Here is a 57,671-nt window from a genome sequence, read left to right as displayed (position 1 = left end):
AGTTAACCTCCTTAGGTCACAAAATCATGGATGGGCAAGCAAGTAATCTGGATGTTAACCCTGAGCAGCGCTGGATTGGTGGCGCGCAGTTATCTTGTGACAACATGTATGTCTTTGAGCGTAAAGGGAATAAAATAATACACGTCGTGCGCTGATTACGATGCGTGATACCGGGATTGTTATATCTTTTTGGGTATGTTAATTTGCAGGCTTAAATATATCTAAATGAGGTAACACCCGTTGCAAGCCGCCCAAGTAAATATGTCGAAAAATAAACTGGATAATTTCGAAGTTTTTCCGTGGAATAAAAATTTTGAAACCGGGATTGAAGTCATTGATGAACAGCATAAAAAACTGGTTGATTTGCTGAATGAGCTGGCAAATTCGCTGGTGCGCGAAGATATGTCTCAGGTCAATGATGCGTTTGCGGAATTGGCCGATTATGCCCATTTTCATTTTGAACAGGAAGAAGCGATTTGGAGCAACTACTTAGGCGATGATTCCTGGTTCATTTCCCATCAATTAAGCCATTCTTCCTTTTTGCCACGTGTGCTGGAACTAAAAGGCATTGAGGGGGGCAGTCCATCTCAGGATGTTGTCGAAGCGGTGGTTAAATTTTTGATCCGCTGGCTAGCTTTTCATATTATTGATGATGATAAACGACTGGCCCTTGTTGTGACGACTATGGACGGGGGAAGTACGCTGGAAGACGCCAAAGTTGTTGCGGATCGTAAAATGAATGGTTCTTTCCGCGTCTTGATCGAAACCGTGTTGAAAATGTATGACGGGTTATCAACGCGTACACTGGATTTGATGCGTGAACGGCGTGCGCGTATTATTGCAGAGCAGGAACTGCGCGAGGTCAATCGACGGCTTGAAGAATTGTCAGTAACGGACCAATTGACCGGTTTATACAATCGTCGCCATTTCGAACGGGTCTTGGACCGGGAAATGAAACGTGCGCGTCGTGAAAATAAGGCGGTGACACTTTATATGCTGGATATTGATTATTTTAAAAGTTTGAATGATCATTATGGTCATTCCGGCGGGGATGTTGCGCTGAAAACAATCGGGCAAAAGCTTTTTGAAATTTGCCGCCGTCCCAGCGACTATGCTTTCCGAATTGGGGGGGAGGAATTTGCCGTTATTTCGCGTGAACATGAAGAAGATGATGATCTGATCTTTGCAGAATTGATCCGCCGGGCGGTTGAAGATTTGGCGATCCCGAACGTCAAAAGTGAGGTGAATGACTGCTTGACTGTTTCTGTCGGTGGGTTTGCCAAAATTCCGACCAAGCAGGATACAGTGGATACTTATATGAAAGAGGCTGATGCGCGTCTTTATCGTGCCAAGGATGCCGGACGCAATATTGTTGTGACCAACTAAACGCGATGGAGTTTAAGCAGTGACTTAAACTTACGGTCTTTTTTGATTTGGGCTTCTCGGGATTGAGCTTTTCCTCTTTCTGAGAAGCCGTTTTCTACATATAAAATTTCCCAAGGGCCACGGGTCCGTGTGTATTTGGCACCCCCCGGACGTTCACCGTTATGTTCAGCCAAGCGTCGATCCGGGGTATCGTCCAATGTTACCCCGGTGTAGCAATCTCCGTTCTGGTTAATTAGAACGTACACAAACCACTGTTTGTTTGCGCTCATAGGCTACGCAGCATCCAGGAACGAATACGTTCTGCTACCATTTTCCAGCGTTTATCCAGCATAACGGCATGAGGGGCACCGGGGATAATTTCCAGATCGGCACCGTGGAAGATTGCGGTTTCATGCAAGGCACTGACGGGGATCATGGTATCGTTGTCCCCCCCGATCACGGCGATGGGAAAACCTTCTTTGGCGCGTTTGCGGGGGATGTCGAATAAGGTGACATCGTTTAGAACACGAAGAGATTCCACCTGAAATAAATTATGAACTTCTGCTAGGGATGCCGGGTGGGTATCGTCGCTGACCAACAGACGTTTCAGCATATCAAAATTCATAGCTTCCGGGCCGAACATCATCATTTGATTGAGCGACATAAACAGGTCCGGGGAATTGTTCATCATATGCATGATGGAACTGAGTGCGCCGCTGGGGGGCAGGGAATTCAGTAAAACGGCGCCCAGACAACTATGATCTTCGATATATTTTTGAACAATCATACCACCAAGTGAATGACCGATTAAAACGCAAGGTTCACCAATTTTTTCAATGGCTTCACGGATGTTTTTCACATAGTCGTTGAGCCCCAAAAAATGCAATGCCCAGTTGTCAGCATTTTCACCATGACCGCTGAGGGTGACGGCATAACAATCATGGCCGTGTGCGGCAAAGAAGGGCATAAAGCGATGGCGCCAGATCGGGGCGGAACAGAAAGAACCATGAATAAACAGAAGAGGTGGTCTTTTTGCGGCGGACTGTTTGCTGGCCTTGACGGCAATCAGATCAATCGACATGGTCTATTGAATTTTGTGCATATATTTTTTCATAATGCTATCAAGCACTGTTTTTCTTAAAACTGCAAGTGTTGACCATATTTTCTCGGCTACTTTTGAATTCTTCTCGTAAAAGTCGTGGCTGAGAACCAAATACAGGGCATGGCGTTTGAACGGTGGCTGATGGACAATCACTTCGTCTTTTAATCCCAGTTTGGACAACAAGGACAGTCCAACGTTTTTTTCAACGATATAACCATCCAGTTTACCTTCAGATACAAGCTTAAGCCCTGTTTCGGGCAGGAAAGATGTATTTGGTGTGATTTTATGTTCGTTTTTCAGGCTTTTAACCGTGGCGTATCCCAGTGGTGTCCCGATACGAGGTGTGGTACCGGAAAATTTTTGTCCATCCCACTGAATTGCAGAATGGGCCGCGTTGTAAAAAATGGGATAGTCGACAAACAAAAGGCGTCGCTCTAAATCAATTTCTCCGTTTTGCATCGGGTATTTCCCAATTTTCTCGCGTTCTTTCGTATGGATGACACCAAACATCCCGGCAATCTTGCCATCACGCAGCAGGTGCATACATCGTTTCCACGGACGGCGAATATATTGAACTTTCTGCCCGGCTTCCTTAAAGGCGGCTTGGGTGATTTCGACCAATACACCGGGATTCGGTTTTGCCGGTTGCTGAGATTCACCTCGTAAATAAGGCGCATAATCTTCATCTTCATAGCATAAACGAACTGTTTCATTCGCATGCGCGACAGGTATATAGCCGATCAGTGCAACAAAACTGTACGATATGATTTTACTCAAAGAAAATTGCATGGGGGGCAACTGTTTGTAATTTTTTAAAGTGGGTCGAAACAAAGTTATCATATAACTATTCTAGGTTAAAAGGAAATATGAGTATGGTAATAAAAGGTTGGGACTGACATGGGTTTTTTACGCTTTTGGACCTTGCTTAAAACAGGACTCTCAGGTAGTGTGCGCCCACCGTCTCAGGGGCTGTTTTTGAAATAAGGATCGTATTACGATGACCTCGCATAAGGATATGGCGAACGCCATTCGCTTCCTCTCCGCAGATGCCGTTCAGAAAGCCAAATCCGGCCATCCGGGTATGCCGATGGGTATGGCTGACGTTGCAACCGTTCTGTTTACCAAATATATGAATTTTGACCCGAAGCAGCCCAAATGGGCGGACCGGGATCGTTTTGTCTTGTCAGCGGGACACGGGTCCATGTTGATGTATTCTTACCTGTATTTAACAGGTTATGAAGACATGACGATTGAAGAAGTCCGTAACTTCCGCCAACTTGGGGCGAAAACGGCAGGTCACCCGGAATACGGTCATGCCACAGGGATTGAAACCACAACCGGGCCGTTGGGCCAAGGCATTACCACCGCTGTTGGTATGGCCATTGCCGAAAAACTGCAAAACGCACGTTATGGCGATGAGGTGGTCAATCACTTTACCTATGTGATTGCCGGTGACGGTTGTTTGATGGAAGGGATCTCGCACGAGGCCATTTCCACAGCAGGTCATCTGAATTTGAACAAATTGATCGTCTTTTGGGATGATAACGAAATCACCATTGACGGTAATTTGGGTGTGGCTGCCAGCGATAATCAATTGAAGCGTTTTGAGGCTTCCGGTTGGGATGCGCAAGCCATTGATGGTCACAACCCGGATGAAATTGCAGCCGCGATTGAAAAAGCACAAAAATCCGGCAAGCCGTCTTTGATTGCCTGTAAGACCAAAATCGGCAAAGGCGCACCGACCCTTGAAGGTTCGCACAAAACCCACGGCGCACCGCTTGGTGATGATGAAATTGCCCAAATGCGCAAAGATTTGGGTTGGGACGCCGCACCGTTTGAAATTCCGTCCGATATTTTGAATGCTTGGCGCGAAGCCGGTGCACGCGGTGCTGCAACACGAGAGGCCTGGCAGGAACGTTTCAACGAACTGGATCTGGATGCACAGGAAACCTTTGTTCGCACCAATGATGGTGGTCTGCCGGAAAACTGGATTGACAGCGCCAATGCTTATAAAAAGCAACTGTGCGAAGATGCTCCGAAAAAAGCAACGCGCCAAGCCTCACAAATGGCGCTGAATGCCTTATGCGAAATGATCCCGGAAATGCTTGGCGGTTCTGCCGATTTGACCGGGTCCAACCTGACAAAGGCCGATAGCCAAAAATCCGTCACAACGGATGATTTCAGCGGCAATTACATGCATTACGGTATTCGTGAATTCGGCATGGCGGCGTTTATGAACGGGATTGCCCTGCATGGCGGTTTTGTTCCTTATGGCGGAACCTTCCTTGTCTTTGCCGATTATATGCGTGCAGCGATGCGTTTATCAGCCCTGATGGAACAACGTGTTATTTACGTTCTGACCCATGATTCCATCGGTCTGGGTGAAGATGGCCCGACGCACCAGCCTGTTGAAACGGTTGCTTCGTTGCGTGCTCTGCCCAATACCAATGTATTCCGTCCGGCCGATGCGGTGGAAACGCTGGAATGTTGGATGCTGGCCCTGCAATCTGAAAAAACACCTTCTGCATTGGCATTGTCCCGCCAAGGTTTGCCGGCGGTTCGCACAGAATATAGCGAAGAAAACAAATCTGCCAAAGGGGCCTATGTGCTTCGTGAAGCCGATGGTTTGCGTAAAGCCACGATCATTGCAACAGGTTCAGAGGTCGAAATCGCGATGCAAGCCCGTGATGTCCTGCAATCTGATGGCATTCCGACAGCGGTTGTTTCTATGCCGTGTTGGGAATTGTTTGAAAAACAGGATGATGCTTATAAACACGACACACTGGGTGATGGTGTGCGCGTCGCTGTCGAGGCTGGTCTGCAAATGGGCTGGGATCGCTATATCGGTCAAAACGGTGCCTTTATCGGCATGACCGGTTTTGGTGCATCGGCACCGGCTGATAAGCTTTATGAACACTTCGGCATTACGTCCGAGGCTGTCGTACAAGCCGTAAAAGAAAGAGTTTAAATTGTGAAAAAGGCGGCTGATTTCTGATCGGGCGCCTTTCTCCTTTGACTGATTATTATTATCTGGAGGAAATCCTATGGCACTCGTTTCCATGCGTCAGCTTCTTGATCATGCTGCTGAAAACGACTACGGCCTTCCGGCATTTAACATTAACAATATGGAACAAATGCTGGCGATTATGGCAGCTGCGTCTAAAACCGACTCTCCGGTAATTATGCAAGCCAGCCGTGGGGCGCGGAACTATGCAAATGATGCAGTTCTCAAGCACCTGATTCAAGCTGCCGTTGAAATTTACCCCGATGTTCCGGTTTGTATGCATTTGGATCACGGGAATGAATTGCGTACCTGTATGTCGGCAATGGCATCCGGTTTCTCATCCGTGATGATGGATGGGTCTTTGGAAGCCGATGGCAAGACGCCTGCCTCTTATGAATATAACGTTGATACAACCGCGGAAGTCACAAAAGCTGCGCATTTGATTGGTGTTTCTGTCGAAGGGGAATTGGGGGTTCTTGGTTCACTGGAAACTGGTGAAGGCGAAAAAGAAGACGGTCATGGTTTTGAAGGGAAGCTGTCCAAGGACAAATTGCTGACCGACCCGGATCAGGCTGTTGATTTCGTCAAGAAAACCAAAGTCGATGCCCTGGCCATTGCGATGGGGACATCACATGGGGCTTACAAATTCACCCGTAAACCTGATGGTGATATTCTGGCAATGGATGTTGTGAAGGAAATTCACAAAAAATTGCCCAATACTCATTTGGTCATGCATGGGTCGTCTTCGGTCCCTCAAGAACTGCAAGATATCATCAATGCCAATGGTGGTGAGATGAAACAGACTTACGGTGTGCCGCTGGAAGAAATCGTCGTCGGGATCAAGAACGGTGTGCGTAAAGTCAACATCGATACGGACAACCGCATGGCGATTACGGGTGCAATCCGCAAAGCCTTGCAGTCTGACCCATCACAGTTTGACCCGCGTTTCTATTTGAAACCGGCAATGGCGGCGATGGAAAAAGAATGTGTCCAGCGTTACGAGCTGTTTAATTGTGCGGGTAAGGGTTCGAAGATCAAGCCGTTATCTTTGGCGCAAATGGCTGATCGTTACCAAAATGGTTCGCTTGATCCGGTTATCGGCTAAGCGGTACTTCATTGAATGATGAAAAGGGCGTCTGTTTCAAACAGGCGCTCTTTTGATTTTTGGTGTACTTTTAAGGTGGCCCTTGTTATAGCGGGGACAATCTTTTTTAAACGAGGTTCTGATATGCTTAAAATCGCCCCATCCATCTTGTCCGCTGATTTTGCCAAGCTGGGCGAAGAAGTTGCCGCCGTTGATAAAGCCGGGGCGGACTGGATCCATATTGATGTCATGGATGGTCATTTCGTACCGAACCTGACTTTTGGCCCCTGTGTTATTCAGGCGATCCGTTCCTATACGGATAAACCTTTTGATGTCCATTTGATGATTGATCCGGCGCAAAATTATTTGGCGGACTATGCAAAAGCGGGCGCTGATATCATTACCGTGCATGCTGAGGCGGACAAACATATGCACCGTTCTGTCCAAATGATTAAGGACATGGGCAAAAAGGCGGGTGTCTCGTTAAATCCGGCAACCCCGGCGGATGTTGTGGAATATGTGCTGGACGAAATTGATATGGTGCTGGTGATGAGTGTGAATCCCGGTTTTGGCGGGCAGACGTTCATCCCATCGCAATTGGACAAAATCAAACGTCTGCGTGAAATGATCGGCGATCGAAATATCGATATTCAGGTTGATGGCGGGGTGAATCCTAAAACCATTAAATCGGTTGTGGATGCCGGGGCCAATGTGGTCGTGGCTGGATCCGCCGTTTTTGGTGGGGATTATGCGCAGAATATGCAAGCAATCCATGCCGCAGCCAATGCATAAAATCGATGATCGATTTAAATTAAAAAAAGCGCCCGTTTGACGGGCGCTTTTTTTATTCGGTAAATTGTAATGCTTATTCGTAAGTGCACAGATAAGCGGTGTCTTGGGCGACCTTGACTTGGAATTTGACGTTGGCATCGACATTGAAGGTGGCACCGGATGCGTAAGTTGTGAAATCATTTTCACCCGGCAGTTTGATCGTCAGTGCACCACTGATAACGGTCATGGTTTCTTTTTGTGACGTTCCGAATTCATATTCCCCCGGTGCCATGACGCCGACTGTCGCGGGTAGGGCTTCGCCTTGGAATGCGATGGATTTGACTTTACCTTCAAAATATTCATTTACGTCGAACACGTGTTTATTCTCCTACACAAAAGAAAAGTTATTATTTTTTACGAAAGACGACTGATGCCACCCATCCGGCGGCAAGTGCGATAATAACGGCAATAATACCGTATGCGAAGCTATGTCGATGGGCAAAGTCATAGATTTTGGCCTCTGCTCCGATTTTTGAGACAAACAAGGGGGTAATTTGGCTGCTGACCACATCCTTGTCTTTTACTAAGTAGACATAAACCAGATAAGTCCCGATCGGGATATTGGGCGGAAAAAAGAAATCGGCGCGGAAGAGGCGCTTGCCCAAAAACTTAACCTGTGCGGCTTCGCTTGCGTAAAGGTTGTTGTTTTTTTTGCTGCGCAACAAGGCTTGCCAGAATTCGTCTTTTTTCGCATCACCGATATCGCGGCTGCTGCTGGCAAGATAACTGTTTAAATAATCAGGGCCGAGTTCAAGGCGCTGACGGGTCGAGGCCGGAACCATGTCTGTCAATGTACCGGATGTGGCGATATTGTAAAAAACCGGGGTGCCGCTGAAGGTCACTTCCTCTTTATTGGCCCAAACCCCCATAATGCGATCTTTCTTGCGCACGACTTCATCACGCGAAGGGCCTCGCACCACAACAATGACGTCGCCTTCGCCTTCGGTTGCACCGAATAACAGGACTTTGGAGCCACTGAAACTGGTATCAATCGCGACCACATGATCGTCAAGGGCGGCCACAATCTCGTTTGTGTTTTGCGCAGTGGCTTCGTTCAAGCATAAGCTCGTCACAAAAAGGCTGAGGAAAGCAGATGTCAGGCGGGCCAGATGCATTCTCAATGTCCCCCCGGCAAGCCGACATTGAACAAATCGTCGGGTGTGACAATCAGATCGAAGCCAAGCTTGAGACAAACGCTTAGAACCATAACAGCCAAGAGAACGCGTAGTTGTTCGCCTTGTAATTTCATGCCGGCGCGTGCGCCAAATTGGGCACCAATGACCCCGCCGATCAGCAGCAACAAGGTCAAAACAATATCGACCGTCTGGTTGCTGGTGGATTGCAAGATCGTCACGTTTGCAGTCACGAAAATAATCTGGAACAAAGAGGTGCCGATCACAACAGAAGTCGGCATACCCAGCAAATAAATCATGGCAGGCACGATGATAAAACCACCGCCAACGCCCATAATGGCAACCAGAATGCCGACGACAAAACCAACACTTAAGGGCAATAACGCACTGATATAGAGTTTGGAGCGGCGAAAGCGCATTTTAAAAGGCAGTTTATGTTGCCAGCCGGAATGGTCTTTTCGTTTATGGGCGTTACCGGATAAATTATAGCCGCGTCGCTTGCGCCAAAGGGCGCGCGCACTTTCGATAAACATCAAGGAACCGATAACTGACAGGAACAAAACATAAGCCAGTTTAATCACGAGATCGATTTGTCCCAGTGCCGTGAGCGCGGTGAAAATCCACACGCCACTTGTTGACCCGACCACACCGCCGATCAACAGCATAAACCCCATTTTGAAATCGACGTTTTTGCGTCGCGTATGGGCAATGACGCCGGATACGCTGGAGGCCACAATCTGGTTTGCCCCGGTTGCCACCGCCACGGTTGGTGGAACCCCGATAAAGATGAGCAAAGGTGTCATCATAAACCCACCGCCGACACCAAACATGCCGGACAGGAACCCGACGGCCCCTCCCATCCCAAGAAGGAGAAACATATTTACGGATATCTCGGCAATCGGCAGATAGATATTCATTCGGCTCGGCTTTCGGATATGCCCCCACAGTTTGATGTGGGGTTAAATATTGCAATTGCAACAGCTTGCATTCCTAAAGCAAAGCTTTGATCAGGGCAATAATAGAACGGTAATCAACTGTAAAAAAATTGTGCAATTGCGAATAGAACACTAAGCTGCATCGCGAAGCAGGCGTTTGAGGGACATTTTCAACCCGTGGAGGTCCCGTACAACCGTTTCCCATACAATATAGGGGTCAACATTGAAATATTCATGGGCAAGAAAGTTGCGCATTTGGCGTAATGCCATCCAGGGAATCGCTTGATAGTGTCTGCGAATCTTATTGGGGATATGGTGAGTGGCTTCCCCGATGATTTCCAGATTGCGTATGACAGCATCAATGGTTTTGTCATCATGGATGAAATCATCTTTTGTCAGTCCGGCAACATAATGTTCAATCCGGTTGATGGCTTGCAACATATGATCGAGATGGAAGACCCAGCGTTCATTTTGTTGAGGTTTCATCGTAGATAACCTCGCTTAGGACATTGTCTTTCATATCGGTGGCCAGCATTTCGCGGGTGGCAATATCCACCCGTCGGCCAAAGATTTCTTCCAGTTTTATTCGCAATTCGGCCAGTTGCAACAGGCCGGGTGTTTCTGCAAATTCGATCAACATATCAATGTCACTGTCACTGCGTGGGGTTCCGCGCGCAAACGATCCGAACACACCGATCCGGGCAATGCAAAACGGCTTTAATTCATCTTGCAATGTGTTCAGTTTTTCAAAGATTGCATCGGTTTCGCTCATTGGAAAACTATATACCCGTTCATCGGTGATGTGAAGTCAGCGGATTATTATCTCTTACTTCAAATAGTCCTTTAAATATTTTGCAGTGTAGCTTGCCTCGACCTGACTGACCTGTTCGGGGGTGCCCGTTGCCACGATACGTCCGCCTTTGGATCCGCCTTCCGGGCCAATATCGATAATATGATCCGCCGTTTTGATGACTTCAAGGTTATGTTCAATGACCACAACCGTATTACCTTGATCGACAAGGGCATGCAGCACTTCCAGCAGTTTACGTATATCATCGAAATGCAAGCCGGTTGTCGGTTCATCCAGAATATAGATGGTTTTACCAGTGGCGCGGCGTGACAATTCTTTTGCCAATTTTACGCGCTGGGCTTCCCCGCCGGACAGGGTGGTTGCTTGTTGTCCAAGATGAATATACCCCAATCCGACCCGGTCCAAGGTGACCATTTTATCGCGGATACTGGGAACAGCCTTGAAGAAATCAACGGATTCCTCAACCGTCATATCCAATATGTCAGCAATGGATTTACCACGGAACTTAACATCCAGTGTTTCGCGGTTATAACGTTTTCCCTTGCAGACATCGCATTGGACATATACGTCAGGCAGGAAGTGCATCTCGATCTTGATGACCCCGTCGCCTTGGCAGGCTTCACAGCGTCCGCCTTTGACGTTGAACGAAAAACGCCCCGGTTTGTAACCGCGCGTTTTAGATTCCGGCAAATTGGCAAACCATTCGCGGATCGGGCCAAATGCCCCGGTGTAGGTAGCCGGGTTGGATCGTGGTGTGCGACCGATCGGGGATTGGTCGATATCGACGATCTTGTCAATAAATTCGACACCTTCCAGTTTTTTGTGATCACCGGGATGCAGGCGCGCGCCGTGTAGTTTTTTCGCAAGGGCTTTATAAAGGGTTTCAATTACTAGCGAGGACTTACCGCCACCGGAAACACCTGTCACACAGGTAAAGGTGCCAAGGGGAATTTCGGCATCGACATTTTGCAAGTTGTTGATGCTTGCGCCTTTAATTTTGATGGATTGCCCTTTGCGTCCTTTGCGACGTTTGGCGGGCAGGGGGATTTGTTCCATGCCGGTTAAATATTGCCCGGTCAAACTTTTTGGATTGGCCATGACTTCATCCGGGGTGCCCTCGGCAACAACTGTTCCGCCATGAACGCCGGCACGTGGTCCCATGTCGATCAGATAATCGGCACTGCGAATGGCATCTTCATCATGTTCAACGACGATGACCGTGTTATCCAGATCGCGCAGACGAACAAGTGTTTCAAGCAAGCGGTCATTGTCGCGTTGATGGAGCCCGATGGACGGTTCGTCCAGAACATAAAGCACCCCTGTCAGCCCCGATCCGATTTGGGAGGCCAAGCGAATACGCTGACTTTCGCCACCGCTTAGGGTGCCGGAGGAACGCGAAAGTGTCAGATATTCCAGTCCGACATTCATTAAGAAACCCAGTCGTTCATTAATTTCACGCAAGATACGTCGGGCAATTTCCTGTTGTTTGGTGCCGAGCTTTTCTTCCAGTGATCCATACCATTTTGCCGCCTCGTCAATGGAAAAAGCAGTGACTTCGCTGACATGCAGGCCATCAATTTTAACGGCCAAGGCTTCGGGGCGCAGGCGGTGTCCGTCACAAGCGGAACATTGCGTGACTGTTTGATATTTGGACAGCTCATCACGCACCCACGAGCTGTCGGTCTCACGCCAGCGTCGTTCCATGTTGGGGATGACACCTTCAAATGGTTTGGTCACCTGATAGGATCGTTTGCCATCGTTATAGGAAATCGTGATTTCATCTTTGCCCGATCCATACAACACCACGTCACGGACTTTTTGCGGTATTTTTCCAAACGGTGTTTCCAGATCGACATTATAATGCGTGGCGATGGCTTGCAGGGTTTGTCCATAATAAACACTGCTGGAATTGGCCCAAGGGGCAATGGCTTTGCTTAGTGGTTCAGACTCGATGGGGACAACAAGCTGCGGATCGAAATACATTTCCGTTCCCAATCCGTCACAGGCCGGGCAGGCCCCGAACGGATTGTTAAACGAAAACAGACGCGGTTCGACTTCATCAATAGTGAAACCGGATACCGGGCAGGCAAATTTGGCAGAAAAGGTGTGACGTTCCCCTGTTTTGGCGTCTTCTGCAAATAGCAAACCATCGGCTAGCTCAAGGGCTGTTTCGATGCTGTCGGCAAGGCGACTTTCCACCCCTTCGCGCAAAACCAGACGATCAACAACAACTTCGATATCATGTTTAATTTTTTTGTTCAGTTCCGGGACGCCATCAACATCATAAAGTTCGCCATCGACCTTAACGCGTTGAAAGCCTTTTTTCTGAAGCTCAAGAAATTCCTTTTTATATTCCCCTTTGCGCCCTCGCACGATGGGGGCAAGCAAATAAAGACGGGTGCCGTCTTCCAGTCCCATAATGCGGTCAACCATTTGGGAAACGGTTTGGCTTTCAATGGGGAGGCCCGTTGCCGGGGAATGGGGGATACCGACACGCGCCCATAAAAGACGCATGTAGTCGTAAATCTCGGTCACGGTTCCAACTGTGGAACGCGGGTTTTTTGAGGTTGTCTTTTGTTCAATGGAAATCGCAGGTGACAATCCCTCGATATGATCGACATCCGGTTTTTGCATCAGTTCCAGAAATTGTCGAGCGTAAGCCGATAAAGACTCTACATAACGGCGCTGTCCCTCGGCATAGATGGTGTCGAAGGCAAGCGACGATTTCCCTGATCCAGAAAGGCCGGTGATGACCGTCAGGGAGTTTTTGGGGATATTCACATCCACATTTTGCAAGTTGTGTTCGCGTGCCCCACGGACCTGAATTTCATCAACGCTCATAATCATCATGCCTAAAAAAAGATCAAAAGGAGAACATTTCAAGCTAAAGAGATAGTCCGAGGACCGGATGAAGTAAAGTGAAAATCATACAACAAAATGTGATTTCCCCTCTTTTTGGAAAAATCCTAAGATTGAGAATGACTTATTTTAACGATGATACAATCCAGTTTGTCCGGTTGTCAGAGATTGCCCTGAATGAGATTGTCCAGCATATGTCGGATCCTCGACTGAAAGAACATATGCCGCTTTTATCCGGTGCATGGGACCATGATACTGCACGAACGTTTGTTGCAGGAAAAGAAGCCTGCTGGGAACGCGACGGTTTAGGGCACTGGGCGATTTTGGTTGATGAGCAATATGTTGGTTGGGGCGGATTTCAAAAAGAAGGGAATGAGTGGGATTTCGGTCTGGTTTTGAAAGTTGACCGTTTTGGCTTGGGGTTGTCCATTGTTAAGCGAGCGATTGCATTTGCCCGCGCAGATGTGCGCATCGCGTATGTGACATTTCTTTTGCCACCGACACGAAAAAAGCTGGGGGCGCTAAAAAGAATCGGGGCGATCTCTGTTGGGATGGTGGAATATAGTGGGGAAAGTTTTTTGAAATATCGACTGGAGACGTCTTCGCTCGGGTCCATAGAGGGCTGATGGAAAAGATAATTTCCTTCTATCCCTGATGATAAAATTGAAACAAGATTTGAGTCGCATCCGCGAGATGATTTCTGTATTGTCAGCCCAACATTAAATAACCGTATAGAAGGCAAGGAGTTCCAATGGCGGGTTCAGTAAACAAGGTGATTTTGGTTGGTAATCTGGGGCGTGACCCTGAAGTGCGTTTTGCCAACGATGGATCGAAAATCGTCAATATGTCTTTGGCAACTTCTGAAAGCTGGAAAGACCGTCAATCCGGTGAACGTCGTGAACGTACGGAATGGCACCGCGTTGTTATTTTTAACGAACGTCTGGCGGATGTGGCTGAACGTTTCTTGCGCAAAGGCTCAACGGTTTATGTGGAAGGTGCCCTTCAGACCCGTAAATGGACGGATCAAAGCGGTGTTGAAAAATACACAACCGAAGTTGTCCTGCAACGTTTCCGTGGTGAATTAACCATGTTGGGCAGTCGTGGCGGTGAAGGTGCCGGTGGCGGTTACGGCGGTGGTGACGATTACGGTCAAGGCAGCACTGCTGGCGGTGGGTTTGGCGGTTCCGCTGATCCGAAAGGCGGCAGCACCGGACCGGAATGGAATTCCGGCGGGAGTGTTCCGGGTGGTGATCTGGATGATGAAATTCCGTTCTAGCCGATACCAAAGGTTATAATGTAAAAAAATAGTGCGTAACCCTTTAGGTTTACGCACTATTTTTATTTCTCAGTTGTCTTTTTTGTTAAGTGGCATAAAATTGATAACAGGTACCATTGGAAATGGTAAAGATTATGCCTCCATACAAGACGCAAATTGTTAAATTTGATGATGGTGAGCGGTATCCGATTCTTCTGCATTCGGACACAGGGATGCCGCTGTTCATGCCGACTATTTACATTACTACAATGCGGCGCTCAGCGAACCGAGCGTTCAAATCTCTCGAAGCAGATTTGCGGGCGATCATGCAACTCTACACTTGGGCTTCGATTGAAGGCGTTGATATCGAGGAGCGGTTTGCCCAAGGGCAGTTTTTTGAAACGTCTGAGATCGAAGCCGTCGTGCGAGCAGCGCGCATGAAATATGATGAACTTGTAGAGTTGCATGAAGCCAGTCAGATTAAGGTTTCGAACCTATCGGTTATTTCTCACGAAAAGTTCAGAAAGCTGGCACCTAAAAAATCTAGCCAAGTGCAAGGTGTTACAGGCGCTACGCGGATACGTCACATTCGTGACTATATCGACTGGCTTGCCGTAATGTCGATCAGTCGAATTTCTAGCAAATCAGATGATTTTCAAAATGTGGAGACGGCGCGTGCACATATGAAGAAGGGATTTACAGCCCGACTTCCGAAAAGCAAAGGTCGAAACCAAGAAAACAATCGAGAAGGGATTGAAGACAAAGATGTCAATTACATCCTGTCGGTTCTAAATCCCGAATCTCCAGAAAACCCATTTACGGATTACGGAGCACGGGTCAGAAATCAGCTTATATTTTTATTGCTGTACATGGTTGGTGTCCGGCGTGGCGAATGTCTCGGTATCAAAATTGATGATATCAATTTTCAAGATGGGACAGTGTTGATCCGTCGACGGGCAGATGATCCGGATGATCCCAGGAAGGATCAACCAAACACGAAAACCAAAGACAGAAAGCTCCCACTCGAAGGTGCGCTTCTGGATATGCTTCAAAACTACATCATGAACGTCCGAAGGTCTGTTTCCGGGGTTCGAAGGCACAAGTTTCTTTTCGTGACGCATAAGGCCGGCAAAGCCTGCGGGATGCCGCTTTCTCAATCCGGATATTCCAAAATATTCACAACTTTGCGTGAGCGCGTGCTAGGCATACCAGATGGAATAACCGGGCATGCTTTGCGGCATACATGGAACGATAATTTTTCGAAGCTCATGGACGGAAAAGGTACATCGGAAGAAAGGGAGATGCAGCTTCGAAGCTATCTCATGGGCTGGTCATATAACTCAAGCATGGCCGCCCATTATAGCAAGCGGCACATCAGGAATAAGGCCGGGGAAGTGATGGTAGAGATTCAGGGTAAAGCATTGAAGGGTATAGGTGATGAAGACTACTGAAGCACAAGGTCTTAGCACGGTCGTTTTGTCATTGCCGGAAATGGCAATGACGAGAGATGGCGGGCAATTTTTTCCTGTAAATCAATTATGGAAGATACCTGGCCCATCTCGCACGGTTTGGTTTTCTTTCCAAGGGTATGAAGATTTTTTTAGTGATGAGCTTCTGTATTCGCTCAAACTTGTGTTCGTTCATTACCTTCAAACGCATTCACTATCACATTCCGGAAACCTATATGAGCGTGCGAAACATTTTTTTTCATATCTTGCAAAAGATACAGATAGCTTATCTCATATCACTTCAGCCCAAATATTGAGTTATCGTTCGCAGTTGCCTGCGGATAGAGAGTGGTATCTGGGTTCCCTGTCAGGCTTTTTTAAACAGTGGTACGATATGGGGTACCCTGGGGTTCATAAAGATGTCCCTCGACTGTTCAATGAAATCAAAATCAAGGGAAACCAGAAAGGTAATGCAGTTCGTACAATGGACCCGGACACGGGCCCATTTGATGACATGGAACTGCAAGCCATTCATACTGCCCTGAATAATGCCTTTGCCCAGGGCGATATTGGTGTCCACGATTTCGTCCTTGTAAACCTATTCACTGCTTTAGGAGCTCGCCCAATTCAGATTGCGGCGTTGAAGTGCAAAGACCTCATGGTCGGACGAAGCGACGACGGAACACCAACCTATATTTTAAACATCCCGAGCGCCAAAAAACGGGCAGAACAGATACGTACGTCATTTAAACCAAGGCCATTAATTCGGGAGATTGGTGAAGCCCTAGAAGCATGGATTAATTATCTGAAAAAAATCAATCCCGCAGAGACAGATGACACTGGTGATCTGCCGATTTTTCCTGACTGGTGGGCGAATAATGTCCCAGGCCTTGAGCATCACCTCCAGGCAAATGAACTGAGTTTAAAGTTATCTGCTGTTTGCTCAATATTAGGTGTAACCTCCCATCGTACTGGTGATCCAATAAAAATAAATCCTCGACGCTTCAGGTATACTCTCGGTACCCGCGCTGCGCAGGAAGGCCATGGCGAGTTGCTTATCGCTGAACTTCTTGATCACTCAGATACTCAGAACGTCGGCGTGTATGTCGAAGCAACACCGGCCATTGCCGAGCGTATCGACAAGGCGACTGCCCTTGAACTTGCGCCTATCGCCCAAGCCTTCTGCGGCATGATTGTTGATGATGAAGCTAAAGCAAAACGCGGTGATGATCTTACTAGCCGCATCGGCAGTCCCGAAATTGGCAATGTTGGCACTTGTGGTAGATTTGGCTTCTGTGGAGGTATGGCTCCGGTGGCTTGTTACACCTGCCGGAACTTCCAGCCGTGGCTCGATGCACCTCACGAAGAGCTTCTTGATTCATTACTTCAAGAGCGTGAACGTTTGCTTGAAACAACGGGCGATGAACGCTTTGCGTCTATCAATGATCGAACAATCATGGCAGTAGCTGACGTTGTTATGCTATGTCAATCAACCCTTGAAGAGCGAGGAGGGTAGATGGCTGACATTGTTCAATTTGTACCCAAGGCGGGTAATGAAGCTCAGGTTAATGTTAGTGATTTTGTGAAGTTCTGTCGTAATGAATTGAGAGTCTTTGGTGAAGTTGATTGGGAAAGCTCATGGGATATTACCAATCAACTTCACCAAAGAGGTCGATCTGGTCGAATAGCCTTGACCTGGACAAATTATGATACATCAAAGACAAATACTTTAGCCGACCTGATGGCTGAACCTTTTATTGATTTTGCACGTGCCTACATGCGTTATCAACAGGGTATGAAACCGACTAAAAGCGTCAATCTTCGATTAAGTGCGTTACGAGCACTTGAGCGGGCATTGGTAGAGAATGATAAAGTTCCTGATGTCTGCAAGGCTAATGCAGCCGTGTTCAATCGGGCAGCTGCTTTAGTTAAAGCAAAGTATCAATCAAGTACAGCATATCGAGTTGCAGGTCAGCTTGCAGTGATTGCAAAATTTATCAACGATCATGAAATGGTTCCGGTTCGTTTTAGTTGGAGAAACACTTTAAAGCGTGACAATGATCGCAACCGAGTTGGCAAGCAATTTGATCAAGAACGTAGCCGCAAACTTCCAGAGCCAGGTGCTTTAGATTCACTTGCAAAGGCGTTTCAAATTGCGACTGAGCCAGCGGATGTAATTATCGCTTCGACAGGAGCGCTTCTGACAACGTCTCCTGACCGAATAAATGAAATATTTCGTTTGCCAGTGAATTGTGAAGTTGAAAAACAGAATACAGATGGTTCCATTGCTTATGGTATTCGGTGGTGGCCTTCGAAAGGGGCTGATCCTTATGTAAAGTGGATTGCTCCATCGATGGTTGAAGTTGCCAAATTAGCTTTGGAAAAGTTGAAAAATACTACCCAGAGTGCACGTGACCTTGCTTTTTGGTATGAGCAAAACCCTACTTCATTATATCTACCTGACAATTTGGCATATCTGCGCGAGCAAGAGTTTTGTAGAGTATCTGAATTCAAATATTTGTTTGGTATAAATACTCTTCAATGGATCAAACGAAAAGGTATAGATACTAAAAATATTGATCGAGTTTCCTATGTACGTTTTGATGATTTATAGGCCGCAGTTATTGCTGATTTGCCAGGTGGCTTTCCAATTTATGATGCGGAAACAGGTTTGAAGTTCAGCGAAGCTATTTTTGTCTGCCACAAGAACTTATTTCATTCGCGACGTGGTACACTACCATTCAGTTTTGAACGAGTGAATACTGGCCAAATTAGCGTTGGGTTAGGTGCAGCAGTTAAGCATGGTAAAGGTTCCATTTTTGAACGCCTCGGGTTTAAAAATGACAACGGTGAACCTATCAAAATTACCACTCATCAATTCCGTCATTGGTTGAATACTATTGCCCAACGCGGCGGGCTTTCACAGCTTGATATTGCAAAGTGGTCTGGCAGAAAAGATATTCGCCAGAATGAAGATTATGATCACGTTACGGCAGATGAAATGATTATGTTGGTTCGCGAAATTGATGATAGTTCGTTTTTCGGCCCTCTGGCAGAAGCTATGAAAAAAATGCCGCTTTCACGTGAACAGTTTCTGGAAGCAAATTTCCCCACGGCACATATCACTGAATATGGTTTCTGCGTCCATGACTACTCTATGATGCCTTGTCAAAAACATAGGGATTGCATCAATTGTACAGAGCACGTGTGTATCAAAGGCGATCGTGAAAAAACGCACCGCATCAGAGAAACTCTGAAGAATGTAGAAAGGCAGATTATTGGTGCGGAAGAAGCTTTGAAGAATGGGACTGCCGGCGCGGATCGTTGGTTTGAGCATCACACTCAAACAGCTGCCCGTCTTCGTGGTTTAGTCGACATCTTTGAGGATCCGATTGTGCCAATTGGATCGGTAATTCAGTTGGCGCTTCCAAACGAATTTAGCCAGATCAGTAACGCAGTAGATGACAGAATAAAGCTTGGTGATGACAATGCTGAAATACTCAAAGAACTACGGGCTTTGATCGGGGAAGGTGAATGAAAAAGCACTTAAATGACCGCAAAATTGCAGTAATTGTGGAAACAATTGATGGATGGAGTGGCAAACTGACTTGGGGCTTATTGCTTGAAAAGATAGAGCCGAAAGTTGGTAGATACACGCGTCAAACTTTAAACAGCCATGTTCGCATCAAGTCAGCTTTTGAAGAACGTAAAAAGGCTCTTCGAGGCGCGCGTGGGGCGAGCATTGATGACAAGCCGATTGAACTCCAGAAAGCACTTCAAAAAATAAAAAAATTGGAAGCTACGAATGATCGGCTGTCTCGCGAGAACCAGGAACTGCTCGAACAGTTTGTGAGATGGTCTTACAATGCTCATTGTAAAGGGGTGACTGTAGATCATCTAAATGCGCCCCTGCCAGCAATAGATCGGGAGCGCTCATGATCAATGTTGGCATGATGTGATGATCTAATTATTCATTCAGTAATCTGTTTCAGCTTCGGGTCTGTGCTCAATTCGACCAACATTTGATTGCGAACAAATTGGCGAAATTCAGGAAATTTCCTCCTGATTTCTCAAAACGTGTCGCCAGGCGCCTCATATCTTTAATTTTGCAAAAGAAGCATTCCACAATGTTACTGGCAGAGGTAGCCCCTATTTTTGGACAGCTTGGCAGCGTTTTTAAGGCGGGGTGCCAGCATTAGTTTTACCTTTCCCGTCAACGTATTCTAAAGTAAAATCCGCCTCTAAAGTGATTGGGAGAGAAAGTTTCATTGGATCCGGTTAGCGTTTCATCATTAGTCGCTGCGGCTAAAGGGCTCCTGGTAATAGTGAGAGTGGTGCGGGCCAAACTTAAAAAGTTTGAGGCTTTGCATACAGCCGCTGTTAAGCCATTATCAGTTGGGAATAATGCGAATGATCCCCTATTCTCTGAAACGCTGAATCGTTTGATTTTTATTGATAATTCAAAGGGTTGGTGGGGGAAATTTCTTGCAGGATTGGATATTGATGCGATCAATCCCGAGTTCTTTAGAGATGAAGACGTCCAAACATGGATGAATAACGAACAAAATCAGGAAGATTTAAAGACTCTCGCTCAATATCAACTGGCGCATATCAATACTGATGTATCTGAAATTAAAAAAAGATTAAAATCGGCCTTTCAAGGCGAATGGCCCGGCGAGGGAGAAGATTATTCCCCAACTGACATTGTTACAGCCGTCCTTTGCGCAAGCGCATACAATGAATTGACGCTAGGCGAAAGGGTCGGTTTGGGAGTATCTCAGACCCACGCGGCCCATATGGACCAAAGATTTGACCAAGTCATGTTCGCAATAACAGAAAATGGCAGCACGGACGAAAATGCCCAAAATCGGGCTTACGAAGAATTGACCTTAATCCTACGGTCAAGAGGAATACATAATTACAACGCTGAGTCTTATTTGAAAGATTTGGTTTTGCGGTGCGCTGAAGGTGCAGAATTTTCAAATATTTCTGAAGAATTAAAATCTCTCATTCGTTTTTGGGCAGCAAGAACATATACAGCCCTTGGTCAAACCACTGACCTGGAAGAAATTAAAAACACGATCGTGGAAGAGTTATTGCCGGCTGAAGTGTGTTTTGCATCAATTCAAGCTTATGAGCTGGCTAATGCAGGGAATGTTGATGCAGCCATAGAGCTGCTAAAAGCCAATAGCAGTGCCGACGCGAATGCGACCATTTGGTCAATTCTTCTTCATCATGCTTCTGCAGAAGCTGCATTAGATTGGTTTGATCAGATTGAAGTTCTGAATGCAGAACTTTTCACCCCGATTGGTTGGCGTAATGTCCTTGTGACTTTAATGACAAATCGTAGATGGAACGATGCTGTAAAATGCGCAAAACTGTTAGACGACACATATTTTGAACGCTATCCCGATTTGGCATTTATCGTTGGTGTGGTGAATTCAGTCATGCTCACACCAGAATCAATGAGAGAACTTTTACTTAAAGGCCAGATTTTCCTGACAGGGACAGATTATCTTGAAGGTGGAGAAACTGATTACTTCAGGTCTGTCGCGCAAAGTGCGTTTGAAAAAGCCAAATTTTATCTGGCAGATATCAGTCAAACGGCTAGAGCCAATGCTGCAGATGAATATCTGACTTGGTTAGATTTATCAGACCGAAATAAGCGCGCTGAAGCGATAGAAAGCATTAAAAGTCGAATGACAAACATTGATGATGCCATCAAATTTGCTGGTTTTGCGTACGCGTGGGGATTATCTTACGATAGCAATCTTCTGAAAGTGGATTTCCAAAATAAAAGAAAGAATGAAAGTGTTTCACACGAAGATCTTCAGGCTAATTTTTATAGAGTAAAACAATTTGGCACGCCAGAAGACCTGATTGATTTTCTAATTTCAAACAGAGCGTTATATGAAAAAGAGTTTGAAAAGGGACGTTTTCCATATTTCTTGATTGAAGTTTATATGGAATCAAATCAAGCGCGCAGAGCTTTAGAAACTATTGAGGAATACGCAGAAGAATTTAGTCAATCTGATTACCATCGAATTAAAGAACAGATTGAAGCGTACATAGATGATGATCCTACAGTAAAACTCATCGAACTTTATAATGATGGTCGCGATGAAATTCATCTCAGGAATTTGGTATCTTTCTTGAGAGCTAATAGGGATTGGAAAACCCTATCAAAATATGCATTGGAAGAATTTAAGGTTGTTCAGAATGTTGCAACGGCCTCACTATATGCCCAATCTTTAACCGAGACTGGTGAATTTAATAAATGCGCCGTTTTTCTGAAGAGTGTGCAAGATTTAAGGTCTTTATCTCTGGATTTAGAAGCCGAATTTGCATGGGCGTCATTTAGGGCAGGACATCACGATGATGTCAGAGAAGCAGTAAATCGTCTGATTAATGAACGTGATGATCAGAATGATAGGGTTTTGGATATCCAACTTTCTCTTCAAACTGGTGAATGGGAGCGAATAAATTCAATCGTTGAAAGAGAAAAGGTACTGATTGACAAAAGGTCCGCATCATTTGTTCTGCAACTCGCTGGCTTAATATCTGACTCAGAGAGAGAAACGGCAATTGAATTGATCAAAGCTGCGGTAGATAAGGCTGAAGATGATCCACAAATATTATTAAATGCATATCATCTATGCACTTCATTTGGCGCTGAAAATATCGCGCATTCTTGGCTTTCAAAAGCCATAACACTATCAGGTGAAGATGGTCCCATTCAGTCCTTTTCACTGAAAGAACTAGCAGAAAATGCTCCTAAATGGTCTGAGTATTCCAATCATGTTTGGGAAAAGTACTGGGCCGGTGAAATCCCTATGCATATGGCAGCCCAGCAATGGAATGTTTCTCTGTCTGAAATTCTAATTTCAAATGCTTTATTTAATGAGCAGGCGATTGACCCCAGAAAGAAAATACTCATTCCAATTAGGTCAGGCGGCAGACTAATTCATTCATTTGAAAAGATTGATCGGTTGGGAGTTGACTTAACGTCTATGTTGGTCGCAGCGAAATTTGATTTTCTTGAAATATTGGAACAATCTGCGAATAAATTGGTCATCAGTTCCGATACTTTGCCATTGATGCTAACGGAAATTCGTAAAATCCGTTTTCATCAACCTAGTAAAATTTCTGAAGCAAAATTGCTCAGAAAATACTTAGATGATGAAAAGTTTAAAATCCTCAAAAAACCTGCACAGCCCCCAAATTGGTTGGTTGATGAAGTGGGTGTGGAACTCGCCACTTTGTTGGAGAGCGCCAAAAATGAAAAAGGTTTTGTAGTCAGGCCTTTACCTATTTTCAAAGCGGGGTCACTTTATGAAGAAATTGCTGACCTTAAAGACTATGATGATCTCATTAGAACCCCAATGGATGTTTACGAGTGGATGCGTAGCCTAGGCAAATGCGATGAATCCACCTTTGGCAAGGTTTGTACGTATTTAAAAAATATAAGGGCGGATCATACGACGGGGAGAAATGAGATACCATTGGGTCCAATTTATTTTGATGGTCTTTCAATTACGTATTTGAATACCTGTAACGGAATGCATCCCTTTTTCGAACTCTCGAAGGACCTCTATGTACCATTGTCTTTGCGAGACGAAGTTAAGGCGTTAATTCGTAAAGAAGAAACATCTCAAGAGGTTGAAAACTTACTTTCTAAATTGAGAATTTGGCTCAGAAATGGCATTCGCAAAGGCTCAATAAAATTATTGCCGATGACGTATGATGAAGATGGAAGTTCTCCGATAGTCGACGGAACTTTGGTAGCAATCAGGAATCTTATGCAATATTCGAGCGAATATGATGCGCTGTTAGCTGATGACAGATTGATTGGTAAGGCACCTAGCATGCTAGCTGTCCAAGATGGAAAGAGTATCCCTATTATTGGATTGCTAGACCTCCAGCATCATTTGGCAACCCTAGGCAAGATTCCCGAAGCACATTTTTTTCAGCTCTTACACAAAACACGAACTTGTGGATATGTGACCCATCCTGTTCTGCCAAAAGAAATGGACTGGGCGATAAACAATAGTTCATTTACGGAGGATGGAGCGCATTTTATAGCCAGTGCTGAGTTGAAATCGATCAGAGACATATTTCTGAAAATTAGAAGCTCTGAATTACTAAAATTACCTGATGAATCAAATGTTTTGCATTTGCTGCATTTAGCTGTACTAAATGCAATTAGAACAACTTGGGCGGATGAGCAATTATCTATAGAACAAGCCAAAGCTAGGTCCTCTTGGATACTAGAGAACCTTTATCCATACCAAGAAAACTGGATTTATCCGGCTTCACCTGATGTTTCGAATGAAGACATCAGCAAAAAGATCGCAAGCTCATTTGAGCTTCTTTGTGTCTCAGTTTCTGCAGACGGTAAGCGCAATGATGCCTTTTCTAGTTGGGTCAGCGACACTTTGGAAAACAGATATTCTATTACGCAAACTGATGTTTTAGATATTTTGGCAGAAATCGTTGGTGAAAGGATTATTAAAGATGTCCAATCACGACACTGACATTCCTAAAAGTTACCTTACGGCTTTCCTTGTCGAGCACTCTCCTCAGGTGATCTCAGAGCGACTTAAAAAGAATAAGCACATTCATGAAGCCTGTGAGGGTGATGTGTGGTCAGCAATTGGCTTCAGGGGCTTTGGTCAATTCTCACAGGAAAGTTTCCTAAATGCCGCGCGGCTCGTATTGGAAGAGCAGACCCCGCAAGAAATTACGTCATTAGATGAGGTGAAGTGTTTGATTTCGACTGATGGCGATGGTCTATCTGTAACGAGATTTGACGAACAAGAAACAACATCTGTCTGGAACCCTGACGACATTCTCCTGCTTCACCCCGATAAGGCAGTACGTCATCGCATTTTTGAAAAATTGATAAGGAAATTTGGTCCTACAGGACTAAAAAGAGACAATTGGCAGAGCATAATTGACTGCAGAGCTCTAAATAATAATGAATTAACGCAAATATTTAGAGAGATAAACACGAGTTGCAATGTTCTGTTTGATCGTGCGCGGGCTTTTATGCTGGCGGGAAAAGGTGCAATGAACGAGCTTGTTCCTGATCAAATTGAATATTACCAAAAATTAGTCGGCCCGTGCCCTAAACATAATGAAGATGCTGAAAGCTATATTTCAGGATCGCTTCGCAGGCATCGTATATCGTTAATAACAGAGGACCCCGTTGCGGGTTTCGAGCTTTTGAGCGTGTCCTATTTGAGACATGACCTTGCGCTTGTCGAATTGTTTGAAAACATTGATGACGAGCTTATACTGTCTGCTATTGACGCTTCGTTCCCTCTTAAAGATCCTTTTTCCACCCTTGCCGTGTTGAAAGTTGCTACTGCACACGCCGAGAGAAATAAGAAACTCAAAAAAGATGCATCAGAGGCTTTACAGAAGCTTTTAGATGAAGAGTTTAAAAGCATAAGCGGACAAAACGTTTACTTATATATGCCAGCCTTAATTCTGTTAGTCGAAAATGTGATTTCGACTATGCCGGTCTTTTCAAATCAACCTGCATATTGGCGAAAATTATGTGCTTGGTCCCACACAGGCGTACTTGTTCGCGCTATGAGCGATCTTGAGTTCGATATTGGATCATTTATAAAATGGTGTGCAGAATATCCAGATTTTGCTGAAACGATTAAAAAATATAACGACTATCGGCTAGAGCCTCGCGGCCCTAGTTTTCCAGAAGTTACCGTTAATCTCAGGGGAGAAATTTTAGGCCGCGTGAACCTTCTAAGCGAAGAATTATCCAAGGCCTCAATTGCGACCCCTGACGGAAAGACGGCACAACAATTCATAGACAATATCAAGGACAGCAAAGCTATTGCAGCAATGTTTCAGCCAGGTCCTTTAGAAGGACACACAGAGATCCCGAAACAGAATGCATTGCCTGATGAAGTCAAAGACATGCTGATGGGGCTGAAAGACCTTGAAAGTTGGGATCCTCAGTGGAATTTACCTTTGAATGCTGTCCAGTATTTCGCTGTTGAAAACGACATTATTGATCACTTTTTGAAAATGTTTCATTGCATTGACGTTCATATTGAAAACAAGAGAGAAGAGGCTCTAAATACAATCGCAATTGTCGCTCGAATTGCGTCAATTAGTCGCCGTATCGATTTAGCGAATGCCGTAGCTGAAAAGTGTTTTCAAACAGCAGAGCAATCACCAAAAGTAATTGAAGGTCAGGTGCTTCCCGCAATCTTGTTAATTGCCGCTGCTGCAAATCCAGAACGAACTGCTTTTGGCCAATGGTTGGATGATCAGATGACACGTCTTGTGCAAGTTCTCCCATTTGGAGAAACAAGTGAATATGCATTAAATTTCATCGAATTGCTTAGGTGCGTGGGAGATTTACCCGTTGGTAGTTTGGCGAGGGCTGAAGCCATAGCAAGATTGGGCATTCGGTAAATCCTTACCCTCTCCAATAGAATTGATAATCTTAGATCTAAGGCAATTTTCGCATGCACTCATTTCATGACTGTTGATTGTGGTTGCTATCAATTCGCCTAATCTTTTTCTTTGATTAGGCGTTATGCTCGCTGTTTGAGTTTCTTGAGTTGGTTGCCTCTCTTGATATATTTGCAATGTGGAATTTGCAACCTGAGAAAGTTAAGGAAACGTTATGAAAATTCCCTTTCCTAAAGTAATGCTATATTCGCCAGAGCGAATGCACTCTACATTTGAAAAAATGGAACCAGGCAATTTAGTTTGGGTATTGTCCGATCCTGCCGCTGCCGCCGCGTATTCACTGACTATTGCAGGTCTGGATATTCTTGAAGAGCCAAAATTTGAAATAAAACGCTCGGATCTGGATCGCGCTTTGCGTGAAGATTATCTCCTAATTCTCTCAAAGCCTTTTGAAGTTAGAAGTTATGTCGCAAGCAAGAGATACTTACAAAAATATTTGGATTTAGGAATCCAAAGGGCAGAAGAATTGGGTTTTTCTTTTATCTCGCTTGAAGAATACTGGAGAAATCCGAACGGTGTGATTGATTTAAAAGTTGAGCAAAACGAGCAATCAAAGTCATATCTAAATACAAGCCTGCATTATCGTGGAGGGGAGAATGTTAAGGCGCCGAACCAGAAAGTTGCGCCGACTGACGAACAAGAAAAAATTCTAGAAGCGGCACATCATTTAACTGGCAGTGACATCCTTAAGACGCAGGCTTTTGCTGGAACTGGGAAGACAACATTATGCTCATTTATTGCCGACACTGTTGAATGTGGCTCCGCAATATACCTTGCCTTTAACAAGGTCATGCAACAAGAAGGGAAGCAAAAATTAGGTTCCAGAATGGATTGTCGTACAACCGATAGTCTAGCTTATGCGATTACCAAACCTTGGGAAGAGTGGGGTGACCACCGTGTTAAAACTGGCATGAAGTTTCCTTATGCAGAAGTGGCTGATCGTATTGGGCTACCCGCTCACTTCGATGGCTTTAAAAAAGGGGCTTTAATTCGCCAACTATATTTGGGTGTCCAAAAATTTTGTTATTCGGCAGATGAGTGGTTTTCAGAAAAACATTTGACTGATTGTGGGTGGGACCCGAACAACACGGAACAGTTACTCGAATGGATGACCGATATTTGGTCAATGTTAATGTTGCCCAATAGTGATCTACCGATCTCTCCCGAACAAGTAATGAAATTGTGGGATTTAAGGGAAGGAACGATCCCATATGACGCAATACTTTTCGACGAAGCCCAAGATGCAAACCCTGCATTTATGTCAATTCTAAAGCGCTCAGAGTCGAAAAGATTTCTTATCGGGGATAATCACCAGCAATTATACGATTGGCGCGGTGCTGTGAATTCTATGTCTGAACTTTCAGGCTCTACATATCCATTAACCAAATCCTGGAGGTTTGGAGAAAAAGTTGCAGATTATGTAAACGCAGTACTTCAAAACAAATCGAAGAGTCCAGAGGATGCTGTAAAAGGAAATACTGGCCTGACCACCAAGATAAAATTTTATGATCCAGAGTACGGCGTTCCCAAATGGCCAATCACAGTACTTGCTAGAACAAATATGTCTGTTTTCAATCAAGCGGTGACAGTATCTGAGCAAGGACACACTATCCATATCGTCGGCGGAGTGAATGATTTAAATTGGATTATCTCTGACGCGTTAAAGCTCTATCGAGGGACACCGGCGAACAATGTTCATCACCTCATTTCACGGTTCCCAAATTGGGATGCGTTAGTTGATGAACAAGAATTTTCTGGTGACGCAGAGTTATATCGAATCAGGACAATAGTAGAGACACATCATAAAACACTTGAGCAACAGCTCGCTTTAATAAACAGGCAATTTACGCCAAATGAGAAAAAGGCTGCCGCAGTACTTTCTACAACACATAAGGTTAAAGGCCGTGAATGGGCGAATGTTGTTCTCACAGACGATTTTATCTCGAAGGATGAATTGGCTGGGCTAACGCCTTGGAAACGTGATGCTGAATTAAATATTTTATATGTTGCGGCAACTAGGGCCGTAGATGAGTTGTATATTCCTAATAATTTGCGGTACTAGAAATCTATTAAGGGAAATTCATGGTATTTATTCTATCGATAATGAAATACATCACCCGCTCTTGAACTTCTAACTAAATCAGTTTCCATTTTATAGCATTGCCTGCGTCTTTTGGGTGTGATTTAATTCTCTGTTATTGCCTTAAGTTTTAATTGTGCTCAGTGCCAATGAAACAACTTTTGTTTCATTTTTTTTGGGGGGGAGTGGTGAAAAGTTTAAAAGAGTTACTCAACCTAGGAAAAAACATCGCAGGTAAATGCATTCCCCTTAAAGCAGTAAGTTCACGACGCGCACATGCTACAAACCGGGGCTTTCAATATCAGCATTGGCTAACTGTTTTAGCATGGTTGAGAATGTCTGATGAGGATCTTTTAGTTGTTGAAGGTCGTGAAGATTTTGATCTCATAACCCGTGGGTTCGCAAAAATTTTTCAGGTTAAGGATTACAGCAAAGAACTTAAGCTCTCACATAGGCCAGCTGCTGTATGTGTCGGTAACTTTTTGAGTGCGCGCGCCGACAATGCTGGCGTTGATCTAACTTATACCTACATGACGACTGCTTCGCTTGGTGTGGAGCCCGATCACAATTTGTTAACAGGCCCCAATGGAATTCATGTGTGGAACAAGCTTCATGAATTAGATGATGTTCAAGGCGATTACCTTCATGATAGATCGGAAATCAGAGCCCTAATTCAAAGACCTTTAGATGATTACGAAAAAAGTAAAATAAAGGATGTTGATAGAACAGCTTTGGATAGGTTGAAAAAACACTTATCCCGTATCAGTGAAAAGAAATTTCAAGAAACGATTATCAAAAAGTTTTTCTGGGCCATGAACCTCGGAGATGTAAATGAAATTGAATCTCAAGTAGAGGAAAGCTTAAGAGAAATTGCGGTCGATATGAATGTCTTTCCTGACTTAATAGCTCAAACTCGTTTCGAGTTATATCATATGGTGGTCTCTGCTTCGTCAGGGGTGAATGATGGTAAGTTGACGAAACAGGATTTAGATGCGGTTTTTAGTAAAGGATTGATTTTTCAGCGAAGTCTGATTGATCACTATGCAAGGCAAGTTAAAGATATTGACCGGAACCCAACTGGTCAAATGATTTGCCACGATTTCAAGTTACCTGATGTCGTTTGGGGAAGGGGTAATGACATTCAAATGCTAAATACTTGGTTGGGGAGTGATCAGAATGTCTTGGTTATCAATGCAATAGGCGGAATGGGTAAAACGACACTTGCTAGGTATTGGGTAGAAAAAGTAGAGCAATTTGCAAAACGAGACATTCCAATATTTTGGTGGAGTTTTTACGAACAAGAAGCGAATTTTAAGGCTTTTTTAGCGCATATCTATAAGTGGATCGAAGGTGACGGTCTTTCGATAAATAATGAAGCTGAAGCATTAGCTATTTTACAAAAACTATTGAATAACCATGAAGTACTCATTGTTTTAGACGGCTTTGAACGAGAAGTTGACCCTTCTTCTAAAAGATGTATGGACGGGTTATGCAGGGCGTTTATATCATGGGTGAATTTAACTGAAAACAAAGCCAAAATCCTAATTACGACTCGAACTACTCCTCAAGAGTTACTGCCTGTAAGTGAAGGCACTAAATATAAACTCTTAAATGGCTTCAGTGAAGACGATGTTATTTCGTATTTTTCTTATATAGGTGTCAAAGGTGAGAAGGAAGAATTGTTATCTTTGTCGCTTCAGACTGGGCGCCACCCTTTGGCTATAAAATTGCTTGGTCAGTTCTTACTAACACATCGAACTCCTGAACTAAGAGATAATGATGGAATGACAGAGAATATTCTGTTGCGTATTCTTGAGGTGTTACCAGAAGAAGAAAACCATATTTTGGAGTTGATTGCTGCATGTTCTGGTGATGTACAAATAAATATTATTCAAAACGCAATAGAAGTCGATGAGGGCTTCGATAGAATGCTGGGTACTCTCGAGAATGCTGGCCTAATTGCTGTTTTGAATGAGCAAACGGTATCAATGCATCCCATCTTGAGAAATCTTATTTATGATAAAGTTGAAGATAAGAAAAATATTCATGCAAAATTGATCGCTAATTGGCTGCCGGCAAGAACTGCATTCGAACAATTGGAAAGGGTTTATCATCTAAGCCGGAGTGGTCAATATATCGAAGCCTATGAAGCATATAGGCTATGTGAAGCAAATCTATTCTATAAGAAAGCACAATATGTCGAATTACTGTTTGCATTAGAAGGCTTCAGGTCAGACAAAAATCTCAGAGTGAATACTGGTTCACCTATGATCGACGGCTTCATAATGAGCACAATATCAAACTGCCAAGCACGATTATGCCAATTTGATCGAAGTCTTGAAGTTCTTGAAGCAGTTGATGTCGTTGATCAAGAACATGGAAATCTAATGAGTCAAATTATGACTCGATTTAACAAAATTGAACGCTACTTGGTAATGGGAGAGCTCATTACTGCAAAAAGGTTAATTGACAGTATTCACGATCGTCTTGGCTTTTATATGGATAACCCGACCATTCAAGAGCAGAGAGATGAGGTTATCTATAGGCTGAATTCATATAGTTTGAAACTGAAAGGTTATCTTGGTGAGGATGACGCGTTTGATCATTTTGTTCCAGGTTTAAATAGTGCCACTAGTGAGTCGGGAGCCTCCATGATTTTAAGTTATGGGGCAATAACAGCAATGTTGAGTGATCAATTTGAGTTCGCATTGATACTGGCTCAAAAGTCATTTGAGATTGCTGTGTCTCAGGAGAATTTTAGAGGTGAAGCGCGAGCATTAATTGCGCTGCTAATCGTTAAGGTGCAGCAGCAAGAAGACCCGCTAGAAGAACTTTTAGAAGAAGCATTGAATACATTAGCGAAGGTTCGGAGTTTTAATCAAACTGAGTTTGAAATTGAATGTTTGCTTCAAATTGGTTGGATCCATTCCAAGTTAGAAAATTGGAATGAATGCAAAGAGATTGCACTGCTTGTGATGGAAAAATCGATTGAAACTGGCATGTTATTGGTTCGAATTGAAGCTCATATCTTGTTAGCTTTATGTTATGCATCTGAAGACAATTTTGATGCCTATGAATTCCATTTAGAGAAGGTTCAAAACTTGTCTGATTTTGGAGAAGGCTATTTCTACGTGAAAGCGCATACTTGGATAGAAGGTTTAGGCGATAATTAGGTTAGCGGGGGATGCCGCCCGTTCAGCTACAAGCAATGAAGTAGCTTAAATATGTTGAATCTAATTTTTTCTACAAAATCTTGGTAATAATTGTTGCTTGCTAAAAACAAAATCAGCGGAAAGTCCGAAAACATAACCGCTGCAAAACATGATGATTTTTGGCCGATCGCCATTTAACCTTATGGTTTATCCGTTACCACAACAGCCCCTTGCGGGAAGGAAAAGGGCTTTCTCAATCGGTCTATCCCTTTCAAAACGATTATCATTCTTTCTTATTCTAAATGTCAATAAGGTTTGGTTGCGGACAATTGGTGTTGAAGTGAGCCACCTTCGGTGTCTTGCACTTCAACACCAATTGTCCGCTCAAAAAATGATCGAAAATGTAAAGTTTTGGTGCTAGAATCTCTTAAAAATTAACATTTTCTTTTATGTGTTTTGTTGGGAGTTATATAAGTGTCTGATATTAAATATGTAATCGTAAATTTTACAAATCTTTGGTATACAGAACCTTTTTAATCAGAAAACTTAGACAATTTATAAAAAAGCGTGTGTCTCCTTGGAGTGCACGCTTTTTTTTGTGAAATGTGGTATTCCTGTAATACCCGCAATCATGGCATTTTTGATACTGTTGCGAACCTGAATGATAAAAATGGAGGTTTTACAATGGGTAAAAAGTTATTGATGATTACAGGTGATTTCACCGAAGATTACGAAACAATGGTGCCGTTTCAGGCGCTTATGGCGTGTGATTTTCAGGTGGACGCGGTTTGCCCGGATAAAAAGGCTGGTGATCATGTCGCAACGGCGATCCACGATTTTGAAGGGGATCAAACTTATTCGGAGAAACGCGGGCATAATTTTACACTGAATGCGACATTTGATGAGGTGGATGTCGCCTCTTATGATGGTTTGGTGATCCCCGGTGGGCGCGCCCCGGAATACTTGCGTTTGAACCCCCTTGTTCTGGGGATGATCCAACATTTTTTTGAAACCAATAAACCGGTTGCTGCGATCTGTCATGGGGCACAGTTGTTGAGTGCCGCCGGTGTTCTATCTGGTCGTACATGCTCAGCCTATCCGGCTTGCTCACCTGAAATTACACAGGCAGGCGGTACCTATGCCGATATTGAAGTTACGCAAGCTGTTACTGACGGGAATTTGGTAACTGCACCGGCCTGGCCGGCCCATCCGGATTGGCTAAAGCAGTTTATGGCGTTATTCTAAATCGAAATGAAAGAGACGGGAGTTTTCCATGTGTGAGCTATTTATTGGGGCCGAGAGTGACCTTTGGGTCAGTCAGTCGAAATCATTGCGTATAGATGGTGTGGCAACAAGTATCCGCATGGAAAACTTCTTCTGGCAAACATTAAATGAAATTGCCTATCGCGATGCGATGACGGTTAATCAATTGATCACCAAACTTTACCATGAATCGATTGATGCCGAACACGATCTGGGAAATTTCACATCGTTTTTGCGGGTGTGTTGTGGGCGTTATTATGCCTTGCTGGCTGCAGGTGATCTTTCCCCGTCCTTGGATGAAGAATTGGGAGGTGTGGATGCGCCGACGATTTTGGGACGGGAAGGTCAACGTCGGGCGCAAACCTTGTCACAGATCACGACGCAGACGTCTCTGAAAGTCAATTAGGTCGTTCATGTCATAATTTTGCCCGTTTTTTAGGTGAACTTACTCTGTAAGAATACTTAGGATGCTTTTTTCGGGTTGAAAGCCGGGTGGAGACACCCAAATAAGAAACATGAGCACGAACAGTCAACGTCATATATTTCTAGCAATAGGCTGGGTTTTTACCGGGCTGGGGTTTGTAGGCGTCATCCTTCCCCTTTTGCCGACAACCCCGTTCTTACTTGTCGCTGTGTGGGCCTTTAGTAAAAGTTCTCCCAAGCTACGACGCTGGCTGTTCACTCATCCCCGATTTGGTCATCACCTGCGAAATTGGTTTGATCAAAGAGCGATTTCCCGGCAAGCCAAAATTGTTTCAGTCAGTTTCATGGCCCTATCCGTTGGATTCTCCCTACTGATAAGTGAAAATTTGTATGTGATTGTTTCACTTGCAGTTATTATGGTTGCAACTGCAACCTTTATCCTCACGAGGCCGACTCCGAGTGCTGTTGCAATTAAGTCACAGTAACTTTTGGCGAGTCCTCTTGCCAAGATGCTGCGGAGCAGCATAAAAAATCCCCATTTTATGCGCCTTAGAAGGGCCGGCGATCCCTCGATTTACAGCGTTATAAAGCTTGTAAATTAGAATGATGCAATGTTGCAATGCGCAACTAAAATTACATTTGTTTAAATGAAGGGGTTGCAGGTATTGGTATGACCAAGGCATAAAAGCGGGACTAAAAAATGAATTTCGCGTATCCTATTCTTAGTTTCCCAGTTGGGAGACTGGGGAAGGTTACGCTCTAATTGTTCAGGGGAAACCCACAAAAATACTTTTTGCTGCGCGTGCGAGTGACACAACGCAATAAAATGTGTTGAGAAATCTTCCGTCAGGGAAGGACCAAGAACTGTGAGGATACATGGAAAACGGACAGATAATCGGGACACCGAAAGAGATCGTTAAGGGGGAAGCGCGGGTCGCGATGACTCCTGACTCCGCTCTTCAGCTTCAAAAACTGGGATATCAATGCGCCATTCAATCGGGTGCAGGCGTTATGGCTGGTTTTTCTGACGAAGCTTATGAAAAAGCGGGTGTCGAAGTCATTAAAACAGCCAAAGGTTTGTGGGAAAAGGCGGATATTATCGCCAAGGTCCGCCAACCGGAAACGCGCGAGTTAAAGTACCTTGTTAAGGGAAAAACCTTGATTTCCTTCTTCAATCCTGCCGGAAACGAAGAAGGTATGACAGCGGCAAAAGAAGCCGGTGCGAACGTTATTGCGATGGAAATGGTGCCGCGTATTTCACGGGCGCAAAAAATGGACGCTTTGTCCTCTATGGCAAATATCGCCGGGTATCGTGCGGTTATTGAAGCCGGGAATAATTTTGGTCGCTTCTTTACAGGCCAGATTACGGCTGCCGGTAAAGTTCCACCCGCCAAGGTTATGGTTGTGGGCGCGGGTGTCGCCGGTCTTGCTGCAATTGGTGCCTCTGTATCGCTTGGGGCGATCACCTATGCTTTTGACGTGCGCCCGGAAGTGGCCGAACAGGTTGAATCAATGGGTGCGGAGTTTGTCTATCTGGATTTTGAAGAAGAACAACAAGATGGTGCCGCCACAGGTGGGTATGCATCGGTTTCTTCCCCTGAATTTCGTGAGGCTCAGCTTGCTAAATTCCGCGAACTGGCCCCCGAAGTCGATATCGTTATTACTACAGCCTTGATCCCCAACCGCGAAGCACCAAAACTGTGGCTGGCCGATATGGTTGCAGCCATGAAAACAGGGTCTGTTATCGTTGATTTGGCGGCAGAGCGCGGCGGCAACGTTGAAGGAACTGTTATGGACGAGAAAGTGGTCACCGAAAACGGTGTCACGATTATCGGTTACACAGATTTTCCATCACGCATGGCGGCCCAGTCATCGACCCTTTATTCCACAAACATCCGCCATATGATGACGGACCTGACACCGGAAAAAGACGGACAGGTTAATCATAATATGGAAGACGATGTCATCCGTGGAGCCACGGTGACGTTTGAAGGCGAGGTCACATTCCCGCCACCACCGCCGAAAGTCAAAGCGATTGCGGCGCAAAAGAAACCGGAGGTCAAAGAACTGACACCGGAAGAAAAACGCGCAAAAGAAATTGCCGACTTCAAAGACGCAACGAAGAAACAGGTGATTATGCTGGGCGTTGGTGGTTTGTTGATGTTGCTTGTTGGCGCTTATGCACCCGCCAGCTTTATGAACCATTTTATCGTTTTCGTACTGTCTTGTTTTGTTGGTTTCCAAGTTATTTGGAATGTCTCCCATGCTTTGCATACGCCGTTGATGGCAGTAACCAACGCCATTTCAGGGATTGTGATTTTGGGGGCGGTTTTGCAGATCGGGTCCAGCAGTTCACTGGTTGTGATTATGGCGACGATTTCTGTCTTGATTGCTTCGATCAATATCGTTGGGGGCTTCCTTGTCACCCGTCGTATGCTGGCTATGTTTGAGAAGTCTTAAGGGGAAATAAAACAATGACTTATGGTATTTTGACCGCTGCTTATATTGCAGCTTCCGTCTTGTTTATCCTTTCTCTGGGCGGACTTTCAAATCAGGAAAAAGCGAAACGTGCCGTTTGGTACGGTATCGTTGGTATGGCGGTTGCGGTTTTGATGACCGTCTTTACCGCAGGCAGTTTGGGCTGGTTGATCCCGGCTATTGTTATTGGTTCCGTGATCGGTTGGTATGTGGCCGGTAAGGTGCAAATGACCGAGATGCCGCAATTGGTTGCCGCACTCCATTCCTTTGTGGGGTTAGCTGCTGTCTTTATCGGCCTGAACGCAGAACTGGAACTGCAATCCGTTTTGGGTATGGACGAAGCAGCACGCGAAGTGTTGACAGGTTTTGCCTTGAAACTGGCGCATAAAACCGCTGTTGAGATTTCTATTTTAAAGGTTGAGGTCTTTCTCGGTATCTTTATCGGGGCTGTGACCTTTACGGGTTCCGTTGTGGCCTTTGGTAAACTGGCGGGTAAGATCGACGGAAAACCGATCAAGTTACCCGGTGGCCACGTTTGGAACGCAACGGCAGCACTGGCCTGTTTGATCCTTGGTATTATGTTCAGCAATGATGCGGGGATCTGGACAATGGTTCTGGTGACCTTGATTGCCGGTTTCATTGGTTGGCATTTGATCATGGGCATTGGCGGTGCCGATATGCCGGTTGTGGTTTCCATGTTGAACTCCTATTCCGGTTGGGCGGCTGCAGCGATCGGCTTTACATTGGGCAACGATCTGTTGATCGTGACCGGGGCGCTGGTTGGGTCCAGTGGTGCTATTCTGTCCTACATTATGTGTAAGGCGATGAACCGTCATTTCGTATCGGTCATTCTTGGCGGGTTCGGCGGTGACGGTGGCCCGGCGATGGAAGTCGAAGGCGAGATGATCGCCATTGATGCTGACGGCGTGGTGTCTGCATTGGAAGATGCGGATAGCATTATCATCATTCCGGGCTATGGTCTGGCGGTTGCGCAAGCACAACAGTCTGTATCTGAATTGACCAAGCGTCTGCGGGCACAAGGCAAAGAAGTTCGTTTTGCCATTCATCCGGTTGCCGGTCGTCTGCCCGGTCACATGAACGTTTTGTTGGCGGAAGCCAAAGTGCCTTATGATATCGTTCTGGAAATGGATGAAATCAACGAAGATTTCCCACAAACCGATGTGGCGATTGTTATCGGGTCCAATGATATTGTAAACCCGGCAGCGCAAGATGATCCGAACTCTCCCATTGCCGGGATGCCGGTTCTGGAATGCTGGAAAGCCAAGCAGGTGTTTGTCTCCAAACGAGGGCAGGGGACGGGATATTCCGGTATCGAAAACCCGCTGTTCTATAAAGAAAACACCCGCATGTTCTATGGCGATGCGAAAGCATCACTGGACACGTTGCTGCAAAGTATTAAGTAAGTCAAAAAGGCAAAAGAAATCGCAACGCCTCTTGGCGAAAGTGATTTCAAACGTCTATAGTGAAAGGCCGTTTCCCGAAGGAAGCGGCCTTTTCTTTATTATGGGGCAAGCGCGATATGGAACTCGATAACGAAACCGGACTTTTGATTATTGATATGCAAAAGGCAATTGATGAACCGGTTTGGGACGGTAAAAATAATCCGGCCTATGAAACTCGTATTCTCGACTTGCTGACTCTGTGGCGGGCGCGTCAGTGGCCCATCTTTCATATCAAGCATAATGAGGCCAATCCGGCTTCGACCTTTCATACGTATGCGCCGACCAACGCCTTTAAACCGGAAACTGCACCCTTACCGGGTGAGATCATTATCGAAAAAGAAGTCAATTGTGCCTTTATCGGAACGGGACTAGGGTCCATGTTGCGAATGGAAGGGTGCAAGAAGCTGTTGGTCTGTGGTGTCGTCACCCATAACAGTGTGGATGCGACGGTGCGTCACGCAGGCTGTCTGGGGTTTGAGACCTATCTTGTCGCCGATGCCTGCACGGCCGTCCCAGTGGTTGACCGTACGGGGAAGGAATGGGCGGCAGAAGATGTTCATCAACTATATTTGTCCGTCCTGGATGGCGAATATTGTACGGTTGTGAATATGCAGGATGTTTTTACTGCAATTTAGGACTTGAGCAGGGTCAAGCGTGTTTCACTAAAAAGTTGGTATAAAGGTCCACCTGAAATATCAAGGCGGGAACAATGACACGCTTGGTTTGGAGTGATGAATACAGTGTGGGCGATGCGGAAATTGATCGCCAGCATCAGGAAATCTTTTCTTTGATTGACCGTCTGGATGATCAGGATATGGATGCGAGCGCCATGTCGGTGACGTTTGAAAAGCTGGACATTTATGTGCGCGAACATTTTGCAGACGAAGAAGAAAAGATGAAGGCGGGGGCCTATCCTGATTTGGATTCCCATATGCGCCAGCATGATGAATTTCGCGATTGGTTGCAGTCTGCCAAAGAAAGTTTTCGCACCAGCGACGGTGCCTTGGGGGCAATTGGGCAGAATATCCATGACTTTTTAAAAAGCTGGTTGTTAGCGCATATTCTGTATGCCGATCAGGCTTATAAAGGATATATACAGAAAGTTTGAGGCCGGGGGGCAAGAAAAAAGGCGAAGCTGCTATCAAGCGCTTCGCCTTTTTTTGGGTATAATGAGCCACGATTCGTTTCGTCTTGGTCAAAACAAATCAAGCGCCCACATCACCACCTTTCAAGTAGTATATAAACCGAACACATGATCAGGCATGACATGTGTTGGAAGAAAATAGTCAGTTAAACAATCATCCCTTTTAACAGGGAAGGTGTTTAGAAGCCTTCACGTTCCAGACGCTTACGCTCCAGCTTACGCGCGCGGCGCACAGCTTCTGCATCTTCACGAGCTTTCTTTTCAGACGGCTTTTCGAAGTGACGGCGAAGTTTCATTTCACGGAAAACGCCTTCGCGCTGCATTTTCTTTTTCAGTGCTTTCAGTGCCTGGTCGACATTATTGTCGCGAACTACTACCTGTACGATGGTCAGGGCCTCCTTATAAAAAATAACATCCGGGCCAAAATCCCGGTCCTTTTTCATCTCATGTAAAAGGAAGCGGGTCTCTACCATATGAAAGCGTTGACGTAAAGGGTTTTATCGGTGTGTAGAATATTTGTCGGCTTTTGAAACTTTTCTGTTATATTTGTATCAAGCGGCAATGAGAGTTTCTGAATGGATTTACCCACAAATTATATATCGGAATTCAAAGAATATGCTTTGCAGTTGGCAGAAGCATTTAAAGTGGGGATTGTTATCAGCAAACCAACAGGTGGAATCGTTTTGCAAGTGGGCTACGATTCTCACCCGATTGAGAATGTTCGAAATGTCGATTTACATATAGAAGGCGGTGTGAACTTTAATCTGGAGATTTCCAGCACGGCGCACGTGTTCGAAACGGCGCTAAATGCCATCGAAAAATCCTTAAATTTTTGCCTGAATGATCTATATCAACGTTATCGTATCGAACGTTATGAAATGTTTCTGGATACGGCGGCAGACTGGTTCTGGGAAAGCGGGCCCGATAACCGTTTTGTTTATTTGAGTGGTAAAGTCGAAGACGTTTTGGGCCTGAGGCCAGCGCAGATTATCGGGCATACACGGCGTGAAATTCACGGTAGGCAGCATGATATTTCGACACCGCAATGGTTGGCGCACTTAAAACAGTTGGAACGCCATGAACCCTATTGCGATTTTGAAACGCGATGGATGAGACCGGATGGGGGCATTCGACATATTAGCCTGAGTGGACAACCGATTTGGACCCAGAAAGGGGAGTTTGCGGGATATCGGGGAACAGGGCTTGATATTACGGGAAAAAAGCAAGCTCAAATCGACTTTCAAAATTTGGTGGAGGGATCCATTCAAGGGATTTGTATCCATCGTCACTGGGAATTTGTATTCGTAAACCCGGCTTTGGTAAAAATGTGCGGCTATGACAGTGCGCAAGAATTTTTAGCCGTTGGTTCGGTAGAAAAGATGATCGCCCCTTATGAGCGTGAACGTCTATATGAATATCGCTTGGCAAAAGAAAAAGGTGAGCAGATTGATACACACCATGTTGCAGATTATTTAACCAAAAGCGGTGACGTTATAACCCTTGAATCCATCAATAGTCTGATTGAGTGGAAGGGGCAAAAAGCCATTCTCAGTACGGTCATTGATGTGACGGAACAGAAGAAAGCGGAACAAAGACTGCAAGAACATCACGATCAGTTACAGGTGTTGGTCGCAGAGCGTACACAAGATTTGATGACGAGCGAACAGCGTTTTCGCAATGCGGCAGAAGCCGCATCTGATTGGTTCTGGGAAACGGATGAGAATCATAAAGTGACGTTTATTTCTGAACGTTTTTATGAGCTGTTCGATCTCACGCATGAGGACGTTCTAGGCAAGAGCCGATTGGAGATTGTCGAAAATCAAATGAAGATACCAGATGTTTCGCAGGTGTGGTCGGAACATCTTGAGTCATTGAACGACCATAAACCCTTTTCCATTCGTTATTGGGTGCGAGGGCGCAGTGCAGACGAGATCTGTATCGAAATTAAGGGGAAACCTCTTTTTGAAGGGGATGGCGTATTTAAGGGGTACATAGGCGCCGGGTCGGATGTAACACAAGAGGTCAAAACGGAAGAAGCCTTGCGTGTTGCTGTCAAAGAAGCAGAAAGCGCAAATAGTGCAAAATCAGACTTTTTGTCAAATATGAGCCATGAGTTACGAACGCCGCTTAATGCGATCCTGGGCTTTGCGCAATTATTGGAGAGCAACGGTCAAGCAAACATGAGTGAGCGGCAATTGATGCAATTGAAGCACATTCGTCTTGGCGGGGAACATTTGCTGGAATTGGTGAATGAAATTCTTGATTTGTCGAAAATTGAAGCGGGTAAACTCACAATTATTGCCGAAGATGTTGACCTTAAAAACCTGATTGATATTTGTTTGCCTTATGCGTCCGCTTTTTCGGAAAAATATAATGTGAAGATTGAGGATCGTTCTGTTGACGGTCTGCCATTGATTTGGGCGGATGCGCTACGGGCGAAACAGGCTTTGCTGAATCTTTTGTCCAATGCGGCCAAGTATAATCAGGAAAATGGGACCGTCTGGATTGACACAATGCGGACATCTGATGGTTTTGTACGGGTGACGATACGCGACAATGGCATTGGGATCCGCGAGAGCGATAAAGAAAAGATTTTCCAACCTTTCCAAAGGGCTGCGGGGCAAGACGGTGTGATTGAAGGCACGGGGATTGGGCTTGTACTGACAAAAAAATTACTGGAAGAAATGGGCGGACGGATCGGTTTTGAAAGCAATTATGGCGAGGGGAGTGCATTTTGGCTGGATTTCCCGGCGTCTGTTACCTCAGAAAAATCGAATATTGCCTCTGTTCAGTTGCAACAAGTCGATGGACGGTCGGTTTGTGCCCCTCAAAACCAATATACAATGTTGTATGTGGAAGATAATCCCTCAAACTTGTCTTTGATGGCGGGGATTGTGGATTGTATCCCAAATTTGCGTATGGTTTCTGCACATACGGCGGAAATTGGCTTAACCATGTTGCAGGCCCAGAAACCGGACTTGGTACTGATGGATATTAATTTACCGGGGATGGATGGCTTTCAGGCTGTTCGTGAAATTCGTGCGCTGAAAGATGTGAAAGATATGCCAGTCTTTGCAATAAGTGCAGATGCGCTATCGGATACGATCAGCAAGGGACAGGAGGCCGGTTTTGATCGTTATTTGACAAAGCCGATTGATTTGCCCCACTTTATGTCCATCCTAGATGAAGTTCTTAAATAGAAACAGGTGTGATACGTGATCCTAAAAATTGCCAGAATGGGGCATCCGGTCTTGCGGACCAGATCTGCGGAAGTGAATGATATTCAGTCCCCGGAAATTGCACGTCTTGTCGATGATATGATTGAAACGATGAAGGATGCAAACGGGGCAGGCTTGGCTGCACCACAAGTGCATGTGCCATTACGTGTGATGATCTTTCATGTGCCGCGTGGTCGTGATGCGCAAATCGAAGACGGTCTTCCCCTGACGGTGTTGATCAATCCCGAGATTGAGCCCATTGGTGAAGAGATGAATGCTGCCTTTGAAGGATGTCTTTCATTGCCGGGCATGACGGGGAAGGTCAATCGCTTTACGCAGATCAAATATCGTGGTTTTGGTCTGGATGGGACTTTGATTGAGCGCGAAGCCAGCGGATTTCATGCCCGTGTCGTGCAACATGAATATGATCATTTGGATGGAATTCTTTATCCGCAACGTATGGACGACCTGTCGACATTCGGCTATGTTGAGGAAATGCAAAAGGCAATCAATCAGGAATAAGACGGTGCAGGACATCAAGGTAAAAGACGACATTTTGCTGGCAACACTTCCCAATGTGGTGTTTGACGGATGGACAGACGCAGCCATTGAAGCCGGTGCGATTGAGGCCGGGTTTGACGCATCCATGGCCGTGCGTGCTTTTCCTGATGGGGTCAATGATATCCTTGCCCATTTTGCAGATTATATAAATCGCCGCATGGCTGCAGAATTGGTTGATCAGGATTTAAGTGACAAAGGGATCGGTCATCGACTGGAAATCGCCATGCGAGTTCGTCTGGCGATTGAAGCCCCCTATCGTGAAGCGGTGCGCAAGGCCATGTCCTATTACGCCATGCCCCAGCATGCGCCCCAAGGTGTGCAGGTCGTCTGGAAAGCTGTGGACGAGATGTGGTGGGGGTGCGGTGATGATGCGGTTGATTTCAACTATTATACCAAACGGGCTTCTTTGGCCGCTGTTTATAGTGCAACAATGGTTTATTGGTTGAATGACGATTCTGAAAATCAGGAAGAAACCATTCTCTTTTATCGTCGCCGTTTGATTGATGTGGTTAATGCCGTAAAAACCAGAAAGAAGATATTTTCCAAACTGGAAGATGTGTTTTGCAAGCTGGGTGGACGTCAAATGGCGAATGGGCTGATAAAACGCTGACTTTGTGAGATTTCTCACTTTCATTTGTGTCACAAAGGACTATAACCCGGTCCATGAAAACACATAATCAACATACGGGCGAGTTTATCGCTTTAATGGCGTTTTTAATGTCGCTGGTTGCGCTGGCGATTGATGCCATTCTTCCCGCTTTCCATGCCGTTGGGGCCAGTTACGACATTGTCGATGAAAACCGGTTGCAATTGCTGGTCGGTGTTCTGTTTCTGGGCATGGCGATTGGGCAATTGTTTTACGGCCCGCTTTCCGACAGCATTGGACGTAAGCCTGCGACTTACATTGGTTTGATCTTGTTTATTGTTGGGGCATTGGTTTCCGCCTTTGCACCCACTTACGAAATTGTATTGTGGGGACGTTTTTTGCAAGGCTTTGGTGTTGCCGGGCCGCGCACGATCTCTATTGCATTGGTGCGTGATCAGTATTCCGGTCGTGAAATGGCGCGGATTATGTCGTTTGTGATTTCGATTTTTATTATTATGCCAGCCATTGCACCGGCACTTGGCGCCGGGATTTTGGTGTTCGGCACATGGCATGCGATCTTTTTCCTGTTTGCCTTGTTGGCTTTTGTCGCACTCGTTTGGTTAATCTTACGACAACCCGAAACGCATCCTCAGGAAAAACGCACATCGTTTAGCCTGATGACAATTCTGCAAGGGGCGCGTTTTACATTGGGTAATAGACGTTCTTGTGGTTATATGATTGTTGGCGGTTTGGCTTTTTCCTGTTTGGTCGCTTACTTAAATACGGCCAAATTGTTATATGCCGATATTTTCCAGATTGATGAATTGTTCCCGCTTTATTTTGGGATGTTGGCGCTTTTTGTCGGGGCGGCATCAATCGTTAATGGCAAGATGGTCGTGAAATATGGCATGCGTTCCATGATGAAGTTTGCCTTGATCGCCATGATCCTCAGCAGTGGCAGCTTTTTCTTTTATCTCTATTTCACGTCCGGGCATCCGCCTTTCGTGTTGTTCATGGTGTCAATGGCGTCAATTTTCTTCTTTATGGGGATATTGTTCGGCAATGCCAATGCAATGGCGATGGAACCTGTAGGGCATATCGCGGGTGTTGCCTCATCCATCATTGGGGCAGGAACAACTTTTGTGTCCATGTCACTGGGCGCGTTGGTTGGTCAATTTTATGACCAGACGTTGTTGCCTTTGATCGGCGGGTATTTCGCCTTGGCGCTGTCTGCTTATGTCATCATGTCTATGATTGAACGAAAAGATATTGCGAAAGAAGTGACAGTGTAAAACCCCAAGGGGCAAATTAAATACCCCTTGGGATTATCGTTATTCTTTGGGCAACTCACCCAAGGGGTAAACCAAATTGACATGCCCCATTTTGCGCCCCCGCCGTGTGGAGGATTTGCCGTAGAGGTGGAGTTTGGCATTCGGTTCGTTCAAATAATCCGGCCATTTTTCCACATCAAAACCGATCAGGTTTTTCATAATCAGGTCATTGCGGCGTTCCACAGACCCCAGCGGTAAACCGCATACAGCACGCACAAATTGTTCGAACTGATCGGAATAACACGCATCTTGCGTCCAGTGACCGGAGTTATGCGGGCGCGGTGCCATTTCATTGACGATCAAACGGTCATCCTTGGTATGGAACATTTCAACGGCAAGCAAGCCGATCAACCCCATTTTTTCAGCTAAGGTAACGGCAATGCGAACGGCTTCTTCGATTAATCCATCGGGCAGATGCGCGGGGACGGTGGAAGTATCCAAGATACCATCGACATGATTGTTTTCAGCCGGTTCAAACGCGGTCCATTGTCCACAGGCACTGCGTGCCACAACAACGGAAATCTCGCGTTGGAAATCAACGAAACCTTCCAGAACGCTGGGGGCATTTGCCATTGAGGCATAAGCCGTCTCAAGATCGGTTTCCGGGCGGATCAAGGCTTGGCCTTTTCCGTCATATCCCATGCGCGTGGTTTTCAGGATGCTGGGACGGCCCAGTTCATTGACGGCCTTTTCCAGATCTTCCAGACTATCAACCCCTTTAAAGGGGGCCGTATCAATGCCGCAGTCATTGATAAAGTTCTTTTCAATCAGGCGGTCCTGAGACAGGTGCAGGCAGTTCCAGCCCGGGCGCACATCGACGTGTTCACTCAGCAATTGAACACTTTCGTGCGGGATGTTTTCAAACTCAAAAGTCACAACATCGCAGGCTTGTGCAAAAGAGACCAAAGCATCGCGGTCATCATATTGGGCAACCGTAGCTTTGTAGGCAACCTGTTCTGCCGGGCTATCCCGATCCGGGCCGAAGACGTGACACATATAGCCCAGACGCGCTGCGGCCAATGCTGTCATACGTCCTAATTGACCGTTGCCGATAATGCCGATGGTGCTGCCCGGTGGCAGAAGTTTTTGTTCAGCCATAACCTGATTGATCCTTATTTAATCGACGGGTTCTTCTGCAACGCTTGCGGTTTGTTGGGCGCGAAAGGCATCCAGTTTGGCGGCAACGCCCTCATCTTGCAAGGCGATGATGCTGGCGGCCATGATGCCAGCGTTTTTCGCCCCGGCATCCCCGATTGCCAATGTACCAACCGGAACGCCGCCGGGCATTTGTGCGATGGAATAAAGACTGTCCAGACCGTTCAGCGCACGGCTTTTGACCGGTACGCCCAGAACGGGCAGGGGTGTCATGGCAGCGGCCATACCGGGCAGGTGGGCGGCACCACCGGCCCCGGCGATAATGACTTGTAATCCACGTGCCTTTGCCGTGGTGGCGTAATCATACAGGCGTTGCGGTGTGCGGTGTGCGGAAACAATGCGTTTTTCGTATGAAACACCCATTTCATCCAGCATATCGGCAGCCAGCTTCATTGTCGGCCAATCCGATTGGCTTCCCATAATGATCCCAACAGAAGGTACAGCGCTATCCATAGTCTTCATCCTTGCACAAGACCGTAAAAAAGGGGCGTATTATATGTATGTCGGGCCAAATCGCAAGGTTTTTAAGATTTTTCAACGTTTTCAGTGTATTATGAAATAATCGAAAATGTTTGAAATGGTATGTGTTATGCCGATTGATGATATTAAAGCGACAGACGCACTGAAACCCTATAGCGGGCAATCCGGTCAATCCGGGGGGCAGTCGTCCTATGGCAGTTTTAAGGGGCGGCATAAATATCCACCGGTTAAACGCACGATTCACGATGTGACGTCTTTCATGAATATTCCACAAGACGAACTGACCCCGGCGGTGAGTGAAGCCATTGTATCCTTGATGGAGGAAGTGGATCATTTGCGTGAAGAGCTGTCGATGACACACAGTTTCGATGAAAAACTTTCCAGTTCAATGGATCGTCATATGGATTTGCCGGTTCTGACACGGCATGCCTTGTGCCGGGATATATCTGTGATGACTACTCGGATTGGGAAGACGATCAGCAGCGCGACTTTTGTGTATTTTCAAATAGCAAATTTTGCTGAGATAAAAAAACGAGCAGGCCTGTTGGCAGGCGATACTGTTATTCGGGAGGTTGCCGAAATTTTAAGCGGGCAACTGCGCGAAACGGACCGCATCGGTACATTGGGCGGGGATGGTTTTGGCATCGTCTTGACGCTCAGTGATTTTGACGCATCCTTGGTGAAAATTGATCATCTTGTTGAACAGGTTCAGCAAGGTCCAATTTTGTTTGATGGACGTGTCATGGATGTGGAAATCGCATACGGCCTGCACAGTTTGCATGCGGGTGAAAAAGTCGATGTCATTTTGAACGAAGCCGATAAAGACCTGCACAAACGTTTTGTCAGGCTATGATATCGGGCACAATCAAGGCTTCAAGTTTGGCAATCTGGTCTTTTAGGGTCAGTTTCTTTTTTTTCAGGCGTTGCAATTGCAATTGGTCATAAGGCGGCGTCAGGACCATGCGGTTGATCACATCGTCCAAATCCCTATGTTCGGTTTGCAGAATGGCCAGCTTGATTTTCAGCTCACGGGTTTCTGACATGACTTTCCCGACTTGTTATGTGTTTGTTAAGTCTCTAGATTTGAATATAGCATATAATTTGGCGCAGATAACAAAAAAGGAAATGAGATGAGTAAAAAACGCATCGGAATTTTGACAAGCGGTGGTGATTGTGCCGGATTGAATGCCGCTATCCGCGCGGTGACACGTCGTGCGATGGAAGGGTATGGCTGGGAGGTTGTCGGAATCCACAACGGGACCTTAGGCTTGATCTCCCCCCCCGTTGATGCCGAAGTTCTGGATCATAATACGTTCAGCGGGACGCTGTTGCGCCAAGGCGGTACCTTTTTGGGAACAACCAATAAAGGTGACCCGTTTGCCTATCCTATGGAAGACGGCAGCCTCAAAGACCGTTCGGCTGAATTTATTGAAGGTTTCCGCGAACTGAATTTGTGCGGCCTGATCGGGGTGGGCGGTGACGGGTCCATGAAGATTTTGAACAAGCTTTGCGAACGGGGTAATATTCCGTTTATCGGCATTCCCAAAACCATTGATAATGATGTGGCTTGTACAGAATTTTCCATCGGTTTTACAACCGCGGTCAATGTGGCTGTGGATGCGCTGGATCGTTTGCATCCCACCGCTGCATCGCATCATCGGGTGATGATATTGGAGGTCATGGGACGGGATGCCGGTCACATTGCGTTACATGCGGGTATTGCAGGTGGTGCGGATGTAATTCTTGTACCTGAAATCCCCTATGATATGGCAAAGGTCGCCGCGAAAATTCGCCATATTTATGAACACGAACATCGTAGCCATGCTTTGATTGTGGTGTCCGAGGCGGTGAAGGCCGCAGATGGAAAGCCGGTGATGACGCAAAATGATGAAGGACGTTTTAATTATGGCGGTGTCGGTCATGTAATTGGGGAACAGCTCTATAAAATGACCAAGGCGGAAACGCGGGTTACGGTTTTGGGCCATGTTCAACGTGGGGGTAAACCGGCGATGCGCGATCGTGTCATTGCCTCTGCCTTTGGTGTCAGCGCGGTTGATTTACTGGCGCGAGGAAAGACCAATCGAATGGTTGCGTGGCAGCATCGAAAAGTCGTGGATGTCGCCTTGGAAGATGTGGTGTCGCACTATAATAATATTGATGTTTCCGGCACGCTGGTTCATACGGCACGTGGACTTGGTATTTGTTTGGGGGATGAATGAAAAATCGGTAGGGATTGACAGACAATGCTGGCCTTACCAATTTAATTTATGTATCATAAAACCATCTTAAAACTGCCATAGGGAGGTTGTCCGCAATGAGCGTACTAGACCGAATTGAATCTCTCAAATCCAAACATGCAGATTTGGAACATAAAATCGAAGCAGAAGAAATAAGACCTCATCCGAACGACACGCTCATACACGATCTCAAACGACAGAAACTCAAAGTAAAAGACGAAATTTCCGTCCTGTCGCTTAACTAACGAGATACTTACCTATCAAATAGAATTTTTACAAATGACGCACTCTTATCCATGATGTGCGCGTATCCAAGAGATACGAATATAAACGCCCCGAACCTGTTTTCGGGGCGTTTTTCGTTATGTTGTAAGAAAGAAAAAACCCCGCTTGAAAACAAACGGGGTTTTTGGGATAGGCTGCGGTTTCTTTTACAGTTCGCCAGCTTCTTTTCTCAATCCATCACGCAGGACGAATTTTTGAATTTTACCGGTGGATGTTTTCGGTACATCCTGGAAAATAACCGTGCGCGGACATTTATAATGCGCAAGATTGTCGCGGCAATGTTTGATGATATCTTCTTCGGTGACGTTACCTGCATCAGGTTTCAATTCGATAAAGGCCGCCGGTGTTTCGCCCCATTTTTCATCAGGTTTGGCAACAACGGCAACGGCCGCAACAGCCGGGTGACGGTAAAGGGCATCTTCAACCTCGATCGAAGAAATGTTTTCCCCACCAGAAATGATGATGTCTTTTGAACGGTCTTTCAGTTGAATGTAACCGTCATTATGACGCACACCCAAATCGCCGGAATGGAACCAGCCGCCACGGAATGCATCGTCTGTGGCTGTCGGGTTTTTCAGATAGCCTTTCATCACGATATTGCCACGGAAGCAGACCTCGCCCATTGTTTCACCATCCCACGGTTGTTCAACGGTGCTTTCCGCATCAGCGATCATCAGCCCTTCTTCCAGTGTATAGCGCACACCTTGGCGCGATTTCTGGAAGGCTTGGCGTTCAATCGGCAGCTCATTCCATTCTTCTTTCCATGCGCAGAAAACAGCGGGACCATATGTTTCCGTCAAGCCGTAGGCATGGGTCACATCAAAACCTTCATCCTGAATAGCTTTTAAAACAGAAGCCGGTGGCGGGGCTGCAGCCGTCATAATTGAACATTTATGTTCAAACGGCTTTTTCTCTTCTGCTGTCGCATTAATGACAAAAGACAGCACAATCGGTGCGCCACAGAAGTTGGTGACTTTATGTTTTTCAATCGCTTCATAAATGTTTTTGGCATTTACTTTGCGCAGGCAGATGTTCGTACCGGCCTTGGCGGCCATCGTCCACGGGAAACACCAGCCATTGCAGTGGAACATGGGCAGGGTCCACAAATAGACTGCGTGTTGTTGCATGTTCCAGTCAAGGGCGTTGCCGATCGCGTTCAAATAAGCACCGCGATGGTGATAAACCACACCTTTCGGGTTGCCTGTTGTACCGGATGTATAGTTCAGCGAAATGGCGTCCCATTCATCGGCCGGGCCGCTCCAGTCATATTCCAGATCACCTTTTGAAATGAACTGTTCGTAGTCCTCCTGACCAATCAATTCCCCGCCTTCTGCCAAGGCGTCATCAATATCGATGATGATCGGTTTCTTTTCCAATCGGGCAACGGCGGCTTTGGTCGTTGCGGAAAATTCACGATCCGTGAACAAAACCTTGGCTTCACCATGTTGCAGGATAAAGGCAATGGCTTCGGCATCCAGTCGGATATTCAGGGTGTTCAACACAGCACCGCACATCGGCACACCAAAATGGGCTTCGTATGTTTCCGGGGTGTTATTGCCCATAACGGCAACTGTGTCGCCTTTTTTAATGCCGAGTTTGACAAGGGCGGAGGCAAGGCGGACAGAACGTTCGTACGTTTCTTTCCATGTGTAGACACGATCACCGTGAATGACACTGGCGCGGTCCGGATAAACCATTGCTGTTCGTTTGATGAAGGATAAAGGTGACAGCGATTCATAGTTCGCGGGCGTCTTTTCCAAATGAAGGTCGTAGATGTTTTCCATGGTGTTTCTTCCCCGATTGGTATTTTGGTGGAGATTTATTGAAGGGATTCATAGCAGCATAGGCGCCGTTCAGGAATACCAAAAAGCGAGTATGCACGTAAAAATAAATCGGTATATGTGGATTTTTTGTAAGATATGATCTCCTTTTTCTGGGCGTAATGATTATTAAGAACAAAAAACCGGTAAAACAATACCAAATTAACACTTTTATTTTTTCTCGATTTGAGTCACACTCCAGCCTAGGTTTGAACGACAGGGAAGTCTTCGAACGTTTTTTGGGAAAATCGCTTGGAAATAGGGGACGTTATGACCAACCGGTACGAAGAAGCATACACAGAATCGATGGAAAACCCGGACGGGTTTTGGGCAAAAGCTGCTGAAGATATCAAATGGGACAAAAAATGGGACAAGGTTTTGGATGATTCCAATGCCCCGTTGTACCGTTGGTTTGCCGGCGCAGAATGTAACACCTGTTATAACGCAGTGGACCGTCACGTAGAGGATGGCCGTGGTGATCAGGATGCAATCATTTACGACAGCCCGATTACTGGTCATAAAAGCAAAATTACATACAGCCAGTTGCAAGATAAAGTGTCGCGTTTTGCGGGTGTGTTAAAGGCGCGTGGCGTTGGCAAAGGTGATCGCGTTATCATTTATATGCCGATGATCCCGGAAGCTGCGATTGCTATGTTGGCGGTTGCCCGCTTGGGTGCGGTTCATTCGGTTGTCTTTGGTGGTTTTGCCTCAAACGAATTGGCGGTTCGTATCAATGATGCGAAACCGAAAGTCATTGTTTCGGCCTCTTGCGGGATCGAACCGGGCCGTGTTATCGCGTATAAACCGTTGTTGGATGGTGCGATTGAATTGTCTGAACATAAACCGGACGCAACGGTGATTGTGGCGCGTGAAGAAGCCAAAGCCGAATTGAAAGACGGTTATGACTTCGATTACGAAACAGAAATGGCAAAGGCTGAACCGGCTGCCTGTGTTTCTGTTGCCGCGACGGATCCTCTTTATATTTTGTACACTTCCGGCACAACAGGCCAGCCCAAGGGTGTCGTTCGCGATAACGGCGGTCATATGGTTGCCCTGAAGTGGACCATGAAAAATATCTATAACGTCGAAGCTGGTGACGTTTACTGGGCGGCTTCCGATGTGGGGTGGGTTGTTGGACACTCTTACATCGTATACGGACCGCTGCTGCAAGGTTGTACGACGGTCTTCTTTGAAGGTAAGCCTGTCGGCACGCCGGATGCGGGTGTTTTCTGGCGTATGATCGAAGAATATAACATTCGCGTTCTGTTTACGGCACCGACGGCTTTCCGTGCCATTAAACGTGATGATCCGAAGGCTGAATTCCTTGGCAAGTACGATACATCCTGCCTGAAAGCCCTTTATCTTGCTGGCGAACGGACTGATCCGGATACTTTACAATGGGCACAGGATATTCTGAAAAAGCCAGTGGTTGATCACTGGTGGCAAACGGAAACAGGCTGGGCCATTTGTGCCAACCCGCTGGGGCTGCACGAATTCCCTGTCAAACCGGGTTCACCGACCAAGCCGGTTCCGGGCTGGGATGTTCAGGTTCTGGACGATGCCGGTCATCCGGTTCCTGCCGGTCAAATCGGTGCGATCGTTTGTAAATTGCCGTTGCCGCCGGGAACGTTGCCGACATTGTGGGGCAATGATGACCTTTATAAAGCTAAATATCTGGAAGAATTCCCCGGTTTTTACGCAACAGCGGATGCAGGCGTGATCGACGAAGACGGTTATGTTTCGATCATGGCGCGTACAGATGATATCATCAACGTGGCGGGTCACCGTTTGTCTACAGGCGGTATGGAAGAAGTTCTGTCAGCGCATCCTGATGTCGCGGAATGTGCGGTTATTGGTACGGATGACAAGCTGAAAGGTCAAATGCCGGTTGGCTTTATTGTCCTGAAAGCGGGTGTTGAGAAAGAACATGACGAAATCGTCAAAGAAGTCGTCAAAATGGTTCGTGAAAAAATCGGCGCGGTTGCAGCTTTCAAGAAATGCGTTGTCGTAGATCGTTTGCCGAAAACACGTTCCGGTAAAATTCTGCGTGGCACCATGCAGGCGATTGCAGATTGCAAAGACTATAAAATGCCTGCAACAATCGATGATCCGACCATTTTGCCGGAAATCGACGAAGCTTTGCAAACAATTGGTTATTCTTCTGCACGTTAAGTGCTTGGAAAATAATTCAGGAAAAGCGAGCTAGGATATCCCAGCTCGCTTTTTTTATTAGAAACAAATTGAAGATGGGACAGATGAATTTCTGTTTATGGGAGATTGGTTTTTAGGAACTTTTCAGATTATCCAGTAATTTCCCAAGGGCAGCTTTGGCATCCGGTGTATCCCATTCAGTCCGCCCTGTAACCCCGCCGCGCATCAGGCCGTTTTGATCAATAATGAAACTGACAGGCAGGCTGCTGATTTTCATCATGCGTAAAAATTCCTGATCTTTATCAGAATAAGACGCCATCGCTGTTAATTCGCGTTTTTCAAGAAAATCGTCCGGGCTTTCGCGGCCTTGGCGCCCCGTGGCAATCGCAAGAACCACAAAATCCTTCTCTTTAAAATATTTTGCCAATTCGTTCAGGCCGGGCATTTCTTTAATACAAGGCGGGCACCATGTCGCCCATAGGTTTAATAACACCACTTTGCCCTTGAAATCAGCCAGTGTAACGGTGTTGCCATCTTTGTCGGTAAATTTGGTCTGTGGGGCTGGCGGCGTATTGACCAGGTTTTTATATCCGCGGATGCTGTGTTTCAGATCATAGAAATCATCAGCAGAAGCGGAAAAATTTATCAAAAGAGAAAAGGCGAAAACAAAAAAAGCAGCAGCGCGCATGGCTATGACCCCATAGTTCCTGAGAATAGGCGAGACAGTATATTCGAAAAAGGTCAAGAATAGGGCAAAGTCGCCTTTATTTGGAGGTCATCACCCAAATACCGTCCCAGTTATCCGGATCAACGGTTTCTTTGAGGTGCTCGCAACGTTCAATATAAATTTCGGAAGCCTTATCTTTGGGATTGAGGCTAAGAACTTTTTTGAAGCTGTCAATCGCGTTGTTAAAGGTGCCTTTACGGTAGCATTCTATTCCGTCACGGAAATGGGCCAATGCATCGACCATATTGGGGAAGGTATCTTCGGTGTGATAATCAAGCAATTCGTAAATCGCAACCGGTTTGGTTTTGCCTTTTACAACCACATGATCCATTTCCCGGTAACGATAGGTGCCGCGTAAGGCCTTAAAGGTAAATTCCGAAATAAGGATATGGGCGCCATATTGTTTGGTGCCGCTTTCAAGACGTGCGGCTAGATTTACGCCATCCCCGATGACTGTGTAATCCATCCGTTTGGGCGATCCGATATTACCGGAAACCACGTTGTCCGTATTTAAACCAATGCCTATATCAATGGGCATCAAACCTTTGGCTGTGCGTTCTTTATTAAATTCACGTAATTTATTCATCATATCAATGGCGCATCTTACCGCCCGGTCCGGGTCATCTTCGTGCGGAAAAGGTGTGCCGAAGATGGCCATGATCGCGTCCCCGATGAATTTATCAAGCATGCCTTCTTCTGCGTTCAGGCAATCGACCATAACGGTGAAATACTCGTTCAACAGGCTGACGATCCCTTGTGCGCCGAGTTCTTCGGACAAGGTTGTAAAGCTTCGCACATCGGAGAACAGTACGGTGGCAACGCTGCTTTGCCCACCGAGAATTTCTTCGCCGCCGCCCATCAGCTTGTCAGCCAAACCCGGATCCATGTAGCGCGACATGGTGGATTTCATCCGTTTTTCCGAACTGATGTCTTCCATCATAATCATGGTACCGATTGCTTTGGAATCTTTATCCAGCAAGGGCAGGGTGGTAACGTTAATTGAGGTTTCTTCCGCATTTGGTCCGATTTTGAGAACGGCATCCAGTAAAATGTCGGCTTCGTTACTTTCCCGCACCATACGCAAACGTTCAACGACCCAGCTGTTCTCGTCTGTGAAAAAGTCTTCGTCTTTCTTGTTGATGACTTCATCTTGTGTGGCTTTGAGAATGCGTAATCCTGCGGCATTACAGGTGACAATGACACCTTCTTCATCAAAGGTGACAACCGCGTTACTCATACTTTCCAGCATGCTTTCGTTATAATTTTTCATCTGCTGAACGTCAGCAAACAGTTGGGCGTTTTCCAGCCCAATGGCAATTTGCGAGGTAAAAGCGGTCAGGCGTTGTTCGTCGTCCTGATTGAAGGGGCCGCCCTTTTTGTTCAGAACTTGCGTCACACCGATCACTTTTCCGTCCTTGTTTAAGACAGGACAGCAGAGAATGGAACGGGTGAAATATCCGGTTTGTTTATCAAAGGCGGGATTAAAACGAAGATCGGCATAGGCATAAGGGATATTGACGGTTTTCCCCGAAGTAAAAACCGCGCCAGCAATGCCGAGGTGATTGGGCAGGCGAATGTTGGTTGCGCCCAAGCCTTGACCGATCTGGGTATAAAGTTCGTTGGTTTTTTCGTCGTTGAGGAACAAGGTTGAACGATCGGCTTGCAACATCTTTGTGATGGCGCTCATAATCATTTGCAACAATGGGCCAAGGTTGATTTCCGAAGAGACATCGGAGACCACATTTAGAAATTCGGCTTCCTGTTCACGCAATTTTTCCATGCGTTCAATAAACAATGTACCTTGCAATGCAATGGAGGCTTGGGTTGTAATTGCCTGCATAATGGCAAGATCGTCTTGGGTAAATTTGCAGCCATCATTTTTGTTTAAGGTTTGCGCAACGCCGAGAATATCGCCTTTAACAGTGCGTACCGGGGCACATAAAATATTGCGTGTCTTGTATCCTGTGGCGTGGTCAACGCTGTGATTAAAACGCTTATCGGCATAGGCATCATCGACAATTTCAGCGGTGCCTGTTGTGTAGACAGCCCCCGCAATACCGGAATTATTGAGGATACGAATTTCGCGTTTCACATCACCCAGTGCAACCCGCGAATAAAGCTCGTTGGTGGCAAAGTCATTGAGAAAAAGGGTGCCGCGCTCTGAGTTAGTCGCTTTGGTCACGGCTTTCATAATAATGCGTAGTTGTTCATCCAGACTATCGGCACGGGCAACGTCGTGTGATACCTGCAGGACGAGCTCAGCTGAACTCGCGTTCACATAGGTATTGTTTTCTGAATCCTGTAGATCAGAACTACTTTCCGGCATGTTGTGCCTCCAACGTTTTCCTTAAGGCCGTGATTGTATCACGTAATTGTTGATTTTCATCTCGAAAGCTGCGTTCCTGCTCTTGTATTTGTTCATCGTAGCGATGTTTCATCAATTCCATCTCGTCACGCAAGGAACTGACAGTGCGTTGTAATTGCAGGGCTTCGCCATGTCCGTCTGCTTTGGTTTGCTGTACGGTTTCTTCTTTTTGTTGTTGTAAATTTTCCAATTGATCCCTTAAGGCCTGAGCGGTGTGGATTAAGGTGTTGGCTTCTTGCTTGCCGTCAGCCAAAGTTCTTTGAACTTCTTCATCCATATGGACACGCATCTTTTCCAATTCGTCGCGCAAGGCTTGGGCTGTCTGGGTTAATTGAAGGATTTCACCGTGTGCATCTGCGCGTGCTTTTTGGACGGCATCGTCCATTTCACGGCGCACGGCTTCCATTTCATCACGTAAGGCTTGTATTGTTTTTTGAAGCAGCAGGTTTTCTTGATGAGCATTGGCGACAGCTTTTTGCACAGCCTCATCTTTGTTGGCGTTGACCCGGTCAAGTTCGTCACGAAGGGCGGAAATCGTGTTGATTAAATGACGGTTTTCCGTCTGTGCTTTATAGAGCTCGCTTTCTTCTTCGGTTGTCATATTTCACTCGAATAAACTGACGCGTATTATGCAGTGTGCAAGAGTTTGTTTAAGAAAAGATTACTCCGTCACAAAGACGTCTTCCAGATCTTCAAATGTTCCATCTGTATTTTCCGGGGTAATCAGGGCAAAGACGTCTAAAATAATAACGGCATTTAAGGCGGCGTCGCGTTCAACACCATCATTTAAACGTTTGGTCAGGTGTGAATTGACGACAGAGAGCTTTGCGTAGCTTTCATTAAGGGCATCGAAGTTTATAGGGTCGTTGCGCTCATTTTGAACATTGTTGACATATTGCATTAACAAATTTGCACTGAGGGTGCGAAAGACGGTTTCCTGTTCATTGGCAAAGGGCAAATGAAAACGCGCAAGTGGCCGCAGGAATTTTGTATGTTCACAGCCTGAAGTCGCGCAAGCCAAGCCGAACAGGGAGGCAATTCCGTTTTGGAAATTGGATTTTGTAATGATTGTGCGCATGGGCGTATCGACTTCAATCACCGTTTTTTCATAAGAAAATTTGGTTTTGAAATGTGGTAAAAATTCTGAAAGGGCCAAGGCCGTAGGACACCATTCAACATCTTCACCAAGCGGACAGTTGGAACATTTATGATGGGATAGTTTCGCCCAGTCGGGTTTAGGGTTATCGTCGCTTAATTCAATCTGATACGTTTTATCATTAAAACGCAGGTCCATTGTTATGATTTGCTGGTTGGCAGCATAAAACTTGTAGGTGATTGTTTGCGACATGGTGACATTCCCTGTGGGCAGAAGTCTTTAGAGGAACGCATTCTGTTTAAAAATTGTTTTTATTTTTCGAATGCGTTCCTCTTCTTGGTTAAATGAGGAAAAGGTTACTTAAGGCTTCTGCTAGGTCATCACCGAATGAGGCGCTTTTGTGAATAATCGGAACGCGATCAGACAGAAGTTGCAGATAAGGATCATCTTCGGGCAAGCTTGTAATCAGCGCCGTCGGAATGTTGCGAGTGGCGGGCATGGCTGCAAGACCGGAGGCCAGATCAATACCGGACAGTTCCGGCATCATGGCGGAGATAATGACCAAATCCGGTTTTGTGCGGATAATCCTGGGCATTGCATCAAGGGCAGATGTGCATGTGGAAACACGATAACCACATTCTTGTAGTTCGCGTTCAACAAAATGTGTCGCCGCGCCATGTAACATGACAAGCAGAACTTCAACATTGCGCACCTCAAGGATGCTGGCGTCCAGGCGGACTTTTGCGGGAAGTTCGCGCACAAGGTGAGAAATGTCACGTTCTTCGATGTCCGGTTTCTCGGCAATGTCGATCATACAATCGATATATGTTTGGATATCATCCAGTGTGCGTGGCGGATAATTTTTGACGTTGGCAAGATAATCTTCACAGCGTGCAGCCACGGTTGCCAGTGCAGCCAGGTCATAGTTGTGTGCTTGCCCTTTAAAAGACATGGTAGCGCGCTGGACCTCTTCCACCAACACTTTGATATCATTGCGTTCATGGCGCACTTCATCGATGGAGAAGGTTAATTTTTCGAGTGTGTCTTTGACTTCGTCAAGAAATTCAGCGCGTAGTTGGTCAACGATTTCCCCCACGCCTTTTGCGTAAACGCCGTCCATATTTGACTGCATGGTTATCCCCCTCGTGGGCTTTGATTTTCGTTTTATTTCATTTTATTAGTGCAAATCTTGCCTGAAACATGAGTGGCGGACAACTATCTTTTTTGGGTAAGCCTCTGTGCATTCGCATTAGTAGGCCTTCTACCCAAGATGTAAGAAGCGTATTTGCGGTCTTCAAGCAGGATATGCATCAAAATCCATCG

At 45.8% G+C, this 57,671-nt stretch carries 51 protein-coding genes (2 of these 51 cut by a window edge); 31 read left to right on the top strand and 20 right to left on the bottom strand.

Going from position 1 to position 57,671, the window contains the following annotated elements; translation table 11 throughout:
- Nucleotides 1-155 carry the final stretch of a hypothetical protein gene (locus ACN0VA_RS06660; protein WP_417820404.1) on the top strand. It extends 829 nt beyond the left edge of the window, so the window shows 155 of its 984 coding nt (coding positions 830-984); its start codon lies beyond the left edge, outside the window; it ends in the stop codon at nt 153-155.
- 106 nt (nt 156-261) lie between these two features.
- Nucleotides 262-1,386 (top strand): GGDEF domain-containing protein, encoded by a 1,125-nt coding sequence (locus tag ACN0VA_RS06655; RefSeq protein WP_417820403.1) that lies wholly within the window; start codon nt 262-264, stop codon nt 1,384-1,386.
- Here the strand turns inward: ACN0VA_RS06655 and ACN0VA_RS06650 are convergent.
- From ACN0VA_RS06650 to ACN0VA_RS06640, 3 genes are read right to left on the bottom strand one after another with little or no spacing between them, the layout of a single operon-like run.
- Entirely contained in the window at nt 1,383-1,655 is a 273-nt protein-coding gene (locus ACN0VA_RS06650; RefSeq protein WP_417820402.1) for a GIY-YIG nuclease family protein, read from the bottom strand. The two genes, ACN0VA_RS06655 and ACN0VA_RS06650, sit on opposite strands and share 4 nt — an antisense overlap.
- Complete coding sequence (locus tag ACN0VA_RS06645; RefSeq protein WP_417820401.1) at nt 1,652-2,446, bottom strand: alpha/beta hydrolase; 795 nt, start codon at nt 2,444-2,446, stop codon at nt 1,652-1,654. Before ACN0VA_RS06645 ends, ACN0VA_RS06650 begins: the two co-directional genes overlap by 4 nt.
- 3 nt (nt 2,447-2,449) lie before the next feature.
- Nucleotides 2,450-3,256 (bottom strand): substrate-binding periplasmic protein, encoded by an 807-nt coding sequence (locus ACN0VA_RS06640; protein ID WP_417820400.1) that lies wholly within the window; start codon nt 3,254-3,256, stop codon nt 2,450-2,452.
- A 208-nt stretch (nt 3,257-3,464) separates the two neighbouring features.
- On the opposite strand from ACN0VA_RS06640, the gene tkt reads away from it, so the two are divergent.
- From tkt to rpe, 3 genes are all read left to right on the top strand, one after another.
- Nucleotides 3,465-5,435, top strand: a complete 1,971-nt coding sequence (gene tkt, locus ACN0VA_RS06635) for a transketolase (RefSeq protein ID WP_417820399.1) — start codon at nt 3,465-3,467, stop codon at nt 5,433-5,435.
- A gap of 76 nt (nt 5,436-5,511) precedes the next feature.
- Nucleotides 5,512-6,576, top strand: a complete 1,065-nt coding sequence (gene fba / locus ACN0VA_RS06630; RefSeq protein WP_417820398.1) for a class II fructose-bisphosphate aldolase — start codon at nt 5,512-5,514, stop codon at nt 6,574-6,576.
- A 123-nt stretch (nt 6,577-6,699) separates the two neighbouring features.
- Complete coding sequence (gene rpe, locus ACN0VA_RS06625; protein ID WP_417820397.1) at nt 6,700-7,347, top strand: ribulose-phosphate 3-epimerase; 648 nt, start codon at nt 6,700-6,702, stop codon at nt 7,345-7,347.
- Between the two features lie 73 nt (nt 7,348-7,420).
- Here the strand turns inward: rpe and ACN0VA_RS06620 are convergent, their stop codons facing one another.
- The 6 genes from ACN0VA_RS06620 to uvrA all read right to left on the bottom strand — a co-directional run bounded on the left by ACN0VA_RS06620 (nt 7,421) and on the right by uvrA (nt 13,106).
- The gene (locus tag ACN0VA_RS06620) at nt 7,421-7,702 is read right to left on the bottom strand and encodes a pyrimidine/purine nucleoside phosphorylase (RefSeq protein WP_417820396.1); all 282 of its coding nucleotides are present in this window, start codon (nt 7,700-7,702) and stop codon (nt 7,421-7,423) included.
- Nucleotides 7,703-7,733: 31 nt separating this feature from the next.
- Nucleotides 7,734-8,501: a TIGR02186 family protein gene (locus tag ACN0VA_RS06615; protein ID WP_417820395.1), complete on the bottom strand. Its 768-nt coding sequence runs from the start codon at nt 8,499-8,501 to the stop codon at nt 7,734-7,736.
- A 2-nt stretch (nt 8,502-8,503) separates the two neighbouring features.
- Nucleotides 8,504-9,436 carry a sulfite exporter TauE/SafE family protein gene (locus ACN0VA_RS06610; RefSeq protein ID WP_417820394.1) on the bottom strand — a complete coding sequence of 311 codons (933 nt, stop codon included), beginning with the start codon at nt 9,434-9,436 and terminating at the stop codon, nt 8,504-8,506.
- Nucleotides 9,437-9,586: 150 nt separating this feature from the next.
- The gene (locus tag ACN0VA_RS06605; protein ID WP_417820393.1) at nt 9,587-9,940 is read right to left on the bottom strand and encodes a DUF86 domain-containing protein; all 354 of its coding nucleotides are present in this window, start codon (nt 9,938-9,940) and stop codon (nt 9,587-9,589) included.
- Nucleotides 9,921-10,226, bottom strand: a complete 306-nt coding sequence (locus ACN0VA_RS06600; protein ID WP_417820392.1) for a nucleotidyltransferase family protein — start codon at nt 10,224-10,226, stop codon at nt 9,921-9,923. The genes ACN0VA_RS06605 and ACN0VA_RS06600 overlap by 20 nt, the downstream gene beginning before the upstream one ends.
- 54 nt (nt 10,227-10,280) lie before the next feature.
- Nucleotides 10,281-13,106, bottom strand: a complete 2,826-nt coding sequence (gene uvrA / locus ACN0VA_RS06595) for an excinuclease ABC subunit UvrA (protein ID WP_417820391.1) — start codon at nt 13,104-13,106, stop codon at nt 10,281-10,283.
- A gap of 137 nt (nt 13,107-13,243) precedes the next feature.
- Between uvrA and ACN0VA_RS06590 the strand changes: the two genes are divergently transcribed.
- The 18 genes from ACN0VA_RS06590 to ACN0VA_RS06505 all read left to right on the top strand — a co-directional run bounded on the left by ACN0VA_RS06590 (nt 13,244) and on the right by ACN0VA_RS06505 (nt 38,300).
- A complete protein-coding gene (locus ACN0VA_RS06590) occupies nt 13,244-13,750 on the top strand; it encodes a hypothetical protein (RefSeq protein ID WP_417820390.1) in 507 nt (168 codons plus the stop codon).
- 125 nt (nt 13,751-13,875) lie between these two features.
- Nucleotides 13,876-14,400 carry a single-stranded DNA-binding protein gene (gene ssb / locus ACN0VA_RS06585; RefSeq protein ID WP_188664815.1) on the top strand — a complete coding sequence of 175 codons (525 nt, stop codon included), beginning with the start codon at nt 13,876-13,878 and terminating at the stop codon, nt 14,398-14,400.
- A 122-nt stretch (nt 14,401-14,522) separates the two neighbouring features.
- Complete coding sequence (locus ACN0VA_RS06580; protein ID WP_417820389.1) at nt 14,523-15,830, top strand: tyrosine-type recombinase/integrase; 1,308 nt, start codon at nt 14,523-14,525, stop codon at nt 15,828-15,830.
- Nucleotides 15,817-17,343 (top strand): site-specific integrase, encoded by a 1,527-nt coding sequence (locus tag ACN0VA_RS06575; RefSeq protein ID WP_417820388.1) that lies wholly within the window; start codon nt 15,817-15,819, stop codon nt 17,341-17,343. Before ACN0VA_RS06580 ends, ACN0VA_RS06575 begins: the two co-directional genes overlap by 14 nt.
- Entirely contained in the window at nt 17,344-18,441 is a 1,098-nt protein-coding gene (locus ACN0VA_RS06570) for a hypothetical protein (protein WP_417820387.1), read from the top strand.
- A 57-nt stretch (nt 18,442-18,498) separates the two neighbouring features.
- Nucleotides 18,499-19,365: a hypothetical protein gene (locus ACN0VA_RS06565; RefSeq protein ID WP_417820386.1), complete on the top strand. Its 867-nt coding sequence runs from the start codon at nt 18,499-18,501 to the stop codon at nt 19,363-19,365.
- Complete coding sequence (locus tag ACN0VA_RS06560; RefSeq protein WP_417820385.1) at nt 19,362-19,766, top strand: hypothetical protein; 405 nt, start codon at nt 19,362-19,364, stop codon at nt 19,764-19,766. Before ACN0VA_RS06565 ends, ACN0VA_RS06560 begins: the two co-directional genes overlap by 4 nt.
- Before the next feature lie 329 nt (nt 19,767-20,095).
- The gene (locus tag ACN0VA_RS06555) at nt 20,096-24,361 is read left to right on the top strand and encodes a hypothetical protein (protein ID WP_417820384.1); all 4,266 of its coding nucleotides are present in this window, start codon (nt 20,096-20,098) and stop codon (nt 24,359-24,361) included.
- Nucleotides 24,342-26,273 carry a hypothetical protein gene (locus tag ACN0VA_RS06550; RefSeq protein WP_417820383.1) on the top strand — a complete coding sequence of 644 codons (1,932 nt, stop codon included), beginning with the start codon at nt 24,342-24,344 and terminating at the stop codon, nt 26,271-26,273. Before ACN0VA_RS06555 ends, ACN0VA_RS06550 begins: the two co-directional genes overlap by 20 nt.
- Before the next feature lie 214 nt (nt 26,274-26,487).
- Nucleotides 26,488-28,395: a UvrD-helicase domain-containing protein gene (locus ACN0VA_RS06545; RefSeq protein ID WP_417820382.1), complete on the top strand. Its 1,908-nt coding sequence runs from the start codon at nt 26,488-26,490 to the stop codon at nt 28,393-28,395.
- Nucleotides 28,396-28,562: 167 nt separating this feature from the next.
- Nucleotides 28,563-31,586 carry an NB-ARC domain-containing protein gene (locus ACN0VA_RS06540; protein WP_417820381.1) on the top strand — a complete coding sequence of 1,008 codons (3,024 nt, stop codon included), beginning with the start codon at nt 28,563-28,565 and terminating at the stop codon, nt 31,584-31,586.
- A gap of 663 nt (nt 31,587-32,249) precedes the next feature.
- Nucleotides 32,250-32,810 (top strand): DJ-1/PfpI family protein, encoded by a 561-nt coding sequence (locus ACN0VA_RS06535; RefSeq protein ID WP_417820380.1) that lies wholly within the window; start codon nt 32,250-32,252, stop codon nt 32,808-32,810.
- A 28-nt stretch (nt 32,811-32,838) separates the two neighbouring features.
- Nucleotides 32,839-33,234 carry a ribbon-helix-helix domain-containing protein gene (locus ACN0VA_RS06530; protein WP_417820379.1) on the top strand — a complete coding sequence of 132 codons (396 nt, stop codon included), beginning with the start codon at nt 32,839-32,841 and terminating at the stop codon, nt 33,232-33,234.
- Nucleotides 33,235-33,343: 109 nt separating this feature from the next.
- Nucleotides 33,344-33,736: a YbaN family protein gene (locus ACN0VA_RS06525; protein WP_417820378.1), complete on the top strand. Its 393-nt coding sequence runs from the start codon at nt 33,344-33,346 to the stop codon at nt 33,734-33,736.
- A 391-nt stretch (nt 33,737-34,127) separates the two neighbouring features.
- Nucleotides 34,128-35,711, top strand: a complete 1,584-nt coding sequence (locus ACN0VA_RS06520; protein WP_417820377.1) for a Re/Si-specific NAD(P)(+) transhydrogenase subunit alpha — start codon at nt 34,128-34,130, stop codon at nt 35,709-35,711.
- A gap of 14 nt (nt 35,712-35,725) precedes the next feature.
- Complete coding sequence (locus tag ACN0VA_RS06515) at nt 35,726-37,153, top strand: NAD(P)(+) transhydrogenase (Re/Si-specific) subunit beta (RefSeq protein ID WP_417820376.1); 1,428 nt, start codon at nt 35,726-35,728, stop codon at nt 37,151-37,153.
- A gap of 116 nt (nt 37,154-37,269) precedes the next feature.
- Nucleotides 37,270-37,827, top strand: a complete 558-nt coding sequence (locus tag ACN0VA_RS06510) for a cysteine hydrolase family protein (RefSeq protein ID WP_417820375.1) — start codon at nt 37,270-37,272, stop codon at nt 37,825-37,827.
- Nucleotides 37,828-37,901: 74 nt separating this feature from the next.
- A complete protein-coding gene (locus tag ACN0VA_RS06505) occupies nt 37,902-38,300 on the top strand; it encodes a bacteriohemerythrin (protein WP_188664828.1) in 399 nt (132 codons plus the stop codon).
- A 215-nt stretch (nt 38,301-38,515) separates the two neighbouring features.
- On the opposite strand, the gene rpsU is transcribed toward ACN0VA_RS06505, so the two are convergent.
- Nucleotides 38,516-38,779, bottom strand: coding sequence for a 30S ribosomal protein S21 (gene rpsU, locus ACN0VA_RS06500; RefSeq protein ID WP_188664864.1), 264 nt, complete (start codon nt 38,777-38,779; stop codon nt 38,516-38,518).
- Between the two features lie 132 nt (nt 38,780-38,911).
- Here rpsU and ACN0VA_RS06495 point away from each other — a divergent pair, with 132 nt between their 5' ends.
- From ACN0VA_RS06495 to ACN0VA_RS06480, 4 genes are read left to right on the top strand one after another with little or no spacing between them, the layout of a single operon-like run.
- Complete coding sequence (locus tag ACN0VA_RS06495; protein WP_417820374.1) at nt 38,912-41,536, top strand: PAS domain S-box protein; 2,625 nt, start codon at nt 38,912-38,914, stop codon at nt 41,534-41,536.
- A gap of 15 nt (nt 41,537-41,551) precedes the next feature.
- The gene (gene def, locus ACN0VA_RS06490) at nt 41,552-42,076 is read left to right on the top strand and encodes a peptide deformylase (protein ID WP_417820373.1); all 525 of its coding nucleotides are present in this window, start codon (nt 41,552-41,554) and stop codon (nt 42,074-42,076) included.
- A gap of 4 nt (nt 42,077-42,080) precedes the next feature.
- Nucleotides 42,081-42,725 carry a COQ9 family protein gene (locus ACN0VA_RS06485; protein ID WP_417820372.1) on the top strand — a complete coding sequence of 215 codons (645 nt, stop codon included), beginning with the start codon at nt 42,081-42,083 and terminating at the stop codon, nt 42,723-42,725.
- 53 nt (nt 42,726-42,778) lie between these two features.
- A complete protein-coding gene (locus tag ACN0VA_RS06480; RefSeq protein ID WP_417820371.1) occupies nt 42,779-43,993 on the top strand; it encodes a multidrug effflux MFS transporter in 1,215 nt (404 codons plus the stop codon).
- 39 nt (nt 43,994-44,032) lie between these two features.
- On the opposite strand, the gene ACN0VA_RS06475 is transcribed toward ACN0VA_RS06480, so the two are convergent.
- Entirely contained in the window at nt 44,033-45,130 is a 1,098-nt protein-coding gene (locus ACN0VA_RS06475; RefSeq protein WP_417820370.1) for a 5-(carboxyamino)imidazole ribonucleotide synthase, read from the bottom strand.
- Between the two features lie 18 nt (nt 45,131-45,148).
- The gene (gene purE, locus ACN0VA_RS06470; protein WP_417820369.1) at nt 45,149-45,640 is read right to left on the bottom strand and encodes a 5-(carboxyamino)imidazole ribonucleotide mutase; all 492 of its coding nucleotides are present in this window, start codon (nt 45,638-45,640) and stop codon (nt 45,149-45,151) included.
- A 115-nt stretch (nt 45,641-45,755) separates the two neighbouring features.
- Here purE and ACN0VA_RS06465 point away from each other — a divergent pair, with 115 nt between their 5' ends.
- On the top strand, nt 45,756-46,520 hold the full coding sequence (locus tag ACN0VA_RS06465) for a GGDEF domain-containing protein (RefSeq protein WP_417820368.1): 765 nt from the start codon (nt 45,756-45,758) through the stop codon (nt 46,518-46,520).
- Here ACN0VA_RS06465 and ACN0VA_RS06460 read toward each other — a convergent pair.
- Entirely contained in the window at nt 46,510-46,710 is a 201-nt protein-coding gene (locus ACN0VA_RS06460) for a DUF465 domain-containing protein (RefSeq protein WP_188664846.1), read from the bottom strand. The two genes, ACN0VA_RS06465 and ACN0VA_RS06460, sit on opposite strands and share 11 nt — an antisense overlap.
- 87 nt (nt 46,711-46,797) lie before the next feature.
- Between ACN0VA_RS06460 and ACN0VA_RS06455 the strand changes: the two genes are divergently transcribed.
- Both ACN0VA_RS06455 and ACN0VA_RS06450 read left to right on the top strand, forming a co-directional pair.
- Nucleotides 46,798-47,886 (top strand): ATP-dependent 6-phosphofructokinase, encoded by a 1,089-nt coding sequence (locus ACN0VA_RS06455; RefSeq protein WP_417820367.1) that lies wholly within the window; start codon nt 46,798-46,800, stop codon nt 47,884-47,886.
- Between the two features lie 95 nt (nt 47,887-47,981).
- Nucleotides 47,982-48,149, top strand: coding sequence for a YdcH family protein (locus ACN0VA_RS06450; RefSeq protein WP_188664852.1), 168 nt, complete (start codon nt 47,982-47,984; stop codon nt 48,147-48,149).
- 186 nt (nt 48,150-48,335) lie between these two features.
- Here the strand turns inward: ACN0VA_RS06450 and ACN0VA_RS06445 are convergent, their stop codons facing one another.
- Nucleotides 48,336-49,973, bottom strand: coding sequence for an acyl-CoA synthetase (locus tag ACN0VA_RS06445; RefSeq protein WP_417820365.1), 1,638 nt, complete (start codon nt 49,971-49,973; stop codon nt 48,336-48,338).
- A 306-nt stretch (nt 49,974-50,279) separates the two neighbouring features.
- Between ACN0VA_RS06445 and ACN0VA_RS06440 the strand changes: the two genes are divergently transcribed.
- Complete coding sequence (locus tag ACN0VA_RS06440; RefSeq protein ID WP_417820364.1) at nt 50,280-52,181, top strand: propionyl-CoA synthetase; 1,902 nt, start codon at nt 50,280-50,282, stop codon at nt 52,179-52,181.
- Between the two features lie 112 nt (nt 52,182-52,293).
- On the opposite strand, the gene ACN0VA_RS06435 is transcribed toward ACN0VA_RS06440, so the two are convergent.
- The 6 genes from ACN0VA_RS06435 to ACN0VA_RS06410 all read right to left on the bottom strand — a co-directional run.
- On the bottom strand, nt 52,294-52,848 hold the full coding sequence (locus tag ACN0VA_RS06435; RefSeq protein ID WP_417820363.1) for a TlpA family protein disulfide reductase: 555 nt from the start codon (nt 52,846-52,848) through the stop codon (nt 52,294-52,296).
- A 76-nt stretch (nt 52,849-52,924) separates the two neighbouring features.
- Complete coding sequence (locus tag ACN0VA_RS06430; RefSeq protein ID WP_417820362.1) at nt 52,925-55,213, bottom strand: GAF domain-containing protein; 2,289 nt, start codon at nt 55,211-55,213, stop codon at nt 52,925-52,927.
- Complete coding sequence (locus tag ACN0VA_RS06425; protein ID WP_417820361.1) at nt 55,200-55,853, bottom strand: hypothetical protein; 654 nt, start codon at nt 55,851-55,853, stop codon at nt 55,200-55,202. The genes ACN0VA_RS06430 and ACN0VA_RS06425 overlap by 14 nt, the downstream gene beginning before the upstream one ends.
- 60 nt (nt 55,854-55,913) lie before the next feature.
- Nucleotides 55,914-56,600, bottom strand: a complete 687-nt coding sequence (locus ACN0VA_RS06420; RefSeq protein WP_417820360.1) for a DUF6901 family protein — start codon at nt 56,598-56,600, stop codon at nt 55,914-55,916.
- A gap of 88 nt (nt 56,601-56,688) precedes the next feature.
- Nucleotides 56,689-57,480 (bottom strand): hypothetical protein, encoded by a 792-nt coding sequence (locus ACN0VA_RS06415; protein ID WP_417820359.1) that lies wholly within the window; start codon nt 57,478-57,480, stop codon nt 56,689-56,691.
- Nucleotides 57,481-57,563: 83 nt separating this feature from the next.
- Nucleotides 57,564-57,671 carry the final stretch of a bacteriohemerythrin gene (locus tag ACN0VA_RS06410; protein WP_417820358.1) on the bottom strand. It continues 2,547 nt past the right edge of the window, so the window shows 108 of its 2,655 coding nt (coding positions 2,548-2,655); its start codon lies beyond the right edge, outside the window — the gene reads right to left on this strand; it ends in the stop codon at nt 57,564-57,566.

The organism is Terasakiella sp. (assembly GCF_048267425.1).
Classification (GTDB): domain Bacteria; phylum Pseudomonadota; class Alphaproteobacteria; order Rhodospirillales; family Terasakiellaceae; genus Terasakiella.
Note: the sequence above shows the minus strand (reverse complement) of the source record. Positions and strands in the feature narration are given on the sequence as shown.

Bases quoted from the DNA above. Each gene is read 5' to 3' on its own strand.
- ACN0VA_RS06655 (WP_417820403.1), top strand. From the start codon at position 262: ATGTCGAAAAATAAACTGGATAATTTCGAAGTTTTTCCGTGGAATAAA.
- ACN0VA_RS06650 (WP_417820402.1), bottom strand. From the start codon at position 1,655: ATGAGCGCAAACAAACAGTGGTTTGTGTACGTTCTAATTAACCAGAAC.
- ACN0VA_RS06645 (WP_417820401.1), bottom strand. From the start codon at position 2,446: ATGTCGATTGATCTGATTGCCGTCAAGGCCAGCAAACAGTCCGCCGCA.
- ACN0VA_RS06640 (WP_417820400.1), bottom strand. From the start codon at position 3,256: ATGCAATTTTCTTTGAGTAAAATCATATCGTACAGTTTTGTTGCACTG.
- tkt (WP_417820399.1), top strand. From the start codon at position 3,465: ATGACCTCGCATAAGGATATGGCGAACGCCATTCGCTTCCTCTCCGCA.
- fba (WP_417820398.1), top strand. From the start codon at position 5,512: ATGGCACTCGTTTCCATGCGTCAGCTTCTTGATCATGCTGCTGAAAAC.
- rpe (WP_417820397.1), top strand. From the start codon at position 6,700: ATGCTTAAAATCGCCCCATCCATCTTGTCCGCTGATTTTGCCAAGCTG.
- ACN0VA_RS06615 (WP_417820395.1), bottom strand. From the start codon at position 8,501: ATGCATCTGGCCCGCCTGACATCTGCTTTCCTCAGCCTTTTTGTGACG.
- ACN0VA_RS06610 (WP_417820394.1), bottom strand. From the start codon at position 9,436: ATGAATATCTATCTGCCGATTGCCGAGATATCCGTAAATATGTTTCTC.
- ACN0VA_RS06605 (WP_417820393.1), bottom strand. From the start codon at position 9,940: ATGAAACCTCAACAAAATGAACGCTGGGTCTTCCATCTCGATCATATG.
- ACN0VA_RS06600 (WP_417820392.1), bottom strand. From the start codon at position 10,226: ATGAGCGAAACCGATGCAATCTTTGAAAAACTGAACACATTGCAAGAT.
- uvrA (WP_417820391.1), bottom strand. From the start codon at position 13,106: ATGAGCGTTGATGAAATTCAGGTCCGTGGGGCACGCGAACACAACTTG.
- ACN0VA_RS06590 (WP_417820390.1), top strand. From the start codon at position 13,244: ATGACTTATTTTAACGATGATACAATCCAGTTTGTCCGGTTGTCAGAG.
- ssb (WP_188664815.1), top strand. From the start codon at position 13,876: ATGGCGGGTTCAGTAAACAAGGTGATTTTGGTTGGTAATCTGGGGCGT.
- ACN0VA_RS06580 (WP_417820389.1), top strand. From the start codon at position 14,523: ATGGTAAAGATTATGCCTCCATACAAGACGCAAATTGTTAAATTTGAT.
- ACN0VA_RS06575 (WP_417820388.1), top strand. From the start codon at position 15,817: ATGAAGACTACTGAAGCACAAGGTCTTAGCACGGTCGTTTTGTCATTG.
- ACN0VA_RS06570 (WP_417820387.1), top strand. From the start codon at position 17,344: ATGGCTGACATTGTTCAATTTGTACCCAAGGCGGGTAATGAAGCTCAG.
- ACN0VA_RS06560 (WP_417820385.1), top strand. From the start codon at position 19,362: ATGAAAAAGCACTTAAATGACCGCAAAATTGCAGTAATTGTGGAAACA.
- ACN0VA_RS06550 (WP_417820383.1), top strand. From the start codon at position 24,342: ATGTCCAATCACGACACTGACATTCCTAAAAGTTACCTTACGGCTTTC.
- ACN0VA_RS06545 (WP_417820382.1), top strand. From the start codon at position 26,488: ATGAAAATTCCCTTTCCTAAAGTAATGCTATATTCGCCAGAGCGAATG.
- ACN0VA_RS06540 (WP_417820381.1), top strand. From the start codon at position 28,563: ATGAAACAACTTTTGTTTCATTTTTTTTGGGGGGGAGTGGTGAAAAGT.
- ACN0VA_RS06535 (WP_417820380.1), top strand. From the start codon at position 32,250: ATGGGTAAAAAGTTATTGATGATTACAGGTGATTTCACCGAAGATTAC.
- ACN0VA_RS06530 (WP_417820379.1), top strand. From the start codon at position 32,839: ATGTGTGAGCTATTTATTGGGGCCGAGAGTGACCTTTGGGTCAGTCAG.
- ACN0VA_RS06525 (WP_417820378.1), top strand. From the start codon at position 33,344: ATGAGCACGAACAGTCAACGTCATATATTTCTAGCAATAGGCTGGGTT.
- ACN0VA_RS06520 (WP_417820377.1), top strand. From the start codon at position 34,128: ATGGAAAACGGACAGATAATCGGGACACCGAAAGAGATCGTTAAGGGG.
- ACN0VA_RS06515 (WP_417820376.1), top strand. From the start codon at position 35,726: ATGACTTATGGTATTTTGACCGCTGCTTATATTGCAGCTTCCGTCTTG.
- ACN0VA_RS06510 (WP_417820375.1), top strand. From the start codon at position 37,270: ATGGAACTCGATAACGAAACCGGACTTTTGATTATTGATATGCAAAAG.
- ACN0VA_RS06505 (WP_188664828.1), top strand. From the start codon at position 37,902: ATGACACGCTTGGTTTGGAGTGATGAATACAGTGTGGGCGATGCGGAA.
- rpsU (WP_188664864.1), bottom strand. From the start codon at position 38,779: ATGAAAAAGGACCGGGATTTTGGCCCGGATGTTATTTTTTATAAGGAG.
- ACN0VA_RS06495 (WP_417820374.1), top strand. From the start codon at position 38,912: ATGGATTTACCCACAAATTATATATCGGAATTCAAAGAATATGCTTTG.
- ACN0VA_RS06480 (WP_417820371.1), top strand. From the start codon at position 42,779: ATGAAAACACATAATCAACATACGGGCGAGTTTATCGCTTTAATGGCG.
- ACN0VA_RS06475 (WP_417820370.1), bottom strand. From the start codon at position 45,130: ATGGCTGAACAAAAACTTCTGCCACCGGGCAGCACCATCGGCATTATC.
- purE (WP_417820369.1), bottom strand. From the start codon at position 45,640: ATGGATAGCGCTGTACCTTCTGTTGGGATCATTATGGGAAGCCAATCG.
- ACN0VA_RS06465 (WP_417820368.1), top strand. From the start codon at position 45,756: ATGTTTGAAATGGTATGTGTTATGCCGATTGATGATATTAAAGCGACA.
- ACN0VA_RS06460 (WP_188664846.1), bottom strand. From the start codon at position 46,710: ATGTCAGAAACCCGTGAGCTGAAAATCAAGCTGGCCATTCTGCAAACC.
- ACN0VA_RS06455 (WP_417820367.1), top strand. From the start codon at position 46,798: ATGAGTAAAAAACGCATCGGAATTTTGACAAGCGGTGGTGATTGTGCC.
- ACN0VA_RS06450 (WP_188664852.1), top strand. From the start codon at position 47,982: ATGAGCGTACTAGACCGAATTGAATCTCTCAAATCCAAACATGCAGAT.
- ACN0VA_RS06445 (WP_417820365.1), bottom strand. From the start codon at position 49,973: ATGGAAAACATCTACGACCTTCATTTGGAAAAGACGCCCGCGAACTAT.
- ACN0VA_RS06440 (WP_417820364.1), top strand. From the start codon at position 50,280: ATGACCAACCGGTACGAAGAAGCATACACAGAATCGATGGAAAACCCG.
- ACN0VA_RS06435 (WP_417820363.1), bottom strand. From the start codon at position 52,848: ATGCGCGCTGCTGCTTTTTTTGTTTTCGCCTTTTCTCTTTTGATAAAT.
- ACN0VA_RS06430 (WP_417820362.1), bottom strand. From the start codon at position 55,213: ATGCCGGAAAGTAGTTCTGATCTACAGGATTCAGAAAACAATACCTAT.
- ACN0VA_RS06425 (WP_417820361.1), bottom strand. From the start codon at position 55,853: ATGACAACCGAAGAAGAAAGCGAGCTCTATAAAGCACAGACGGAAAAC.
- ACN0VA_RS06420 (WP_417820360.1), bottom strand. From the start codon at position 56,600: ATGTCGCAAACAATCACCTACAAGTTTTATGCTGCCAACCAGCAAATC.
- ACN0VA_RS06415 (WP_417820359.1), bottom strand. From the start codon at position 57,480: ATGCAGTCAAATATGGACGGCGTTTACGCAAAAGGCGTGGGGGAAATC.